The sequence below is a fragment of the Citrobacter sp. Cu096 genome (assembly GCF_030332285.1).
In the GTDB taxonomy this organism is placed as follows: Bacteria; Pseudomonadota; Gammaproteobacteria; order Enterobacterales; family Enterobacteriaceae; genus Citrobacter; species Citrobacter meridianamericanus.
This window is the reverse complement of record NZ_JAOWID010000001.1, coordinates 57,672-115,342: the sequence shown is the minus strand read 5'-3', so window position 1 is coordinate 115,342 and position 57,671 is coordinate 57,672. Positions and strand designations below refer to the sequence as shown.

At 51.7% G+C, this 57,671-nt stretch carries 50 protein-coding genes and 1 pseudogene (2 of these 51 cut by a window edge); 33 read left to right on the top strand and 18 right to left on the bottom strand.

What is annotated here, in order from left to right; genetic code table 11:
* From OGX99_RS00480 to OGX99_RS00460, 5 genes are all read left to right on the top strand, one after another.
* On the top strand, positions 1-48 hold the 3' end of the coding sequence (locus OGX99_RS00480; protein WP_187253074.1) for a YgeY family selenium metabolism-linked hydrolase. The gene continues 1,137 nt to the left of window position 1, outside the view; the window shows 48 of its 1,185 coding nt (coding positions 1,138-1,185); its start codon lies off the left edge, out of view; its stop codon occupies positions 46-48.
* Positions 49-114: 66 nt separating this feature from the next.
* The gene (locus OGX99_RS00475; protein ID WP_151218144.1) at positions 115-1,707 is read left to right on the top strand and encodes an N-acyl-D-amino-acid deacylase family protein; all 1,593 of its coding nucleotides are present in this window, start codon (positions 115-117) and stop codon (positions 1,705-1,707) included.
* Between the two features lie 78 nt (positions 1,708-1,785).
* The gene (locus OGX99_RS00470) at positions 1,786-3,072 is read left to right on the top strand and encodes an MFS transporter (RefSeq protein WP_151224219.1); all 1,287 of its coding nucleotides are present in this window, start codon (positions 1,786-1,788) and stop codon (positions 3,070-3,072) included.
* Positions 3,073-3,532: 460 nt separating this feature from the next.
* A complete protein-coding gene (gene evgA, locus OGX99_RS00465; protein WP_151218143.1) occupies positions 3,533-4,147 on the top strand; it encodes an acid-sensing system DNA-binding response regulator EvgA in 615 nt (204 codons plus the stop codon).
* Between the two features lie 4 nt (positions 4,148-4,151).
* Positions 4,152-7,394 carry a response regulator gene (locus tag OGX99_RS00460; RefSeq protein ID WP_151224218.1) on the top strand — a complete coding sequence of 1,081 codons (3,243 nt, stop codon included), beginning with the start codon at positions 4,152-4,154 and terminating at the stop codon, positions 7,392-7,394.
* A gap of 74 nt (positions 7,395-7,468) precedes the next feature.
* On the opposite strand, the gene OGX99_RS00455 is transcribed toward OGX99_RS00460, so the two are convergent.
* On the bottom strand, positions 7,469-8,095 hold the full coding sequence (locus OGX99_RS00455) for a YfdX family protein (RefSeq protein WP_151218142.1): 627 nt from the start codon (positions 8,093-8,095) through the stop codon (positions 7,469-7,471).
* Between the two features lie 280 nt (positions 8,096-8,375).
* Between OGX99_RS00455 and OGX99_RS00450 the strand changes: the two genes are divergently transcribed.
* Positions 8,376-8,972: a DUF308 domain-containing protein gene (locus OGX99_RS00450; RefSeq protein ID WP_151218393.1), complete on the top strand. Its 597-nt coding sequence runs from the start codon at positions 8,376-8,378 to the stop codon at positions 8,970-8,972.
* A gap of 298 nt (positions 8,973-9,270) precedes the next feature.
* Here the strand turns inward: OGX99_RS00450 and OGX99_RS00445 are convergent, their stop codons facing one another.
* The 4 genes from OGX99_RS00445 to OGX99_RS00430 all read right to left on the bottom strand — a co-directional run bounded on the left by OGX99_RS00445 (position 9,271) and on the right by OGX99_RS00430 (position 15,459).
* On the bottom strand, positions 9,271-12,387 hold the full coding sequence (locus OGX99_RS00445; protein ID WP_187253071.1) for an efflux RND transporter permease subunit: 3,117 nt from the start codon (positions 12,385-12,387) through the stop codon (positions 9,271-9,273).
* A gap of 28 nt (positions 12,388-12,415) precedes the next feature.
* A complete protein-coding gene (locus tag OGX99_RS00440) occupies positions 12,416-13,573 on the bottom strand; it encodes an efflux RND transporter periplasmic adaptor subunit (RefSeq protein WP_151218141.1) in 1,158 nt (385 codons plus the stop codon).
* A 275-nt stretch (positions 13,574-13,848) separates the two neighbouring features.
* Entirely contained in the window at positions 13,849-14,415 is a 567-nt protein-coding gene (locus OGX99_RS00435; RefSeq protein ID WP_286542279.1) for a Slp family lipoprotein, read from the bottom strand.
* Positions 14,416-14,604: 189 nt separating this feature from the next.
* On the bottom strand, positions 14,605-15,459 hold the full coding sequence (locus OGX99_RS00430) for a MurR/RpiR family transcriptional regulator (protein ID WP_151218140.1): 855 nt from the start codon (positions 15,457-15,459) through the stop codon (positions 14,605-14,607).
* A gap of 293 nt (positions 15,460-15,752) precedes the next feature.
* On the opposite strand from OGX99_RS00430, the gene OGX99_RS00425 reads away from it, so the two are divergent.
* From OGX99_RS00425 to iolB, 10 genes are all read left to right on the top strand, one after another.
* Positions 15,753-17,258: a CoA-acylating methylmalonate-semialdehyde dehydrogenase gene (locus tag OGX99_RS00425; RefSeq protein WP_151218139.1), complete on the top strand. Its 1,506-nt coding sequence runs from the start codon at positions 15,753-15,755 to the stop codon at positions 17,256-17,258.
* Positions 17,259-17,269: 11 nt separating this feature from the next.
* Positions 17,270-19,195: a 3D-(3,5/4)-trihydroxycyclohexane-1,2-dione acylhydrolase (decyclizing) gene (iolD, locus tag OGX99_RS00420; RefSeq protein WP_151218138.1), complete on the top strand. Its 1,926-nt coding sequence runs from the start codon at positions 17,270-17,272 to the stop codon at positions 19,193-19,195.
* A gap of 291 nt (positions 19,196-19,486) precedes the next feature.
* Complete coding sequence (gene iolG, locus OGX99_RS00415; RefSeq protein ID WP_151224216.1) at positions 19,487-20,473, top strand: inositol 2-dehydrogenase; 987 nt, start codon at positions 19,487-19,489, stop codon at positions 20,471-20,473.
* Positions 20,474-20,511: 38 nt separating this feature from the next.
* On the top strand, positions 20,512-21,441 hold the full coding sequence (locus OGX99_RS00410; RefSeq protein ID WP_032949851.1) for a sugar ABC transporter substrate-binding protein: 930 nt from the start codon (positions 20,512-20,514) through the stop codon (positions 21,439-21,441).
* A gap of 53 nt (positions 21,442-21,494) precedes the next feature.
* Positions 21,495-23,042, top strand: coding sequence for a sugar ABC transporter ATP-binding protein (locus OGX99_RS00405; RefSeq protein WP_151224215.1), 1,548 nt, complete (start codon positions 21,495-21,497; stop codon positions 23,040-23,042).
* Positions 23,043-23,053: 11 nt separating this feature from the next.
* Positions 23,054-24,082: an ABC transporter permease gene (locus OGX99_RS00400; RefSeq protein WP_286542274.1), complete on the top strand. Its 1,029-nt coding sequence runs from the start codon at positions 23,054-23,056 to the stop codon at positions 24,080-24,082.
* Positions 24,083-24,090: 8 nt separating this feature from the next.
* Positions 24,091-25,224, top strand: a complete 1,134-nt coding sequence (locus OGX99_RS00395; RefSeq protein ID WP_286542272.1) for a Gfo/Idh/MocA family protein — start codon at positions 24,091-24,093, stop codon at positions 25,222-25,224.
* Between the two features lie 12 nt (positions 25,225-25,236).
* Positions 25,237-27,141 (top strand): bifunctional 5-dehydro-2-deoxygluconokinase/5-dehydro-2-deoxyphosphogluconate aldolase, encoded by a 1,905-nt coding sequence (locus OGX99_RS00390; protein ID WP_151224213.1) that lies wholly within the window; start codon positions 25,237-25,239, stop codon positions 27,139-27,141.
* Positions 27,142-27,155: 14 nt separating this feature from the next.
* Positions 27,156-28,046, top strand: coding sequence for a myo-inosose-2 dehydratase (iolE, locus tag OGX99_RS00385; protein WP_210905283.1), 891 nt, complete (start codon positions 27,156-27,158; stop codon positions 28,044-28,046).
* A gap of 9 nt (positions 28,047-28,055) precedes the next feature.
* A complete protein-coding gene (gene iolB, locus OGX99_RS00380) occupies positions 28,056-28,874 on the top strand; it encodes a 5-deoxy-glucuronate isomerase (RefSeq protein WP_252838684.1) in 819 nt (272 codons plus the stop codon).
* Positions 28,875-29,061: 187 nt separating this feature from the next.
* On the opposite strand, the gene OGX99_RS00375 is transcribed toward iolB, so the two are convergent.
* Entirely contained in the window at positions 29,062-29,418 is a 357-nt protein-coding gene (locus OGX99_RS00375) for a KPN_00521 family repetitive protein (protein WP_252838685.1), read from the bottom strand.
* A 379-nt stretch (positions 29,419-29,797) separates the two neighbouring features.
* On the opposite strand from OGX99_RS00375, the gene OGX99_RS00370 reads away from it, so the two are divergent.
* Positions 29,798-30,130 carry an EmrE family multidrug efflux SMR transporter gene (locus OGX99_RS00370; RefSeq protein ID WP_151218131.1) on the top strand — a complete coding sequence of 111 codons (333 nt, stop codon included), beginning with the start codon at positions 29,798-29,800 and terminating at the stop codon, positions 30,128-30,130.
* Between the two features lie 47 nt (positions 30,131-30,177).
* Here the strand turns inward: OGX99_RS00370 and OGX99_RS00365 are convergent, their stop codons facing one another.
* Positions 30,178-31,077 carry a LysR family transcriptional regulator gene (locus tag OGX99_RS00365; RefSeq protein ID WP_151218130.1) on the bottom strand — a complete coding sequence of 300 codons (900 nt, stop codon included), beginning with the start codon at positions 31,075-31,077 and terminating at the stop codon, positions 30,178-30,180.
* A 92-nt stretch (positions 31,078-31,169) separates the two neighbouring features.
* Here OGX99_RS00365 and OGX99_RS00360 point away from each other — a divergent pair, with 92 nt between their 5' ends.
* The 5 genes from OGX99_RS00360 (at position 31,170) to OGX99_RS00340 (ending at position 35,886) form a co-directional block, all read left to right on the top strand.
* Positions 31,170-31,664, top strand: a complete 495-nt coding sequence (locus tag OGX99_RS00360; RefSeq protein ID WP_210905281.1) for a cyclophilin-like fold protein — start codon at positions 31,170-31,172, stop codon at positions 31,662-31,664.
* Between the two features lie 123 nt (positions 31,665-31,787).
* On the top strand, positions 31,788-33,017 hold the full coding sequence (locus tag OGX99_RS00355; RefSeq protein ID WP_252838686.1) for an MFS transporter: 1,230 nt from the start codon (positions 31,788-31,790) through the stop codon (positions 33,015-33,017).
* Between the two features lie 13 nt (positions 33,018-33,030).
* The gene (locus tag OGX99_RS00350) at positions 33,031-34,059 is read left to right on the top strand and encodes an alpha/beta hydrolase (protein WP_286542262.1); all 1,029 of its coding nucleotides are present in this window, start codon (positions 33,031-33,033) and stop codon (positions 34,057-34,059) included.
* A gap of 24 nt (positions 34,060-34,083) precedes the next feature.
* Entirely contained in the window at positions 34,084-35,070 is a 987-nt protein-coding gene (locus tag OGX99_RS00345) for an aldo/keto reductase (RefSeq protein WP_151218127.1), read from the top strand.
* Positions 35,071-35,349: 279 nt separating this feature from the next.
* Positions 35,350-35,886, top strand: a complete 537-nt coding sequence (locus OGX99_RS00340) for a dihydrofolate reductase family protein (protein ID WP_286542311.1) — start codon at positions 35,350-35,352, stop codon at positions 35,884-35,886.
* A gap of 665 nt (positions 35,887-36,551) precedes the next feature.
* Here OGX99_RS00340 and OGX99_RS00335 read toward each other — a convergent pair.
* Positions 36,552-36,770 (bottom strand): hypothetical protein, encoded by a 219-nt coding sequence (locus tag OGX99_RS00335; protein ID WP_010434242.1) that lies wholly within the window; start codon positions 36,768-36,770, stop codon positions 36,552-36,554.
* Positions 36,771-37,070: 300 nt separating this feature from the next.
* Positions 37,071-37,769 (bottom strand): arsenical resistance protein ArsH, encoded by a 699-nt coding sequence (gene arsH / locus OGX99_RS00330; RefSeq protein WP_032938044.1) that lies wholly within the window; start codon positions 37,767-37,769, stop codon positions 37,071-37,073.
* Between the two features lie 85 nt (positions 37,770-37,854).
* Here arsH and OGX99_RS00325 point away from each other — a divergent pair, with 85 nt between their 5' ends.
* The 3 genes from OGX99_RS00325 to arsC are packed head-to-tail and all read left to right on the top strand — an operon-like array spanning position 37,855 to position 39,947.
* Positions 37,855-38,175, top strand: a complete 321-nt coding sequence (locus OGX99_RS00325) for a metalloregulator ArsR/SmtB family transcription factor (RefSeq protein WP_032938043.1) — start codon at positions 37,855-37,857, stop codon at positions 38,173-38,175.
* Positions 38,176-38,219: 44 nt separating this feature from the next.
* Positions 38,220-39,509 carry an arsenic transporter gene (locus tag OGX99_RS00320; RefSeq protein WP_024274589.1) on the top strand — a complete coding sequence of 430 codons (1,290 nt, stop codon included), beginning with the start codon at positions 38,220-38,222 and terminating at the stop codon, positions 39,507-39,509.
* A gap of 12 nt (positions 39,510-39,521) precedes the next feature.
* Positions 39,522-39,947, top strand: coding sequence for a glutaredoxin-dependent arsenate reductase (gene arsC, locus OGX99_RS00315; protein ID WP_024274588.1), 426 nt, complete (start codon positions 39,522-39,524; stop codon positions 39,945-39,947).
* A gap of 303 nt (positions 39,948-40,250) precedes the next feature.
* On the opposite strand, the gene OGX99_RS00310 is transcribed toward arsC, so the two are convergent.
* The 3 genes from OGX99_RS00310 to OGX99_RS00300 form a co-directional block, all read right to left on the bottom strand.
* Positions 40,251-40,655 carry an H-NS family histone-like protein gene (locus OGX99_RS00310; RefSeq protein ID WP_024274587.1) on the bottom strand — a complete coding sequence of 135 codons (405 nt, stop codon included), beginning with the start codon at positions 40,653-40,655 and terminating at the stop codon, positions 40,251-40,253.
* 563 nt (positions 40,656-41,218) lie between these two features.
* Positions 41,219-41,446: a hypothetical protein gene (locus tag OGX99_RS00305; protein WP_049094912.1), complete on the bottom strand. Its 228-nt coding sequence runs from the start codon at positions 41,444-41,446 to the stop codon at positions 41,219-41,221.
* A 267-nt stretch (positions 41,447-41,713) separates the two neighbouring features.
* Complete coding sequence (locus OGX99_RS00300) at positions 41,714-41,932, bottom strand: cold shock domain-containing protein (RefSeq protein ID WP_286542253.1); 219 nt, start codon at positions 41,930-41,932, stop codon at positions 41,714-41,716.
* Positions 41,933-42,210: 278 nt separating this feature from the next.
* Here OGX99_RS00300 and cspF point away from each other — a divergent pair.
* The 3 genes and pseudogenes from cspF to OGX99_RS00285 all read left to right on the top strand — a co-directional run bounded on the left by cspF (position 42,211) and on the right by OGX99_RS00285 (position 51,407).
* Positions 42,211-42,423, top strand: a pseudogene (gene cspF / locus OGX99_RS00295) (cold shock-like protein CspF).
* Between the two features lie 75 nt (positions 42,424-42,498).
* Positions 42,499-42,669 (top strand): YnfU family zinc-binding protein, encoded by a 171-nt coding sequence (locus OGX99_RS00290; protein WP_305955329.1) that lies wholly within the window; start codon positions 42,499-42,501, stop codon positions 42,667-42,669.
* 155 nt (positions 42,670-42,824) lie between these two features.
* Positions 42,825-51,407 (top strand): glycoside hydrolase family 94 protein, encoded by an 8,583-nt coding sequence (locus OGX99_RS00285; RefSeq protein ID WP_286542251.1) that lies wholly within the window; start codon positions 42,825-42,827, stop codon positions 51,405-51,407.
* 19 nt (positions 51,408-51,426) lie between these two features.
* Here the strand turns inward: OGX99_RS00285 and OGX99_RS00280 are convergent, their stop codons facing one another.
* The gene (locus OGX99_RS00280) at positions 51,427-51,660 is read right to left on the bottom strand and encodes a YnaE/YdfK family cold shock protein (protein WP_004132711.1); all 234 of its coding nucleotides are present in this window, start codon (positions 51,658-51,660) and stop codon (positions 51,427-51,429) included.
* 93 nt (positions 51,661-51,753) lie between these two features.
* Between OGX99_RS00280 and OGX99_RS23755 the strand changes: the two genes are divergently transcribed.
* The 5 genes from OGX99_RS23755 to OGX99_RS00260 all read left to right on the top strand — a co-directional run bounded on the left by OGX99_RS23755 (position 51,754) and on the right by OGX99_RS00260 (position 55,665).
* Positions 51,754-51,990: a YnfU family zinc-binding protein gene (locus tag OGX99_RS23755; RefSeq protein WP_350308983.1), complete on the top strand. Its 237-nt coding sequence runs from the start codon at positions 51,754-51,756 to the stop codon at positions 51,988-51,990.
* Positions 51,991-52,059: 69 nt separating this feature from the next.
* Complete coding sequence (locus OGX99_RS00275; protein WP_016247220.1) at positions 52,060-52,332, top strand: hypothetical protein; 273 nt, start codon at positions 52,060-52,062, stop codon at positions 52,330-52,332.
* 202 nt (positions 52,333-52,534) lie between these two features.
* Positions 52,535-53,443 carry a kdo(2)-lipid IV(A) palmitoleoyltransferase gene (gene lpxP, locus OGX99_RS00270; protein WP_032938037.1) on the top strand — a complete coding sequence of 303 codons (909 nt, stop codon included), beginning with the start codon at positions 52,535-52,537 and terminating at the stop codon, positions 53,441-53,443.
* Positions 53,444-54,216: 773 nt separating this feature from the next.
* The gene (locus OGX99_RS00265; protein ID WP_047058004.1) at positions 54,217-55,206 is read left to right on the top strand and encodes a glycosyltransferase; all 990 of its coding nucleotides are present in this window, start codon (positions 54,217-54,219) and stop codon (positions 55,204-55,206) included.
* 3 nt (positions 55,207-55,209) lie between these two features.
* Complete coding sequence (locus OGX99_RS00260; protein ID WP_223226960.1) at positions 55,210-55,665, top strand: hypothetical protein; 456 nt, start codon at positions 55,210-55,212, stop codon at positions 55,663-55,665.
* A gap of 79 nt (positions 55,666-55,744) precedes the next feature.
* Here OGX99_RS00260 and OGX99_RS00255 read toward each other — a convergent pair whose 3' ends face one another.
* The 5 genes from OGX99_RS00255 to OGX99_RS00235 form a co-directional block, all read right to left on the bottom strand.
* Positions 55,745-56,119, bottom strand: a complete 375-nt coding sequence (locus OGX99_RS00255) for a TA system toxin CbtA family protein (RefSeq protein ID WP_032938032.1) — start codon at positions 56,117-56,119, stop codon at positions 55,745-55,747.
* A gap of 38 nt (positions 56,120-56,157) precedes the next feature.
* Entirely contained in the window at positions 56,158-56,517 is a 360-nt protein-coding gene (locus tag OGX99_RS00250; protein WP_286542247.1) for a type IV toxin-antitoxin system YeeU family antitoxin, read from the bottom strand.
* Between the two features lie 22 nt (positions 56,518-56,539).
* Positions 56,540-56,761: a DUF987 domain-containing protein gene (locus OGX99_RS00245; RefSeq protein WP_032938028.1), complete on the bottom strand. Its 222-nt coding sequence runs from the start codon at positions 56,759-56,761 to the stop codon at positions 56,540-56,542.
* Positions 56,762-56,774: 13 nt separating this feature from the next.
* Entirely contained in the window at positions 56,775-57,257 is a 483-nt protein-coding gene (gene radC / locus OGX99_RS00240) for a RadC family protein (RefSeq protein WP_286542244.1), read from the bottom strand.
* 240 nt (positions 57,258-57,497) lie between these two features.
* Positions 57,498-57,671, bottom strand: partial view of an antirestriction protein gene (locus tag OGX99_RS00235; protein ID WP_252052498.1) — the final stretch only. 306 nt of this gene lie beyond the right edge of the window; 174 of the gene's 480 nt are visible here — the last part of the coding sequence; the start codon falls outside the window, past its right edge; it ends in the stop codon at positions 57,498-57,500.

The window sequence follows — 57,671 nt, the reverse complement described above, 5'->3', positions numbered from 1 at the left end:
TCGGCCAGCGGCTATTACAGCATCATCCAGACACTCTATCGCCAATAACAATAAAGAAACCACCTCTTACCTTACAAGCGGTGTCGTAAATCGACATCGCTATGGAGAATAACGATGAAAACCATTTTCAAAAACGGAAATGTAATCGATGGGACGGGCTGCGACGGCAGAATTGCCGATGTGATGGTTGATGAAGGACGTATTGTCGCAATCGGCAAAATTGATGTTGGCGTTAATGATCAGGTTATTGATGCAACAGGTAAAATTATTTGTCCCGGTTTTATTGATACTCATACGCACTCTGACCTTTCGGCCATTATTAACCCCGCACTGTCGGCAAAAATTCGCCAGGGTATTACCACCGAGTTATTAGGGCAGGATGGTGTTGCTTTGGCACCGTTGCCTGAAGAATACATTCCGGCCTGGCGTAAAAATATCGCTGGCCTGGATGGCGATACTGACAAAATAGACTGGAAATATAAAAATACTGACGGTTACCTCAATCTGCTGGCATCGCGTCATCCGGCGACAAACCTTGCGTATTTAGTGCCACATGGCAACGTGCGTATGGAAGCCATGGGTCTGGATGGTCGTCCTTCCACCCGTGAAGATGTGGCGAAGATGTGCGAAGTCCTGGAACGGGAATTAAAAGCCGGAGCATTTGGTCTTTCAACTGGGCTTATCTATATGCCTTGCGCCTTTGGTGATACCGCCGAAATGATTGAACTATGCAAAGTGACGGCGAAATATGACGGGATCTTTGTGGTGCATCAGCGCAGTGAAGCGGACGATATTATCAACTCCACACAGGAGCTGATTGATATCGCCACAGCTACTGGCGTCTGGCTGCATATTTCTCATATGAAGGTTTGCGGTAAGAAAAACTGGGGGCTGATTGACCAGATGCTGGGCATGCTGGAACAGGCGCAGGAAGCCGGGATTCGTATCTCTTTCGACCAGTATCCCTACGTGGCGGGCAGCACGATGCTCGGCGTGATCCTACCGCCGTGGGTCCATTCGGGTGGAACGGATAAATTGCTTGAGCGCCTGGCCTCGCCTGAACTGCGCGCCAAAATGATTGACGATATTCAGCAAGGCATTCCCGGCTGGGATAACTTTATCGATTTTGCCGGGTTGGATCAGATTTTTGTCACCAGCGTGAAAACGGCAAAAAACCAGGATGCCGTCGGTCTGAACCTTGTGCAACTGGGGGAGCTACGCGGAAAAGATCCCTACAACGCCACCTTCGATCTGCTGTTTGAAGAAGAAAACGCCGTGGGGATGGTCGACTTTTACGGTACTGAAGAACATGTGATTAAGTTCCTTTGCCGCCCGGAGCAAAACGTTTGTACCGACGGTTTAATGGGTGCTGGCAAACCGCACCCGCGCGTTTTTGGCGCATTCCCTCGCGTGCTCGGTAAATATGTGCGTGAAGAGGGATGTCTGAGCTGGGAGGCGGCAATCCGTAAGATGACGGGTAAACCTGCGGAGGTATTAGGCCTGCAGGATCGCGGACTGCTGAAGGTGGGGTACGCGGCGGATATTGTGATGTTCGATCCGAACACCATTGCTGATAAGGGTACCTTTGTTGAACCTAATCAATATCCGGAAGGGATTGAAATTGTCATGGTTAATGGACGCATAGCCTTAATCAATGGCACTGAAAGTTATGCCTGTAGCGGTACGGTTATTAGAAAACAATATTAATAAATAACGCTAAACACGCATTGATTTATCGCGACCATTTATGGCCGCGGTAGATCACTACACCCTAAGGACATCACAATGAACCTACAAACATCTTTACCTTCAGGTAAACCAAAGACCTGGAAAGCAAGATATACCGTCCTGACATTGATCTGGCTGGCGTGGCTGCTCTCTTTTCTCGACAGAATGGTGATGAGCGTCTCGCTCCCTTATATCGGCAAAGATTTAAATCTGGATACGACCCAACAAGGGTTAATTATTAGCGCCTTTTTTATTGGTTATGCTGCGTTTCAAATTCCCGGCGGTTTGCTGGCGGATAAGTTTGGCTCGCGCAAAATCATGGCCATCGGTATTGCCTGGTGGTCTGTTTTCACCAGCTTGACCGGCGCCGTATTGACGCTGCCATTGATGCTGGCCGTTCGCTTCTTCTTTGGTGTTGGTGAAGGTTGCTTCCCATCGGCGTCGTGGAAGATGATATCGACCTATTTCCCGTCGAAAGAGCGTGGCCGCGCCACAGCGATTCAGTCGACGGTAAACACCTTAGGCCCAGCGCTGGCAGTAGTTGTAGCGGCAAGTATAATCGGGGCTTTTGGCTGGCACATGGTCTTTATCGTGCTGGGTATTCCGGGTCTGTTTATTGCGGCGGGCATCTACTTATTTACTCGTGATAACCCGAAAGATCACCCTGCCATTACGCAGCAGGATCTAGCGGAGCTGGCTGCTGACGAACAGGGGAGCCTACAAAACACCAGCGGTATCGCGTTTAAAGATGTGTTGAAAATGCCGGTGCTCTGGCAAATGGCAATTATTTGGTTTTTGTTTGATATCACCTTCTGGGGGTTTTCAACCTGGCTGCCTAGCTACCTGATCACCGTTCGTGAGTTTTCTCTGGCAAAAACCGGTGTTATGGCGGCTATTCCTTTCCTGTTTGGCGCAGGTGGAACATTATTGGGCGGCTATTGCTCAGATAAATTTAAACCCCAGCGTAAAACGTTGTATGTCGTGACCTCGGTTATTGCTGCGGGTTTCCTGTATCTGACTTTCAGCGTGAGCAGTGCAGATATGGCAGTGGTGTATCAGTGTATTTCAGCCCTGTTCATGTTCTTCGCCATGGCGACATTCTGGGGCATTCTGATGGATACCATTCCCAGCAACATTATGGGACGGGCATCCGGTATCGTTAACTTTGGTGGGCAGATGGCGGGCGTTGTTTCTGCTCCGATCATCGGCTGGCTGATTCAAAGCGGCGGCGGAAGTTATAACAGTGCTTTTATCTTTATGATTGCCGCGCTGTTGTGTTCTGCCGTCGTTACGCTGACCGTGAAAAGCTCGCATGCAATAGGGGCATTGCCCAGTAAAGCCTGATTAATAGCGGCCTCCCTGTGGCACTGCTGTTTCAGAGCCGCAGGGAGTTTCTCTCTAAATTCAGCAGGTTTTCTCTATATTTGGTCGGGTATAAAATTGATTTTTAGATAGCTATTTTTCATATACGCCCCCGCAGTTCTGATGAACAATATTCCGACTATATGTTCCTGGTCATTAAGAATAAATTATAATAAATGAGCGATTTGTCCTACACGTGTAAGAATATTCCTTTATATTGTGTTAATAGTTTGATATTTAGATAGGTTCAAGGTTTAAAATTTGTAAATTACAGTGTTGCGTTTATGCCTTGATCTTCGTTTTTATAAAAAAATGAATAAAACAGACGAGTAATTATGTTAGGATTTACCTGAAAAAGCCTTATTTTCATAAATCATAACGTTGAAGGCACACCTGCTCTATAGCCATCGCCTCTCTTTATTTATCGGGATTCTTACACGCAATGAACGCGATAATCGTTGACGATCACCCATTAGCTCGCATAGCCATCCGCAATTTGCTCGACACTAATGGTATTACCGTAACCACCGAGCTTGACAGCGGGGAGCAAGTGGTTCAAACCGTTGAAAAAATGAAGCCTGAACTGCTGATTATTGATGTGGATATTCCGGGGATCAGCGGCATCGAAGTACTGGAGCAACTGCGAAAGCGACACTATGCTGGTGTAATCATTATCATTTCAGCCAAAAATGAATTTTTTTACGGCAAACGTAGCGCCGAATATGGCGCTAACGGATTTGTGAGTAAAAAAGAAGGTATGAATAATATTCTCGCCGCAATCGAAGCAGCAAAAAATGGCTATAGCTATTTCCCCTTTTCCCTTGAGCATTTCACTGGTTCATCTGTTAGCGAGCAGGATAAGCTTGATACGTTGTCAACCCAGGAAATGAGAGTGTTGCGCTATATTCTTAACGGTATGGATTACAGCACTATTGCCAGCAAAATGAACATCAGTAATAAAACAGTAAGCACCTATAAAAGTCGTTTAATGGAAAAATTAGATTGCTCATCATTAATGGAAATTTATGATTATGCGCAGAGAAATAAAATAGGATAGAGTAATGCTGGCACGCTTGTTTATTTTTTTGATGGTCATATTTACCATCGGGTTGTCTACGGGTGTAAGCTCGGCTCGGCAAGTTGAGCTAAAAAGTAACTATAATACCTCAGTACAGAATATCAGCTTGAACAAGGAAGAAACAAACTGGTTAGCGCATAAGAAAACCTTGGTTGTTGGCACCTGGTTACCGGAAGTTTCCCCCATTGTTTATCAAAATAGCGGTGAATATTATCGGGGAGTCAACGCAGACTATCTGGCGCTGATGCAAAAGATTCTCAATCTAAAAATTGTTATAAAGCAGTATGATAATGAGAAAGAAGCGTTGGCCGCACTTGCCAGTAACGACGTTGATACGTTGATAACCCAGCTTTCAAGGCGCCAGGAGATCGGCGGGCATTTATTGCGTACTTCTGCCTTGCTGACGACGTGGCCGACGTTGGTGACTTCGCTAAAAAACACCATGCTGCCGCTGACCTCCGGGCATCAGGTTAGCGTCGCGTGTGTGCGAGATTGTCCTTTTCTTGATGTTATCCAGGATGCTTTTCCTGAGGCTAAAGTTTCATTCTACGACGACGAATATCAGGCTATGGCGTCGGTAGTAAATGATGAGAACCAATATTATATTGGTAACAATATCACCAGCAGTCATTGTATCTCACGATATTTTTCGCAATCACTGGTTATTACGCACTACTTTGATCAGCAAGAACAATATAATTATTTTGTAGTAAAGGAAGACCAGCCGGTATTAAGAACTATTCTTGATAGTTTCATTACGTCAATCAGTAATGAAATCCATATGCAGGTCATGCAGAACTGGCTGAACCGCGGTAACCTTGCTTATCTGAATGCGCCTATTCCTTTCACTCATCAGGAAAAAGCGTGGCTGGAGAAAAAACACACTATTCGTATTTTGATCAACCCAGACTACCCACCGTATACTCTGGTCGATCGCAGCGGGGAGCTTCGCGGTATTCTTGGTGATTTGCTGAATATTGTTCATCTGCAAACGGGTCTCGATTTTGAACCTATTTTAGCTGATTCCAAAAGCGAACAGATGAAAATAATCAGCGGTGAAGACTGGGATATGTATCCCACCATTACGCTGACTACGCAAAATCAGCGAAATTCTACCTTTAGCGATCCGCTGATGAATGTTGCATTTGTGATGATCACTTCCCGCGAGGAAGCAGCCGACTCGCTACTGAATAAACCGATCCGTATTGCGTTGCCCGCCGGACATGCATTGGAAAGTGATTTGAGACAACGCTATCCCCAGGCCGCCTGGGTGGATGCTGATACAGGCAGCGTCGCGATGTCTATGCTCAGGGAGGGTAAGGTTGACGCGGCGATCGCTACCGAATTGTCGGCAAGGTACATGGTCGATCATTACTACCAGAAAAATATGCACTTTTTTAGGCTTCCGGATATGCCTGGCGCCTCCGTGAGCTTTGCAGTTTCTCCCCGCGAGCCCATGTTGAAGTCTGTTATGGATAAAGCGCTCCAGGCCATTCCGCCGCGTGAGATTTTGCAGATGACGGAGAAGTGGTCGAAAATTTCTAATACGCAGGTCGATATCTGGAGTCGATATAGCAAACAGTTCTATCAACTGGTGGTGTTTGCGCTTTTGCTGATAGCGGTTAGCCTGATCTGGGGGATTTCACTCTCTCGTGAGGTAAATAAAAGAAAACAATCTCAGCGGCTATTGGAAGAACAACTTCATCTCAAAGAGGCTTTATCTCAAGAGCTGGAGATCGAAAAGAACAAAGCGATTGAAGCGACCAAGGCCAAAAGCCGTTTTCTTGCGAGCATGAGCCATGAATTGCGTACCCCAGTAAGCTCTATTGTTGGCTTTCTGGAATTACTGTCGAGTTCAGAACTCAGTCCGGCGCAGCGAAAAGAGGCGATTGCCCTTACCGGGGCGACGGCTCAGTCCTTGCTTGGGCTGATCGGTAAGATTCTGGACGTGGATAAGATTGAGTCTGGTAAATACCAGGTTGTTCCTCAATGGACGGATCTCTCACAGCTCCTTGCATTGCAGTGCCACTCTTTTGATGCTTTAGCCAGACAGAAAGGCATAACGCTTGCTTGCACGAGCCAATTGCCGGCAAACGAGCGGGTATTTGTCGACCAACAGGCTTTGCGGCAAATTATTACCAACCTCGTGGGCAATGCGCTGAAGTTTACCGAACAGGGGAGTATTCATGTGACGGCCCGTTTGACGCCTGACGAGGAGAATCACGGTACCCTGATCATCACCATTAGCGACACAGGTTGCGGGATTAGCGAAGAGGAGCAGGCTGGGCTGTTTCATCGTTACGCTCAAGGGTGTTGCGGACGTCAGCAAACGGGGTCTGGTCTGGGATTATTTATCTGCAAAGAGCTGGTGACGCTGATGGGCGGCACGCTGGAGCTGATGAGTATCCCGTCGCAAGGAACCACGTTTACCATAACGCTGCCGGTCGAGACTGCCCGCCAGTCGGTTGTACCGGATGGCGACACGCCAGGTACTCTGTTGCCGCTGCCGTGTCTGTCTATTTTGATAGCCGATGACAACCCAACTAATCGCCTGCTGCTTAAGCGACAGCTGAACACCATTGGTTACAGTGTGGATGAAGCCTGTGATGGTGAGGAAGCTGAAGCCAAACTGGCTAAAAAATCATACGATCTGTTGATAACTGATGTGAATATGCCGAAGAAGGACGGGTTTGATCTCGCGGCTTCGCTACGTCAGCAGCAGCCCCATTTACAAATCTGGGGGCTGACGGCAAGTGCACTTCCGCAGTCTCGCGATCGATGTCTGCAAAACGGAATGAATTTATGTCTGTTTAAGCCCGTGTCTATTCAGACCCTGACGCATGAATTGAGTAAAATCGAAACCGGTTATTCGTCTCCTGGTGCAATCCGACATCTGAAATTCAATGTCTTGACGGAAAATACCGGCGGCGATCGCACGTTAATGAACGAGATACTCGAAACATTTCGTGAGGCCACGCTCAGCGATCTACAGGCGGCAGAGAAAGCCGTTAGGGAAGATGAACCTCAGCTGTTTTTGCGCGCCCTGCACCGGCTGCATGGTTCAGCGCAAATTCTGGGGATTACCGCGCTTCAGACGCTATGCAAACCTTTTGAATCTATGCGACATGAGGATATTCCTCTGGCGGTATGTCAGGAAGCATTACAAAAGATTGTTGCTGTGATGCGGGAAATTGAGATTGAGATCGACAGTCTGATTAGCCATTAACCCTCCCGCTCGGGTAGCCGTAGCTGCCCGGGCAGGAGAGAAAGTCCTGGTTCAACACGCCGTAGTGCTGAGTATTACTGGCCTGCGCCCAGCATCTCGCTATCGATCACAATGCCTTCTTCAGCACCCTTTAACACAAGGTTTGCTTCATAGTATTTACCTGAAGACAGCAGTTTCTGCGCGCTGGTAACGGCTTTACGCGTCTGATTCAGGGGCATCAGATATTGAGTCTGAAGTACGCTGATACCAGCCAGTTGCAAAGTATCTACTGCACCTTTCCAGTCGCCTTTGGCCATTTTGCCATTCGCTGTTTTGATTGCAGATTCTTTGGCCGGAGTAGCAATATAATCTTCTGACAGCGCAACCGTCGCATTGATGACCACGTACTGATCGTCAATCATCTTGGCTTTAGGCGCAGCCTTTACAAATTTCGCCCAGTCGTGGCTGTCACCTGCCAACAGGGAAGCGGCGTCATCTGTTAATTTTTTAGCACTGTCAGGCTGTCCATGAAACAGAGCCAGACGGGCAAGCTGAATATCACGCATCGCATTTGCACCTTGTACCGCGACCTGCATAATATCGGCAGCTTCTTTTTGTACATTTGCTGTAGCAGTTTGTGCCGGAGTGGTAGTGGTCGCTGCCATTACCGGTGCTGAACCCATCATGGTTGCTAGCAGACCCGCAAGAATAATCTTTTTCATTACTTTCTCCTGAATAAAGTTGGTATATGTCACCAAACGAAATAAGCATATTAAATAAATTAAATGAGAGGAATCAGAGCCAGGAAGGAATAATGAGCGTTTAATCTTACAGATGTCAGACGTCTGACGTGTGTAGGATTTTACGGATAACGGATTTCCTTTATTCTTATATACGAATCCTGAGTGGAAGTCTTATCATTCCATGGTAATTGATATGTATCAACTGAGTATTATTCTTTTATTTGCAGGTTACATTGCATTGCTATGTGACGGAGGATGTATGTTTGTTTTTAACCAGCGCAGCCTGAAAGCGTTCAATGAAAAAACACTATTTCACTATAAAAGACACGCCACGATCATGGCAGTGCTGTTATTGATTTGCGGCATCTGCTGCTTAATCTATCCAATCGCCGCAGGCGTTTACTTAAGCTATGCCACAGGTTTTATGTTCCTGGTATGTGGCTTCTATTCTATTTATAGCCTGTTCAGCGCGGGTAAAAAACAGTTGAAAGCCAGATTCACTTACGCCTTTTTTGCTATGGCGTGGTTACTGTTGGGATACTGTTTCCTTGTTAATCCGGTGATTGGCATGAATTCGCTGGCAATGGTTTTTTGCTGCCTGTTTATTCTCGGCGGTATATTCCGTGTTGCTTCCGGTGTCAAAATGTTCCGCAGTCCGGGCTATGGATGGAATATCTTTATTGGTATTTTTGACCTGCTTATTGCTGGCGCGTGGCTGAATATGGATCCTGACAGATCTTATGTGTTTACCTCCATCTTTATTGGTGTGGAGATGATCTTTAGTTCTTTGGCTTTTATCAGTCTGCGCAGAAATACGACCTTGGCACAAACTGATAAACTCGCTGATAAAAATTAATGCGCCCCTGGAGTGCATTTTGAGTGTTAAAATGTGTCATCAACATCCTGATGCTAAATTGGGTGAACTGGCTGTAAATCTGCAGGATACCGGCCTGCACTATTGATTAACCGTTTTGATAGCCTGGCATTAGTTAGAATTGACAACCTCTGTACCTACCCCGGTCGTTCCCCTACAAGAAAACCAGCTATCCGCGAGAAATTCGCTGGATAGCCGGGTCCGCTAATACTCGTAGATCTCACAAGTGAAGCGCTATCCCTGGGATCTTATATCTTTATCCCAGGGATAGGGCAGGGTATCAGCGCCGTGCTTTAAATCGCGCCAGCATGTTTTCAACAAGCACAAAGAAGAGCGGAACAAAATAGATTGCCAGCACCGTTGCGGCCAGCATCCCACCGATAACACCTGTACCGACAGCATTTTGCGCGCCAGAACCCGCGCCATTGTTTATAGCCAGTGGAATAACTCCAAGAATGAAAGCCAGTGACGTCATCAAAATAGGGCGCAAGCGCATTTTGGCCGCTTCCACCGCGGCTTCAAGCGGCGTTTTCCCTTCTTTTTGCATAATCTCGACGGCGAACTCGACGATCAGAATGGCGTTTTTAGCCGACAACCCCATGGTGGTGAGCAGGCCGACCTGGAAGTAAACATCATTGCTCAGGCCGCGCAGATCGGTTGCCAGCAACGCGCCGACCACCCCGATTGGCACAACCAGCATCACGGAAAATGGGATCGACCAGCTTTCATACAGCGCCGCCAGCGCCAGAAATACGACGATCAGCGAAATGCCGTACAGCATTGGTGCCTGGTTTGTGGACAGCGCTTCCTGATAAGACAGGCCAGTCCAGGCATAGCCGACGCCCGCGGGCAGTTTATTAATCAGCGAGGCCATAAATTTCATCGCATCACCGCTGCTTTTCCCTTCAACCGGTTGGCCCAGAATTTCCATTGCTGGCTGACCATTGTAGCGTTCAAGGCGGGGAGAGCCGTAGGTCCACTCGGTGGATGAGTACGCGGAAAGCGGCGTCATCGCGCCAGAGGCATTACGTACGTACCAGCGATTGATATTGTCCGGCAACATACGGAATGGCGTATCAGCCTGGACATACACTTTTTTAACGCGTCCCTGGTTCAGGAAATCATTGACATAGCGACTACCGAAGGCCGTGGAGAGAGTCTGATTGATATCCGCTAATGCGACGCCCATGGCTTCCGCTTTCCTTGCGTCGACGTGAATGCGGAACATCGGCGTGTCTTCAAGACCATTCGGACGCACCCCGTCGACCTCACCGGACGACTGACTGGCCAGAGCCAAAAGCTCGTTTCGAGCCTGCATCATTTTTTCATGCCCAAGGTTACCGTTATCCAGCAGCTCCATATCAAAACCTGAAGCCGTACCCAATTCTGCCACTGCGGGTAAATTAAACGGATACACGACGGCATTATTGATGGTACTTAAGGCCATCATTGCCCGTCGAATAATGGCGGTAACCGAGTTTTCTTCGCCAATGCGTTCTGACCACGGCTTCAAGCTGATAAACGCCAGGCCATTGTTTTGTCCCTGACCGCTAAAACCAAATCCGCCTACGGTAAAAACAGACGCGACGTTTTTCTGTTCTTTCGTCAGGTAGTAATCCGTTATTTCTCCAAGCACTTTGCTGGTGTTTACCATCGTTGAACCTGAGGGCAATTGCGCCGTGGTCATGAACACCCCCTGGTCTTCTTCAGGCAAAAAGGAGGTCGGCGTACGTAAAAACAGCACCATCATGCCCGCGCCAATGACTAAGTAAACGACCATGTAACGGCCAGTGCAACGTAACAGTTTTCGGGTGCTGTCCGTGTAGTGCTGAGTGCATTTCTCCATGAAATGATTGAATCGGGCAAACAGAAAATGCGTATTTGCCTGCTCGTCATCGTGTGCTTTTAACAGCATGGCACAGAGTGCTGGCGTCAGGCTCATCGCCACAAACACCGACAGCAGCATGGAGGAGATCAAGGTGATGGAAAACTGACGGAAAATTTCTCCTGTCGCGCCGCTCATAAATGCCATCGGCATAAATACGGCGGATAACACGACGGCAATACCAACCAGCGCCCTCTGGAGCTGGCCCATTGCTTTATGCGTTGCCGCTTTGGGTGACAAGTGTTCTTCGGCAATAATGCGTTCTACGTTCTCAACCACCACGATAGCATCATCGACTAACAACCCTATCGCCAGCACCATGCCAAACATCGTGAGCGTATTAATCGAGAAACCGGCGACGTCGAGAATGGCAAAGGTGCCGAGGATAACCACCGGAACGGCGATTGTGGGGATAAGCGTTGCCCGGAAGCTTTGTAAAAACAGATACATGACGAGGAACACCAGAATGATTGCCTCGATCAATGTATGAAAAACACCCTGAATTGAAATCTCGATAAACGGCGTGGTGTCATAAGGATAAACGGTTTTCATGCTGGCCGGAAACCAGGCCGATAATCGGTTCAGTTCGTGTTTGACCGCCTGAGATGTTTCCAGGGCATTGGCGCCAGCGGCAAGTTTAATCGCAATCCCGGCTGCGGGTTTGCCGTTGTAACGAGCAACCGTAGCATAATTTTCCGCGCCCAGTTCAATGCGGGCGACATCACGCAGCAAAACCTGGGAGCCATCTTGCTGAACTTTGAGGAAGATCTTGCCAAACTCATCGGTAGTTTGCAGGCGCGTCTGGACGATGATCGACGCATTTAGCTGCTGATCGGCAGCCTGTGGCATGCCCCCCAATTGTCCGCCTGAGATCTGATTGTTCTGAACTTTGAGCTGGGTAATGACGTCCTGCGGGGTGAGGTTATACTTGTCGAGTTTTTGCGGATCAAGCCATATGCGCATAGCGTATTGTGAACCGAATAGCTGCACGCTCCCCACCCCAGCAGTACGGCTTAGCGGGTCTTTAATGTTCGAGGCCACATAGTCGGCAATATCATATTGGCTCAGACTGTTATTATCAGAGATAAAGCCGGCGACCATTAAAATATTGCTGCTCGATTTATCAACGCTGATCCCTTGCTGCTGTACCTCCTGCGGCAAGGATGGCATTGCCAGTTGCAGCTTATTCTGTACCTGAACCTGCGCAATATCGGGCGATGTGCCCGTTTTGAAGGTCAGGATGATTGACGCATTACCTGCCGCATCGCTGGTGGATGACATATACATCAGGCCATCAAGACCATTCATATTCTGTTCAATCACCTGAGTCACGGAGTCTTCAACGGTCTTGGCGTCAGCCCCTGGGTAGGCGGCGCTGATGGTAATGGTCGGGGGAGCAATTTGTGGATATTGGGCGATCGGCAGATTCATTATTGCGATACCGCCGGTAAACATCATGATAATGGCAAGCACCCATGCGAAAACCGGGCGCTCAATAAAAAAGTTGGCCATGAAGAGAGTGTCCTTAATACCTGAAATATTACTGTTTTGTTACCGCATCAGGGGGGTTCAGTTTTGAAGGGAGGACCCGGGCTTTGACTCCCGGACGAATTCGTTGTAGTCCGGACACAATGACCCGATCGCCGGGACGTAGACCTGCGGTCACCAGCCATTGATTGCCAACGGCCTTCACGGCGTTTATTTCGCGCAGTTGCACCACGTTTTCCTGGTCAAGGAGAAGCACGGTGGCTTTTCCTTGCGCGTTATGCGTAACCCCTTGTTGGGGGACCATCAAAACGTTCTGCTGACTGCCTTCGTCCAGCAACGCCGTGACATACATCCCGGGTAAAATTTCACCTTCAGGATTCGGGAACACCGCGCGCAGGGTTACCGAACCAGTGGTCTCATCGACGGCGGGATCGGCAAACTCAAGCGTACCGGTATGACGATAGGGTTTGCCGTTTTCCAGCATCAGCTCAACAGGAATTTTGCCCTGTTGCTGGGCGATTTTGCCGTTGGCTTTCTCTTCTTTCAGGCGTAAGAAGTCTTGTACTGACTGCGTTAAATCAACATAAATAGGATCCAAACGCTGAACGGTGACCAGTGCGTTTTGCTGGTTGGCAGTGACCAGGGCACCCACGGTCACGGATGATTTACCGCTGATGCCATCAATCGGCGAGGTGACATTGGCGTAACGAAGGTTGATGGTGGCCTGCTCAAGATCCGCTTTGGCGACAGCGACATTGGCTTGCGCTTCATTCAGCTGGGAGCGTGTTGTGTCGTAGTCCTGACGGCTGACGTAATTAGATTTAAGTAACGCTGACTGCCGATTTAATGTGAGACGTACATTATTGGCCGTCGCTAATGCCTTTGCCAGTGCGCCTTTGGCTGAATCCAGTTGCGCCTGCAGCGGAGCAGGATCAATTTGATACAGTGATGCTCCTTTACTGACTTTATCACCCTCAATAAAATTGCGTTTTATGATTATCCCGCCAACCTGAGGCCGGATTTCGGCGATCTCGAATGAAACCGCGCGACCCGGAAGTTCACTTTTAATATTTACTGAAGAGGGCGCTAAGGTAATAACGCCGACTTCGGGCTCTATGGCGGTGTTTTTTACTGCTGGTTTATTATCGCAGGCGGTGATAATGACGCTACTAAAAAATAATGGTATCAAGAGTAAGCATTTTCTGTTCATAGTTATCCCTGAATAATGTGTAAACACAAATGTTCTTGTATTGCATGCAGGATGGGAGAGTGATCGATAAATAACAAAAGATGCTCAGGCATGAGACGACTAAAGCCCATTTTTCGCTAAAGTGCTAGCGGGTAAATTATAGGTAACAGGAAGAATTCATGTTAGCCGAAGGATCGCATTCAGTGGCATGGCGCAATAAGATAAACACGGAAGATGATAAGGATGTTTCGCCTGTATCAAATTCCGCGATAGATTAGCGCCATCTAACTACGGGGTTATTTTACGAGCTCCGGTGTAACCTCGGTTACGGTATTTGTGTAGTAGGGGCCTCCCCACATCGGTTCAGGCCAGAACGCGCCGTATCCGTAATCCCACAGGTTATAGGTGGTGTTGACAGTATCTGTTAAATGCCAAATCTGAATGCCCTGTAAATCAACTTTCACAAAGTTGTACGGGACCTTATTGATGAATCCAGGTTCTTCCCCTTGAATTGTCCCTAAAATAGTCACGAAATGGTTTCTGTAGTTTACCGGGTCGAGAAACCCTTTCTGCTGGGCAAGTATACGTCCCTGATAGTTCGCGCCTATTTGTGGTTTGGCGTAGCTGTTCAGTGGTAATACGGCGATTTCCAGTAGCGTATCTGTTTTGGTGTTAATCACATTGATGACTTTACCCCCAAAGCGAGCCTGCTGACCGGTATATAACCCGGGTTGGTTGTGCACTGAGATAAAGTTTTTTTGAATATCGGATTGATTATTACCTTTGATATTCTCAGGAATTGAAGCACATGCTGCCAGGGCGAATGTAAGGGCAATAACCAGCAACCCTTTTACTTTATTCATTTTTACTTTCCTGCTAAAAAAGACAGGCCTATAGTAAACCTTTGCCCATTATTGTCAGCACGCACATTGTTGATTGGCTAATAGTCGTATAATTGTAGCTTATGGTAATAATAGAGAGTATTTTTGGACATATTCCCGTCACGTGACGGGAATATAAAAAGACGGGCCATCAATTTGTGGACTGCCCGGTTACCCGACAGAATGACCGCGTTCATTGCTCCCGTCACCCAGGCGGTAAGCCAGCGCAACCACTAGCGACTGTACCAGACACAGCGTCGCTGACTGAGAGCGAAACGCGTCAACCTGCGCCTCTTTTACCACAAAGCAGAGATCGCTGAACGTTGCCAGCGGGCTTATCTGGCTGTCGGTTATGACTATCTGGCGCGCGCCTGCATTGGCCGCAGTTTCGCTGACCATCACCGTTTCTTCCGCATACGGCGAGAAGCTTATCGACACAACAATATCGCGCGCTTTGATGCGGTTAATTTGCTCGCGCAACATCCCACCCATACCGTCGAGCAAAATAGGGCGACATTCAAGATGGCTCAGAGCGTAGGTGAGATAGGCGGCTACGCTAAACGAACGACGCAGACCAGCGATGTAGATGGTCTCGGCTTCTGCCAGTAATTGTACGGCGCGTTCTAACATTTCAGGTTCGGCACGGGCCGCCAGCTGCTGTAGGGCCTGAGTATTCGAACGGGCGAACTCCTGCAGGATATCAAGTGGCGTTTCTGGCACGGCTTCGCTTTCCATCTCCCGGAACAGGCGCGCGCGATCGCTGTAGCTGGCAGTTTCCTCCACCAGGTTCATACGAAACAGCTGTTTCATTTCGTTGAAGCCGGTGAAGTCAAAGGCGTTGGCGAAGCGGATAAGCGTTGAGGGAGGCACTCCGGCCCGCTCGGCAATGACGGCAACCGTATCAAAAGCCACGCTATTTGTATTATCCAGCACATAGCGGGACACCTGCTGCAGCCTCTTGCTCAGTCCATCGTAGCGATCGCGGATTTGCTGCTGCAGTTCGTTCAGGCTGGTTGCTGTCGTCATTTTACCTCCTGTTGCATAGTTTTATGATTCTAAACGCAAAACCGCGTCTTTGAAATGTCACTCATTCATCCGACCGAAAAAACGAAACAAAAGCTTCAGACTTATCTCCTGCTGAAACGTTCTGCCAGTGCAGGTGAATCATGCAATTTCACTTGTTAACATAAAAACCCATCCTTGATCACATTAATCATTATTTATTTTATTTCAACTTAAAATGGAATGTTTGTTTCATATATAGTACACAGATAGCAGCGTTCAGGTAACAGTCACGTATCAACAGCGAGAGGTTAAGGATGGAGACGGTAGCGAATTTTATTCATGGCGAATGTGTCACCGGTTCAGGCCAGCGCGTTCAGGCGATCTTCAACCCGGCCACCGGCGAACAGATCCGCCAGGTGGTGATGAGTACAACACAGGAAACCGAACAGGCCATCGCGGCAGCGTATGACGCGTTCCCTGCCTGGGCGCGACACTCTCCACTAAAACGTGCGCGAGTGATGTTCCGCTTTAAGGCGCTGCTGGAAGAGAACATGGATCAGTTGGCGCGCATCATCAGTGAAGAACATGGCAAGGTGTTCTCTGACGCGGTCGGTGAATTGACGCGCGGCCTGGAGGTGGTGGAGTTTGCCTGTGGCATCCCACATCTGCAAAAGGGTGAACACTCAGCCAATGTAGGGACCGGAGTCGATAGTCATTCGCTGATGCAACCGCTCGGGGTTTGCGTGGGGATCACACCGTTTAACTTTCCGGCAATGGTGCCGATGTGGATGTTCCCCATCGCATTAGCGACCGGGAATACCTTCGTACTGAAGCCCTCGGAAAAAGATCCTTCTCTTGCATTGGCGCTGGCGAAATTACTGCAAGAAGCAGGTCTGCCGGACGGTGTGTTCAACGTCGTCCAGGGCGATAAAGAGTCCGTTGATGTGCTGCTGACCGACCCGCGCGTACAGGCCGTGAGCTTCGTCGGCTCAACGCCGATTGCGGAATATATTTATCAGACGGCTTCGGCCCACGGTAAGCGTTGCCAGGCGTTGGGCGGTGCTAAAAACCATTGCATTTTAATGCCGGATGCCGACATGGATATGGCGACTAACGCCATTATGGGCGCAGCTTTCGGCGCAGCGGGAGAACGCTGCATGGCGCTTTCTGTCGTGTTGGCGGTGGGCGATAAAACGGCAGATGAGCTGTGCTCACGACTGGAAAAGCAGATTGCTGCACTGCGTGTCGGGCCGGGGCTTGATCAGACGCCGGAAAACGAAATGGGGCCGCTTATTTCCTCGGCACATAGGAATAAAGTGCTCGGGTATATCGACAGTGGGGAATCTCAAGGGGCCAGCCTGCGCGTGGATGGTCGACGTTTTAGCGTCAAAGGTCATGAGCAGGGCTATTTTGTCGGGCCGACCCTGTTTGATAATGTCACCCCGGAAATGACGATCTACAAAGAAGAGATTTTCGGGCCGGTACTTTCTGTGGTGCGCGTAGCAGATTACAGCAGCGCGTTGGAACTGATTAATCGCCACGAATATGGTAATGGCACGGCGATTTTCACACGTGATGGCGGCTGTGCGCGTCGCTTCTGCGAAGAGGTTCAGGCGGGCATGGTGGGCGTTAATGTGCCTATTCCGGTGCCGATGGCGTTCCACAGTTTTGGCGGCTGGAAGCGTTCCATTTTTGGTGCGCTCAACGTTCACGGCAACGATGGCGTACGTTTCTATACGCGGATGAAAACCGTTACCGCACGCTGGCCAGAAATGCTGCAGGACACGGGGGCCGCGTTCTCCATGCCGACGCTGGGCTGACAGGAGGGTTTATGCAAACCGAACGTATGACCATGGCTCAGGCGCTGGTCAAATTCCTTAATCAACAATATATCTGTGTCGATGGACAGGAAGCGCCTTTTGTCGAGGGTGTGGCGACCATCTTTGGTCACGGTAACGTGCTGGGTGTCGGCCAGGCGCTGGAGCAGGATCCCGGTCACCTGCAGGTGATGCAGGGCTGTAACGAACAGGGAATTGCGCATATGGCGACTGGATTCGCCAAACAGCATCGACGCCAGCGTATTTTTGCCGTCACGTCGTCGGTTGGACCGGGGGCGGCGAATATGGTGACTGCCGCGGCGACCGCGACGGCGAACCGTATTCCGCTGTTGCTGTTGCCCGGGGATGTCTATGCCAGCCGCCAGCCGGATCCGGTACTGCAACAAATTGAGCAATACCATGACCTTGGCATCAGCACGAATGACTGTTTCCGGCCTGTCTCGCGTTACTGGGATCGGATTAATCGCCCGGAGCAGTTAATGAGCGCGATGCTGAACGCGATGCGAGTGCTTACTGACCCCGCAGATACTGGAGCAGTCACTATTTGCCTGCCACAGGATGTGCAAGGGGAAGTCTGGGATTACCCGCAGAGCTTCTTTGCGCGCCGCGTGCATTTGATTGAACGTCGTCCACCCGATCCGCAGCGTCTGGCGATGGCGCGGGCGCTTATTGCCCGCAAACGTCGTCCGCTGGCGGTATGCGGCGGCGGGGTTCGCTATTCCGGTGCGCATGAGGCATTTCAAACGTTTGTTGAAACGCTGCAACTGCCATTTGCCGAAACTCAGGCCGGAAAGGGGGCGCTGGTTAGTGACCACCCACTTAACCTTGGTGGCATTGGGGTTACCGGGGGGATGGCCGCCAATCAGCTCGCGCCGAAGGCCGATCTGGTGATCGGCATCGGCACGCGTCTCACCGACTTTACCACCGGCTCGAAAGCGCTGTTTTCTCATCGGGACGTTGAATTCCTGCTGCTGAACGTGGCGGAGTTTGATGCGCTGAAGCTTGATGCTACTGCGCTTATCGCCGACGCCCGTACCGGGCTGAATGCACTAACCGAAACGTTGAAAGATTACCGCAGCGATTGGGGGAATGAGGTAGCGCAGGTGCAAGCGGCCTGGCGCGATGAGTGCCAGCGTTTGTGGGATCGCGACTGGCGTCCTGACGACGAACCTGAAGTGGCGGGGCATCTTGACGCCCAACTGGCAGAATATGGCGACACGCTTAACACCCGGTTGACCCAGACTAAGGTGCTGGGGCTTATCAATCAGCACATCGAAGACAACGCTATTGTCGTCGGCGCGGCTGGCTCGCTGCCTGGCGATTTACAGCGCATCTGGCAGGTCAAAACCCCTGACAGCTATCATCTGGAATACGGCTACTCCTGTATGGGCTATGAAATTGCGGCTGCTATTGGGGCCAGGCTGGCGAAGCCACAGCAGCCGGTTTATGCCATGGTGGGAGATGGCTCGTACATGATGCTACATTCCGAGCTGCAAACCGCCGTTCAGGAAGGGGTAAAGGTGACCATTCTGCTGTTTGATAACGCCGGCTTCGGCTGTATTAATAATCTGCAGATGGGACACGGGATGGGGAGTTTCGGCACGGAAAACCGCCACCGTAACCCGCAAACCGGGCGACTGGATGGGCCTTTGGTAAAAGTCGATTTTGCCCAAAACGCGCAGAGCTACGGCTGTCGGGCGTGGCGGGTACATGATGAACAAAGCCTTCTGGCGGCGCTGGAAGCCTCCCGTGCGCATCCTGGTCCTGCGCTGCTGGATATCAAAGTCCTGCCGAAAACCATGACCCACGATTACGCCGCCTGGTGGCGCACTGGCGACGCGCAGGTGGCCGATTCGCCGTCGGTGCGCAAAGCCGCTGAGCAGACGTTTGAGCAGGTGAAAAAAGCGCGCCAGTACTGACGCAGAGCTATGCCGGATAAGCAAAGCCGCCATCCGGCAATCCTTCCCGACGAAATTTTCATTTCATTTTTCTTTTCTCTTGATCCACCGCCTCCTTCCTGAACGGAAGGGGGCCAATTCCTGCATCTTTCCTTATGTCATGTTGTGATATTGATAACAGATTTTATCTCATTCGTCTCAAAAGTGTTAACTTGCACTCAAAAATATAATTTTCACTATTTATAAAAATGAAATAAATGTTTTATTTAAGGGGTCGTTAGTTCATCGCATTCACCAACACCGGGAGCCGTTATGTTTAACATTGCTTTACTGGGCGCTGGCCGAATTGGCCAGGTACATGCAGCTAACATTGCCAGTCACAGTGCTACCACGCTCTGGTCCGTCGTCGACCCGAATCAGGAATTTGCCACTCGTCTTGCCACCCAGTACCAGGCCCGTCTGCAAAGTCTGGATGAGGCAATGACTGATCGAAACGTTCACGCCGTGTTGATCGCCTCCGCGACAGATACCCACGCAGACCTGATTGAACTGGCTGCTCGTCACGGCAAAGCTATCTTCTGCGAAAAGCCCGTCCACCTGGATCTGGCCCGCGTGCGCGACTGTCTGAAAGTGGTTAAAGAGTACGACGTGCCGCTGTTTATCGGCTTTAACCGCCGTTTTGACCCGCAGTTTCGCCGCGTGAAAACCGACGCACTGGCCGGGCGTATCGGTAAGCCGGAATCGCTGCTGATTATCTCCCGCGACCCGTCTCCGCCGCCTGCGGAATACGTGCGCGTCTCCGGCGGCATGTTCCGCGATATGACCATCCACGATTTTGACATGGCGCGCTTTATCATGGGCGAAGAGCCGGTGTCGGTGTATGCCCAGGGCAGTAATCTGGTGGATCCGGCGATTGGTGAGGCGGGCGATATCGACACCGCATTTATCGTTCTGAAATATGCTTCCGGCGCGATGGCGACCATCGTCAATAGCCGCCGCTCATCCTACGGCTACGACCAGCGCCTTGAGCTGCACGGCTCTGAAGGGCTGCTGTGTGCGGGCAATATTCTCGAAAACCAGGTGCAGCACTACGGCAAACAGGGCTGCAACAGCGCGCTGCCTGAACATTTCTTCCTGCAGCGTTATAAATCGGCCTATGCCGCGGAATGGGAGCACTTTGTTGCGGTACTGCGCGGCGAAGCGGTCCCGGATTGCAGCGGGGACGACGGTGAGCGTGCGCTGTATCTGGCGGATAAAGCGCTGGAGTCACTGCATAGCCAGCGTGAAGTTCTCCTCTGATTGTCATCACAACCAACCCTACACAGAGAGACATAATAATGAAAAAACTGATCTTAGCTGTCCTCATCGCCATGACATCCGGGGCAGCCATTGCTGAAAATGAGCAAATTGTTTTTAGTACGCCAAATCTGGCGATGCCATTTGAAGTTCACATGCAGCGCACGGCGGTGAAAGCCGCAAAAGAGATGGGTGTGAATTTGCAGGTTCTGGACGGGCAGGGTAGCTCGCCGAAACAGGTCGCTGACCTGGAAAACGCCATCACCCGTGGCGCACAGGGTTTTATCGTTTCACCGAACGATGTTAACGCGGTGTCCAGTGCGGTAGATGAAATTCAGGATGCGAAACTACCCGTTGTTACTCTCGACCGCTCCGTCGATAGCCAGAAAAAAGTGCCGCACTTCGGCGCGAATAACTACAAAGGCGGCCAGGCGATTGGCGACTTTGTAAAAACCAAATTTCCTGACGGGGCGGACATTATTCTGCTGACCGGCCAGCCAGGCTCCTCCTCCAACATAGAACGTACTAAAGGTATTCGCGACAGCCTGAAGGCGGGCGGTGAAAAGTACAAGATCGTCGCCGATCAGACGGGTAACTGGATGCGCTCTGAAGGGATGCGCATTGTCGAAAGCGTGCTGCCTTCACTGCCGAAACGCCCTCAGGTGATCCTCTCCGCTAACGACGACATGGCGCTGGGCGCGATTGAAGCGTTACAGGGGCAAGGTCTGAAACCGGGTGAGGTTCTGGTCACGGGCTTTGATGCTGTACCGGAAGCGCTGGCACGCGTGCGTGACGGCTGGCTGGCGGTAACGGCGGATCAGCGTCCTGGTTTTGCGGTGAAAACGGCCATGAGCCAACTGGTGAATAACGTCCGTGAGAAGACCGCAATCACCGGTGCTGACTATCCGCCAACGCTGATAACTAAAGAAAATCTGCAGCAGGCTGAGCGTATCGGTGAGGCCGGTAACTGATATGTCCAGAGCCGCTGCGTAAGTGGCGGCTCACTATGAGGAGGAGCAGACCGATGTCGCAACCCTTACTGAAAGTGACCGACCTGGCGAAAAGCTTTTCCGGCGTCTGGGCGCTAAGCAGCGCACAACTGACCGTTGGTGCGGGAGAAATCCACGCGCTGTTAGGTGAAAACGGTGCCGGAAAATCGACCCTGCTGAAAGCGCTGGCGGGCGCGCAGCCGCAAACGCGTGGGGAGATTTGGTTTAACGGCGAAACGTTGCCGGTAGAGGACTCTCCGGTCGAGCGGCAGAACAAGGGCATTATCACTATTTATCAGGAATTTAATCTGCTGCCCAACATGACCGTCGCCGAGAATATGTTCCTCGGGCGTGAACCGCGCAAGCGCAATCTGATTGTGGATGAAAAGGCGGTGAATCAGGAAGCGCAGGTGATTCTGGATTATTTGCAACTGAACGTTGCGCCAACCACTGCCGTGGCCCGACTGAGTGTGGCACAGCAGCAAATGGTGGAAATTGCGCGGGCGCTGACGTTGAACGCAAAGCTTATCATCATGGACGAACCTTCCGCCGCGCTGAGCGACAGCGAAGTAGAAAGTCTGCACCGGGTGGTGCGGGAACTTAAAGGGCGGGGCGTGAGCATTATCTATGTCACCCATCGTCTGCATGAAGTATTTCAACTTTGCGACCAGTTTACCGTTTTCCAGGATGGACGTTTTACCGGCAATGGTGCGGTTGCACAGACCACTGTAGAACAGCTGATTCGCCTGATGGTGGGGCGTGATGTGGCCTTTAATCGCCGCCCGGCCAGTGAAACTCACCATCAAGATAAACCTGTGCGTCTGGCGGTAAAGGGACTCAGCCGTGAAAAGCCGCCGTTGGATCCGCATGGCATCGCGCTACACGACATTAGTTTCCACGTTCATGCCGGAGAAGTATTAGGCATCGCCGGGCTGGTTGGTGCCGGGCGCACTGAAGTGGCCCGCTGCCTGTTTGGCGCCGACGGGTTTACCTCCGGTAGCTTCGAGCTTGATGGCGTGCCGTATCAGCCGCGCGATCCGCTGTTTGCGCTGGATCAGGGGCTGGCGCTGGTGCCGGAAGATCGTAAAAAAGAGGGCGCGGTGTTGGGGTTGTCGATCCGCGACAACCTGTCGCTTTCCAGCCTGTCATCACTGCTGCAGTGGCGCTGGTTTGTGAATACCCGCAAAGAGGATGCCCTGATCGAGTCTTACCGTCAGGCGCTGCAGATCAAAATGGTCAACAGCGCGCAGGAGGTACGCAAGCTCTCTGGTGGCAACCAGCAAAAGGTGATCCTCGCGCGCTGCATGGCACTTAATCCGCGGGTGCTGATTGTCGATGAGCCGACGCGTGGCATCGATGTTGGTACCAAATCAGAAGTCCATCAGGTGTTGTTTGATATGGCGAAGAAGGGCGTGGCGGTGATCGTGATCTCCTCCGATCTGCCTGAAGTCATGGCGGTTTCCGATCGGATCATCACGCTGAGTGAAGGCCGGGTGACTGGCGAGATCCATGGCGATGACGCCAACGAAGAGCGGTTAATGACGATGATGGCCATCAACCACAACGCCCTGAATGCGGCATAACGGAGTGATTCATGACGCAGATTATTTCTAAAACGCAGGTTCCAGCCAAACGCGGCGGACGTCTCGATCCTATAGCCTTTTTTGAGCGCTTTGGGGTACTGATTTTCATGATCCTGCTGCTGATTTTCTTTCAGTTGCAGAACAGCAATTTTCTTTCTGAACGCAATATTTTCAACATCCTGACCGAAGTCTCCATCTACGGGATCATGGCTGTCGGTATGACGTTTGTCATTCTGACCGCCGGAATCGATCTGTCGGTAGGCTCCATCCTGGCAGTCTGCGCCATGACCGCCGCGTATGTGATTAAGGGCGACAACTTCACCACCGTCGATCCGAACGCCTGGGGCGGCATGAGCTGGCTGATTGGCCTTGGGATCTGTATGGCGATGGGCACCGCGATTGGTTTCCTGCATGGCCTCGGCGTGACCCGCCTGCGTCTGCCGCCGTTTATCGTCACCCTCGGCGGGATGACCATCTGGCGCGGCCTGACGCTGGTCATTAACGACGGCGCGCCGATTGCCGGGTTCGACGCGGGTTACCGCTGGTGGAGGCGTGGTGAACTGCTCGGCATTTCCATTCCGATCTGGATCTTCGCTTTGGTGGCGGTGGGTGGTTATCTGGCGCTGCATAAAACCCGTTGGGGGCGCTTCGTGTACGCCATCGGCGGCAACCCGGAGGCGGCGCGCCTGGCCGGGGTCAACGTCAAGCGCGTGTTGGTCAGCGTCTACGTGCTGATTGGCTGTCTGGCGGGGCTGGCGGGCTTCATCCTCAGTGCGCGTTTGGGCAGTGCGGAAGCGGTCGCCGGGATCTCGTTTGAGCTGCGCGTCATCGCTTCCGTGGTGATTGGCGGCACGTCGCTGATGGGGGGCTACGGACGCATCGGTGGCACCATTATCGGCTCGATCATCATGGGCATCCTGATTAACGGCCTGGTGCTGATGAACGTCTCGGCTTATTACCAACAAATTATAACCGGCTTAATTATCGTTCTGGCGGTGGCGTTCGATACCTACGCCAAGAGCCGTCGCGGCGCACTGTGAGGATCACGATGAAAGAAGTTCGTATTGGACTAATTGGCACCGGGTATATCGGCAAGGCGCATGCCATCGCCTATGCCCAAGCCCCGACGGTGTTCAACCTGCGCGGCAAACTGGTGCGCGAAATGGTGGCGGAAGTCACGCCGGAGCTGGCGGCCGAACGGGCGCAGGCCTTTGGCTTCAATCGCTCAACCGGAGACTGGCGTGCGCTGGTGGCCGACCCGGCCATTGACGTGGTTGATATTTGTTCGCCTAACCATCTGCATAAAGAGATGGCGCTGGAGGCGATCCGTCACGGCAAGCACGTCTACTCGGAGAAGCCGCTGGCGCTGAACGCCCATGACGCGCGTGAAATGGTGGAGGCGGCACAACGGGCCGGAGTGAAAACGCTGGTGGGTTTCAACTACATGAAGAACCCGACCGCGCAGCTGGCGAAAGAGATCATTGAGCGCGGCGAAATTGGCGAGGTGATCCATTTCTACGGTACCCACAACGAAGACTATATGGCCGACCCGCTTTCGCCGATCCACTGGCACTGTTTTAAAGAAACGGCGGGTCTGGGCGCGCTGGGCGATCTCGCGGCGCATATCGTCAATATGGCCCAGTATCTGGTGGGGGATATCGAGCAGGTCTGCGGTGACCTGAAGATCGTGGTCCCGGCACGTCCGGCGAAGGCGGGTTCGGCAGAGATGATTGCCGTCGAAAACGAGGATCAGGCCCACGCGATGGTGCGTTTTGCGGGCGGGGCGCAGGGCGTCATTGAAACCTCCCGCGTCGCCTGCGGCCGCAAGATGGGGCTGTCATATGTCATCACCGGGACGAAAGGTGCCATCAGTTTCACTCAGGAGCGCATGGCCGAGCTGAAGCTCTATCTGCATGACGACCCGGTGAACCGTCAGGGATTCCGCACGCTGCTCGTCGGCCCGGCTCACCCGGACTACGGTGCGTTCTGCATGGGGGCAGGCCATGGGATTGGCTTTAACGATCAAAAAACCGTGGAAGTGCGCGATCTGGTGGACGGCATTGCCGCCGATGCGCCGATGTGGCCGGACTTCGAAGAGGGCTGGAAGGTGTCGCGTGTGCTTGACGCCATCGCACTCTCGCACCTGGAAGGCCGCTGGCTGAACGTGAACGACATTGTCTGAAGAGGGTTCAACGTGGAAAAGCAGTTTGATGTGATATGCATGGGCCGCGTGGCGGTTGACCTCTACAGTCAGCAGATTGGCGCACGCCTGGAAGATGTGTCGAGCTTTGCCAAATACCTTGGCGGTTCGTCGGGCAATGTGGCGTACGGCACGGCGCGCCAGGGATTGCGTTCTTCAATGTTGGCGCGGGTTGGCGACGAACATATGGGGCGTTTTCTGCGGGAAGAGTTAAACCAGGTGGGCTGTGACACCAGCCATCTGATTACCGATAAAGACCGCCTGACGGCGCTGGTGCTACTCGGCATTAAAGACCGGGATACCTTTCCTCTGATTTTTTACCGTGATAACTGCGCGGATATGGCGATTACTGCCAGCGATGTTGATGAACAGTACATCGCGTCTGCCCGCTGTCTTGCCATCACCGGAACCCATCTTTCTCATCCCCAGACCCGCGAGGCGGTGCTGACGGCGCTGGGTTATGCCCGCCGCCACGGCGTGCGCACGGTGCTGGATATCGACTACCGTCCGGTGTTATGGGGGTTAACGTCCTTAGGCGACGGCGAAACGCGTTTTATCGCCGCTGAGCAGGTGACGCGTCAATTGCAGGATGTGCTGCACCTGTTCGACGTCATCGTCGGCACCGAGGAGGAGTTTCATATCGCGGGCGGCAGCACTGAAACGCTGCAGGCGCTGGAGAAGGTGCGTGGTGTGAGTCAGGCTACGCTGGTCTGCAAACGCGGCGCGCTCGGCTGCTCGGTGTATATCGATGCCATCCCACCCCGGCTGGACGATGGCCTGACGGTGACCGGCGTGCGCGTCGAGGTGCTTAACGTGCTTGGCGCAGGGGATGCGTTTATGTCCGGCCTGCTGCGGGGCTACCTGAACGATGAGGGCTGGGAGCAGGCGTGCCGCTATGCCAATGCCTGCGGCGCGCTGGTAGTGTCGCGCCATGGCTGTGCCCCGGCGATGCCGAGCAAAATCGAGCTGGATGATTATCTCTCCCGCGCCGCACTCGTTCCGCGTCCGGATCTTGACCCGCGTCTAAACCATCTGCACCGCGTCACTACCCGTCGCCGCGAATGGCCGGAACTGTGTGTGATGGCCTTCGATCACCGCAGTCAGCTTGAGGAGATGGCGCTGCAGTGCGGCTCGTCTCTGAAACGTATTCCGGCGCTGAAGCAGCTGATCCTGCAGGCCAGCCGCGAGGCGGCCAACAGCGCCGGGCTGGAGGGTAAGGCCGGGCTGCTGTGCGACGGTACGTTTGGTCAGGATGCGCTGAATGCGATAACCGGAGAGGGCTGGTGGATAGGTCGCCCTATCGAACTGCCGGGTTCGCGCCCGCTGGAGATGGAACACGGCAATATAGGTTCGCAGCTCATCAGCTGGCCGCAGGAGCATGTGGTGAAGTGTCTGGTCTTTTTCCATCCGGAAGATGCCCATGCGCTGCGTCTGGAGCAAGAACAGAAAATTGCCGAGGTGTACCACGCCTGCTGCCAGTCCGGGCATGAGCTGCTGCTGGAGGTGATATTGCCCGCCAGCATGCCGCGCAGCGACGATCTCTACCTGCGTGCCATCTCCCGTTTCTACAACCTGGGGATTTCCCCCGACTGGTGGAAACTGCCACCGCTCTCGGCCAGCGGCTGGACGGCGCTGAGTGAAATTATCGCGCGCCGTGACCCACACTGCCGTGGGGTGGTGATCCTCGGTCTGGATGCCCCGGCAGAGCAACTGCGCGCCGACTTCAAAGCAGCTGCAGGACAAACGCTGGTCAAGGGTTTCGCCGTGGGACGCACGCTGTTTGGCGACGCCTCTCGCGCGTGGTTGAAACACGATATTGATGATGCGCAGCTGGTGGCGCGCATTAAGGATAACTACCTGCAGCTTATCGCCTGGTGGCGCGAGCGCGGACAAGCATAATTCAGGAGAAGATAATGACGGTACAATTAGGTATTAATCCACTGACATGGACGAATGACGATCTGCCTTCTCTGGGCGCCGAGACCTCGCTGGATACTTGTCTGAGCGAAGGCAAAGAGGCCGGGTTTGCTGGTTTCGAACTGGGCAATAAATTCCCGCGCGAGGCGCGACTGCTCGGCCCCATTTTGCAGCGCCACGAGCTGCAACTGGTTTCCGGCTGGTACTCCGGTCGTCTGCTGGAGCGTAGCGTAGAGGAGGAGATTGCCGCCGTGCAATCGCACCTGACGTTACTGCGCGAACTGGGGGCGAAGGTGTTGGTATTTGCCGAAGTGAGTGGCTGTATTCACGGCGAGCAGCAGACACCGGTACATCTGCGTCCGCGCTTCCCGCAGGCACGCTGGCAAGAGTACGGCGAAAAACTCACTGAATTTGCCCGCTACACACAGCAGCAGGGGGTACAGATTGCCTATCATCACCATATGGGCACGGTGATTGAGTCCGCCGACGACGTGGACAACCTGATGACCCATACCGGTGATGAAGTCGGATTGCTGCTCGACACCGGCCATTTGACCTTCGCAGGTGCCGATCCGCTGGCGGTGGCACAGCGTTGGGCATCGCGTATCAACCATGTTCACTGTAAAGACGTGCGTGCCGACGTGCTGGCGGATGTCAAAAATCGCAAAACCAGCTTTCTTGATGCAGTACTGAGCGGTGTTTTTACCGTGCCGGGAGATGGCTGCGTTGACTATCCGCCGATCATGACCTTGCTGAAGGCGAATCAATATCAGGGTTGGCTGGTAGTGGAAGCGGAGCAGGATCCGGCCATCGCGCACCCGCTGACGTATGCGCGTCTGGGCTATAACAACCTTAGCCGTCTGGCGCGGGATGCCGGGCTTATCTGAGGAGGTGACATGTCACGTTTATTATCACGCTGGCAGCAACCTGACGCACAAGGGCGAACGCAGTCGGTGACCCCAGAACGTGCTGGCTGGGGATATGTCGGCTTTGCAGCGTATGAACTGGAGGAGGGGCAGCAGCTTACGCTGCCCGCAGTCAGCGAAGAACGCTGTCTGGTACTGGTCGCCGGACGCGCAACCATCACCACGCCGCGCGCAACCTTTACGGATATCGGCGAGCGGATGAGCCCGTTCGAACGCATTAAACCGTGGGCGGTGTATGTCACCTCTGGTGAGGCAATACAGATTCAGGCTGTGACCAGACTGGAGCTGGCAGTTTGTGCTGCGCCGGGGAAAGGAACGTACCCGACGCGGCTGATCGCACCACAGGATATCGAGGGAGAAGCGCGCGGCAAGGGCAATAACCAGCGTTATGTGCATAACATCTTACCGGAAGATAAACCCGCAGATAGCCTGCTGGTGGTGGAGGTGTGGACCAATGAAGGCTGCACCAGTTCCTACCCAAGCCATAAGCATGACACGGATAACCCACCGCAGGAGACCTATCTGGAGGAGACCTACTATCATCGTCTCAATCCGGAACAGGGGTTCTGCATGCAGCGCGTCTACACTGACGACAGAATGTTGGATGAATGTATGGCGGTCTATAACCGTGACGTGGTCATGGTGCCGAAGGGGTATCACCCGGTGGCGACGATGGCCGGGTATGACAGCTATTACCTCAACGTTATGGCCGGGCCGGTCCGCAAATGGATGTTCACCTGGGAAGATGATCACGCGTGGATTAACAGGGATTATCCGGTCGATAAATAAGGATGAAAGTGTTTGGCTGCGGTGAAAGCAGATTTGGAGTCAGGGCCTGTGCGTTACTGTGGCCCTGCTCTGGTTTCGCTGTAAAAAGGATTGAGTCAGGTCAGCAATCCTGGATTGTGGTTAAATAATAATAAAAAACGCGAAAGCGGCTTTCATTATTAAATGACTTTATTAAATGGCTGGGAAATTATTCTCTGATTTTTTTCTCAACGGATGCAGCACCTTCTTTGGTCTTATTCCAGCCTTTCTCTGTGCTTTCTTTGGTTGCATTCCAACCTTTTTCAGTGCCTTCTTTAGTTTTATTCCAGGCTTTTTGCGAACCTTCGCTCACTTTGCTACTCAGGTTATCTTGTTTACCTTCCGCAGCATGTTTAGCTTTTAATTTCTGCTCTTCGCCCTGATTCTGCGCCTGATGCAGTTTTTCTTTTGCGGTATTAGCGTTTTCGTGTGCGGCAGCTACATCATTATCAGTTGCGTGTGTCGTAGCGGCAATAACCGGAGAAGCCAGCAAAATTGCAGATAATGCGATAATTGTCTTTTTCATAATATCCTCGCTTAGCGTTATAAGTTATTAGCGTGAATAAGCGTGGCACGTAAACGAAGCGCTGGCTTTAGGAAAAAACTGTAAGTGCAGAAAAAACTAATTATCTGATTAATGCACTCGCGAACCATCAATATGGTTATTTTGTGTTGGGTAAAATCCACGTTTAATATTGGGTTAAATAACGAGTGGCTGTGGGGGAACAGAATTTTACGCATTGGTTGATGCCCCGGTAGAAACTTTAGGGGCAGTGTTTCCTTCGGTGCGTTTGTGCAAGATGCGGACATTTCGCGGCTAAACTAAAGTAGTTTTGGTAGTGTTTAAAACCACCTAACCCTTTGTGATACGATGGCGGTTTCAGCTTGTCACATGAGGTCAGATTGTGAATTCATACATTTTTCTTGCAGGAGCCATCGTAGCTGAAGTTATAGGTACAACCCTGATGAAGTTCTCTGACGGATTTACACGCCTTTGGCCATCTGTAGCCACAATAGTGTGCTACTGCACTGCTTTTTATCTTCTTGCCCAGACGTTATCGACCATTCCAACGGGTATTGCGTACGCAATTTGGTCAGGTGCTGGAATCGTTTTAATCAGCCTTCTGGGCTGGTTAGTAAGTGGGCAAAAGCTTGATTTTCCGGCGATTGCAGGCATGGTCCTTATTTGTGCCGGGGTTCTGGTTATTAATATTTTTTCAAAATCCTCCCCACATTGATTCTCCTGGAGGAGTGTCGGATATCAGGTTATCTGCTTCATCTACCCCTAAATTTTCCGGTTAATGCGCAGCGCATCAACAACGAGTGAAAAGGCCGGGGAAGGCTGCTTGCGGCTGGGATAATAAAGATAGTAGCCCGGAAAAGGATGACACCAGGATTCAAGTACGCGAACGAGACGACCCTCTTTGAGGTGTGAGCCAAACTCCTCCTCAGGTAAAAAGGCAATACCCAACCCTGCCAGCGCGGCGTCAACAACATGTTCCGACGTATTAAACGTCAACTGTCCGTTAACCCGAACGTTCAGCTCTCCTCCCTCGTGATCGAATTCCCAGACATAAATCCCCCCGGATCGGACCATACGCAGATTAATACACTGATGCTGCGTCAGATCATGGGGAGTTTGGGGAACCGGGTATCGTTCGAAATAATCTGGCGAGGCGGCCGCTGCCATACGAAGTTTCGGACCGATGGGCATCGCTATCATATCTTTATCGATCGTATCGCCAAGCCGCACGCCCGCATCGAACCGATCTGCCACGATGTCACGGAATCCGTGGTTGGCATCGAATTCGATATGAATATCCGGATATTCGCGCAGCAGCGGCGTCAGCTTGGGCAGCAGAGTCGTTTTCAGCACGTTCGGCCCGCAGGTGATGCGGACGGTTCCTGCTGGCTTATCCCGCAGTTCAGTCAGCATATCCAGTTCGGCCTCAATCTCGTCAATGCGATGGCCCACCGACTGCAGCAGTCGTTCCCCGGCGGCCGTCGGGGCGACGCTGCGGGTGGTCCGCGTCAGCAGGCGGATTTGCATCCGCTCTTCCAGCCCGGAAATCGCCTGGCTCAGCGCGGGCTGAGTCACGCCAAGCTGCGCGGCGGCACGCGTAAAGCTGCCTTCCCGCGCCACGGTGACGAAAGAGAGTAAATCGTTGAGGTTGCGTCTGGCCATGTTCAGTTCCGGTCTATTTATAAAATTTACTTATAAGCCTATTAAGCATTCATTAGCTAGTTTCCCCGCTGCCTATTGGTAACAATAATGCGATGAAAAAGTCAACGCTAAACGATATGCAAAACATGCACCGCAAAACGTCGCTGCTGATGATGTTCCTTCTTGTCGGGCTGCTATGCGTTACGCAGTCCGTGATGGCGGGTGACAACGAACGGGTCGCTGTACAGGAGAAGCTTATGAAAATTGAGATCGTTGTGAATAGTGAGACCGCCACTGCCACCCTCTATGACACGCCGACAGGGCGGGATTTTGCGTCACTGCTTCCCCTCAGCCTCACGCTGCAAGATTACGCCGATATTGAGCGCATTAGCGATCTGCCGCGCAGGCTTTCCACTGCACAGGCTCCGGAAGGCATGACGCCGGAAGCCGGGGATATTACTTTCTACGCGCCCTGGGGCAACCTGGCGATTTTTGCCCAGGGCAGGCCTTACGCCCGTTCACTGATCCCGGTTGGCAAAGTCGATTCGGGATTGTCCGCCCTGCAGCGCCATGGACCGCTTAAGGTGCAGATCAGGATCGTGGACTGAGCAGTCGTTCCTTTCATACCCATCGTTCCCTTTTACTACCGTGCTTGTCCCCACGCCGACGCGTCAAAGTCTCCTGAAGGCGCAGGGGAGGGCATCGCATTATCAACAAAAAAGAAAGGCTAAATGCGTAATCAGAAAACTGAAACCAGAAACAAAAACGGAGAAAGTGAAAAACAACCGGCGCACTGGGGCGGCGTGTTTGCCATGACACTGTGCGTCTTCGCCCTGATCGCCTCCGAATTTATGCCGGTCAGCCTCCTGACGCCGATGGCGCAGTCCCTGAACGTCACCGAAGGCATGGCCGGGCAGGGAATCGCCATTTCCGGCGTGTTTGCGGTGGTGACCAGCCTGTTTATTTCCCGACTGGCAGGCGCGCTTAACCGGAAAACTCTGCTGCTCGGCCTGACGTGCATCATGGCGCTGTCCGGGGCCGTTATTGCGATGGCCCCCAACTACCTGACCTATATGACGGGTCGGGCTCTGATTGGCATTGTAGTCGGCGGGTTCTGGTCGATGTCGGCGGCGACGGCGATGCGTCTGGTGCCAGTGCACCGTGTTCCGTTGGCGCTGGCTATTTTTAACAGCGGCAATGCGCTAGCCACTGTCGTGGCCGCACCTCTGGGCAGTTGGCTGGGTTCGGTCATCGGCTGGCGGGGGACCTTCTTCTGCCTGCTACCCGTCGCCATCGTCGCGTTTGTCTGGCAACTGCTCAGTCTGCCCTCTATGCCGGTTACCCGCCCGCATGTGGGCGCTGGCAACGTCTTCATGCTGTTCCGCCACCGGGTGGTCACACTGGGCATGCTAGGGGTGGGGATCTTCTTTATGGGACAGTTCACGCTCTTTACCTATATCCGACCCTTCCTCGAAGCGGTAACGAAGGTGGACGCTTCAGCGGTGACTCTCATCCTGTTGGTCATCGGTATGGCGGGCTTCATCGGCACTACGTTGATTAGCCGGGTATTGAAGCGCGGATTCTACCCGACCCTGATGGCGATTCCTGTACTGATGGCGATCATCGCGCTGGCCCTGATCGCGTTTAGCAACCAGGCGTCCATCGTGACGATACTGCTCGGACTGTGGGGGCTGATTTCAACCGCCGCGCCAGTGGGATGGTGGGCATGGGTTCCACGCACGTTCCCGCAGGATGCCGAAGCGGGAGGTGGGCTAATGGTGGCGATGGTGCAACTGTCCATTGCGCTGGGATCCACCGTGGGAGGCCTGCTGTTCGACCATCACGGTTTCCAGAGCACCTTTCTGGTCAGCGCCGCAATGCTGATTATCGCAACCGTACTGATATTCCTGACCTCACGAGCAGACGCGTCTGCCGGTGGCCATTCATCACACTCGTCCTGATAAGGAAACCATCATGCATAAATTTACGTTAGCCCTAGGGATGCTCATCAGCGCATTTGCCGCCTCCGCGGCGGATATGTCCAGAGGTGCGGATAACTTTTATAAAAGCGATAAGGTGACGCAGCAAAAAGTCACCTTTAAAAACCAGTATCAGATGAACGTGGTTGGCAATCTGTTTGTCCCGAAAACGATCGTTCAGAACGCCAAAAACCCGGCGGTCATCGTGGGCCACCCGATGGGCGCAGTCAAAGAGCAGGGCTCAAACCTGTACGCGCAGAAACTGGCGGAGCAGGGTTTTGTCACGCTGGCGATTGATCTCTCGTTCTGGGGAGAAAGCGAAGGTAAGCCAGGGCACCTGATTTCACCGGAAATCTACGCGGATGATTTCAGCGCGGCGGTTGATTATCTCAGCACACAACCATTTGTTGATCCGGAAAATATCGGCGTGCTGGGCATCTGCGGTAGCGGGAGTTTTGTCATCAGCGCCGCGAAGATTGACCCACGTATGAAAGCCATCGCCACTGTTAGCATGTATGACATGGGAGCTGCGTTCCGTAACGGGCTTAACCATTCCCAGACGCTTGAACAACGTAAGGCCTTCATCCAGTCGGCCATTGAGCAGCGGTTTGCTGAGTTTAAAGGGGGAGAGACGGCTTACATTCCGGGCACTGTAAATAAACTGGACACCTCCACGCCAGAAATTCAGCGCGAGTTCTTTGATTTCTACCGCACCGAACGCGGCGGCTACACCCCGCAGGGCGAGAAAGAAGAACTGACGACAAAACCGATGCTGAGCAGTATTGGCAAGTTTATGAACTTCTACCCGTTCAACGATATTGAAGCCATTTCACCGCGTCCGATGCTCTTTATCACCGGCGATCAGGCTCATTCAAAAGAGTTCAGCGAGGACGCCTTCAAACGCGCCGCTCAGCCTAAAGAGCTGTATGTCGTTCCGGGGGCTGGGCACGTCGATCTGTACGATCGCACAGACGTGATCCCCTTCGACAAATTGGCCGACTTTTTCCGTAAGAACCTCAAATAACGCGTCAGTTAAGGAGCATGCGACATGAACTACAAACATCTGGGCCGAACAGGCCTGCGGGTGAGCCGTATCGGTCTTGGGACTATGAACTTTGGTGAACTGACGGATGAGCCAACCAGCTTCAGGATCATGGATGAGGCGGTGGATGCGGGTATCAACTTTTTCGATACCGCCGATGTTTACGGCGGACCGCAGTCGCCGGATATGGCAAAGGGGTACGGGACATCCGAAGAGATCATCGGCAACTGGCTGGCGCGCAGCGGAAAGCGCGAGCGGATCGTGCTGGCCACAAAAGTTTATCAGCCGATGGATACGGGTCCGAACGATAAATATTTGTCTGCTTACCATATTCGCCGGGCATGTGAAGCCAGCCTGAAAAGGCTCAAAACGGACCATATCGATCTCTATCAGATGCACCATATCGACCGGAACACCCCCTGGGAGGAGATCTGGCAGGCTATGGAACAGCTGATCCGTGAGGGTAAAATTAGTTATGTGGGCAGCAGTAACTTTGCTGGCTGGGACATTGCTACCGCACAATGTAAGGCCGACGTACGTAACCTGCTGGGACTGGCATCTGAACAGAGCCTGTACAATCTGACCCAGCGCACGGTTGAGCTGGAGGTGATCCCTGCGCTGCGTCATTACGGCATTGGCCTTATCCCATGGAGTCCGGTAGGGAGGGGAATGCTGGGCGGTGTGCTGCGTAAAATGACAGAGGGGCGCAGGGCAACACCGCATATGCAGGTGCAAATCAATCATCTGCGGCCACAGCTGGAAGCCTGGGAGCAGCTTTGCGATGAAATGGGTGAAACGCCGGCTGACGTTGCGCTTGCCTGGCTATTGCAAAATCCGACCGTCACCAGCGTACTCAGCGGGCCACGTACGGTTGAACAACTTCGTCAGAATCTCAATGCGCTGTCTGTAACGTTAACGCCTGAAACACTTGAAAAACTGGATGCTATTTGGCCAGGACCAGGCGGGGAAGCTCCTGAGGCCTATGCCTGGTAACAAAGTGTCTAAAAGGTTCGGATTTAATGGGTTCTCTTCGGACTTCGCTGGATAAAATGAGGGCACAAAAAAGCCCGCAGAGCTTGCGCCGTGCGGGCTCTTAGGACTTATCGGATGACACTGGTAATCACCGGCTGGCGTCCTTGTAATTGGTGTGGGAGGTGGTTGAGGCTCTGGTGGACGTTGCTAACATTGTGATGTGGCTTTATCGGAACATATCAATATCGCTAACACTGCTAAACTCAACGAGATATATGCAATCTGAACACGGAGCACATGATGGTCACCACACATGTTTTCATCGCGGTCAGTCTTGATGGTTTTATCGCTCGGCAGGATGGTGATATCGACTGGCTGTTAAAGCGCGATGACCCGACAGAAGATCATGGCTATGCCGCATTCATCGCGGACAAAGATTGGATCATTATGGGTCGAGGCAGCTATGAGAAGGTGCTGACTTTTAACGAATGGCCTTATGATCTGCCCGTGCTGGTGCTTTCCCGGCAGCTAGCCGATACCACCGTGCCCGAGGCGCTGAAGGATAAAGTGCAGTTTTCATGCCTCACGCCAGGGGAGGCTCTTGCTGACCTGATGGAGAAGAACGTGCACCGGGTCTATATCGATGGTGGGCAGTTAATACAGTCGTTCCTGCGCGAAGGTCTGGTCGCCGATATCGTTATCACTACCGTTCCTGTCCTGCTCGGTTCGGGAAAACCGCTGTTCGGAGTTCTGCCCCATGATATCGATTTGACGCTATTATCCAGCCGCAGCTTCCCTTCAGGTCTGATGCAGTCGCATTATCGGCTGACGCCATAAGCTGAATCAAAGCATAGTGGTGACCTCCACTTTTCGCTCATAGCGGATGCTCACATCAGTTATGGCTAAAAGCAGGTATGAGAGGAAGATTACAGACTAAGGTGAAAGAAAAGTGGGTTGTTGATTGTGGTTGCATTGAGCGTGGCTAATGAGGCTGGAAAGCAGAAACAAAAAAGCCCGCTGATGCGGGCTTTTTTGTCACTCGGGAGCCGCGGCTCCTTTGTGTATCCTTTTTTGTCTCCTCACCGTCTGGTCGGTGTCCTGCTGAGACTGCTAACTTCCTGTTTTACTAGTGCTGTCCTGGCACTGTCCAATCATGATTGGTGGGCTGGCGGAGTCTGAATTGGTTGTGTAATTCATTGAATTAATTTGAATAACTGCTAGTTCAACTTTTCTTAGGGGCCTATTTGGGTGCCTAAAAGTTTTTTCTCCCTTTGATGAGAAAGAAGACGAGATAGGGACTGTGCGTGGTGATATCTAGTTGAGTCGTCACACTGAAAAACAGATTTGACCTGGTAACCATTTCTTGCGCAGCAAACGCGCCGCGCATATACGGTTTGGGCTTACCTTTTATCAAACGCTTAGACTACTATTCGCCTGCGAAATTTTTTGGATAAAAGCCATCATCACCAATGCAGCATCGAAAAATGCTTAATTAAAAATGCTCACGCCTGCATCCCCTTACCCCGTGCCAGGTTAATTCTTTCAACGCATTCCTTAAACGCTTTAAGTTGCTCCGTAGAGAGTTCAGATTCATCAATTTTGACCAGAAGAGCGTTGAGAGAGCGTTCAATATCATTTTTAATTAACCGTAAGCAGATAACCTTAACCCAACGTGGAGAGAGCTTACTGAGGCCAATTGCTCTTGTGATTTGTAATTTCATGCGATGCCTCTCAACCGCCAGTGTGCCGGTTTTCAACCTCGGTTATAACACGCAATGGACAGGACTTCTGTTATTCCTTCGCCTAAAATTTAGCATGAAGCGCTTAGCTTGGGTGCAACCAGGATTTCATTAAACATCAAAATTAGTTTTGCATCATGACGCGCAAGCGCCACGTCATAACCAGAGTTACTAGTTCACCTCAAGGTAGTTTTTCATATTCTGACACAGGATGGGATATCTCCTTTGTGCCATAGTGGATGTTATTAATCTCATGCAGTATGGATTCACGAAAAATATACGTTAAATTTTGTCCTGATTGACACGGGATGAAAGCTCCTGATAGCTCTCTTTTCTCTCGCTGTAACGATCTGCAAGATAACCAGTTTGTCCCTTAAGCAGCACCGTGATTTTAAACAGCTCCTCGGCTACATCGACGATACGGTCATACCATGACGAAGGTTTCATTCGGCCGTTTTCGTCGAACTCTTGCCATGCCTTAGCAATGGAGGACTGGTTGGGGATAGTGAACATCCGCATCCATCGGCCCAGAATGCGCATTTGGTTCACCGCATTAAAGGACTGCGAACCACCGCAGACCTGCATCACTGCAAGTGTCTTGCCCTGCGAAGGACGAACCGCGCCTTCACTTAAGGGTATCCAGTCTATTTGCGCCTTCATCACCGCGCTCATCGTCCCATGCCGCTCAGGGGAACTCCACACCATCCCGTCACACCATCTGACCAGGCCGCGTAGTTCGGTGACCTTAGGGTGCGTGTCTGGCGCATCATCAGGCAGGGGTAAACCAGAGGGGTTAAAGAATTCCACCTCCGCGCCCATTGCAGTCAGAAGACGACCGGCTTCCTCCGCGGCAAAGCGGCTGTAGGAGCGCTCTCTTACTGAGCCATACAGGATAAGAATCCGTGGTGGCGCTTGCAGGTTCAGGCGTTCAGCGATGTGTTGATCAAAGAATTCAATATTAAGGGCAGGAAATTGTTCCATTTTTCTCCTCCGGAGAGAGTAGATGATTTCAAATTTAACACATATGATTTATCATATATATATTCTAAAGGGAACGGAGTGAAAAATGCTACAACCTGTTCAGCTTTTCAAAATCCTGTCGGATGAAACTCGGCTCGCCATCGTCATGATTCTCCGGGAGTCAGGAGAACTGTGCGTTTGTGATATCTGCGCAGCCATTTCCGAATCACAACCCAAAGTCTCGCGACATATGGCTATCCTTCGTGAGGCCGGGCTGGTTCTGGACCGTCGTGAAGGCAAATGGATCCACTATCGTCTGTCACCCCACATACCGGCATGGGCAGCTGAGACAATCACGACGTCCTGGCAGTGTATGCGGGAGGATTTGTGTAAATGGCTGGATAAATCAGCCTGCACCTCCTGCTGAGAAAAGAAAACAAATTCACATAATCATATATAACGGAGTCTGAGATGCTTTTGGCGGGGAGTATATTTTTACTGACGTTGATACTGGTGATCTGGCAACCCGGAGGCCTGAGTATTGGCTGGAGTGCGAGTATCGGGGCTGTGCTGGCGCTGGTAACTGGAGTCATCCATATCGCTGATATTCCCGTTGTCTGGAATATCGTCTGGAACGCGACAGCGGCATTTATTGCGGTCATCATCATCAGCCTGCTGCTCGATGAGTCCGGCTTCTTTGAATGGGCCGCACTGCACGTCTCCCGCTGGGGTAACGGACGTGGCCGCCTTTTGTTTAGCTGGATAGTCTTGCTTGGGGCTGCTGTTGCTACACTGTTTGCCAATGACGGAGCCGCACTGATCCTGACGCCGATCGTAATTGCGATGCTGCTCGCACTGGGATTCAGTCAGGGCACGACACTGGCCTTTGTCATGGCCGCAGGATTTATTGCAGATACGGCCAGCCTGCCGCTCATTGTTTCTAACCTGGTGAATATCGTCTCGGCGGACTTTTTCGGTCTGGGCTTTACGCAGTATGCCTCCGTGATGATCCCCGTAGATGTGGCCGCGATTACGGCCACGCTGGTCATGCTGCATCTCTTCTTCCGCAGGGATATTCCGGTGACGTATGACGTTTCGCTGCTGAAGACGCCTGCCAGTGTGATAAAGGATCCGGCAACGTTCAGGGCGGGCTGGATTGTCCTGTTTTTGCTGCTTGTCGGTTTCTTTGTTCTGGAACCTCTTGGGATCCCGATAAGTGCGATAGCCGCTACTGGCGCAGCAGTACTGTTCATAGTGGCGAAAAGAGGTCACGCCATCAACACAGGAAAAGTCCTGCGCGATGCACCATGGCAGATAGTTATTTTTTCACTGGGCATGTACCTGGTGGTCTATGGCCTGCGCAATGCAGGGCTCACGGAGTCTCTGTCTGACGTGCTAAACCTGCTGGCAGAAAAGGGGTTATGGGCAGCAACGTTCGGCACCGGCTTCCTGACCGCGTTCCTGTCGTCGGTAATGAATAACATGCCGACGGTGCTGATTGGTGCGCTGTCGATTGACGGAAGTACGGCGACAGGCGTCGTCAAAGAGGCAATGATTTATGCCAACGTGATTGGCTGCGATTTAGGCCCGAAAATCACTCCGATTGGCAGTCTGGCAACCCTGCTGTGGCTACATGTGCTGGCGCAGAAAAACATGACCATCACCTGGGGATATTACTTCCGCACCGGCATAATCATGACCCTGCCCGTGCTTTTCGTCACTCTGGCTGTGCTGGCGTGGCGGCTCTCTGTCACCTTGTAGCGAGATATTGATATGAGCAATATTACCATCTATCACAACCCGGCCTGTGGCACCTCACGTAACACGCTGGAGATGATCCGCAACAGCGGCAACGAACCGACAATAATTTATTATCTCGATACTCCCCCGACCCGTGATGAGCTTATTAAACTTATTTCAGATATGGGGATTACAGTGCGCGCCTTGCTGCGTAAAAACGCTGAACCTTATGAACGCCTGGGTCTTGATGAAGAGAAATTTAGTGATGAGCAGTTGATTGATTTCATGCTTCAAGATCCAATCCTGATTAATCGGCCGGTAGTCGTTACGCCGCTCGGTACTCGTCTTTGCCGCCCTTCGGAAATAGTGCTGGATATTCTTCCGGAAGGTCAGAAAGGAGCGTTTACCAAAGAGGATGGCGAGAAGGTCATTGACGAAACGGGAAAGCGGGTTAGGTAATCTGTCCACTTCAAGATATCGGACGCCTGTTTAATCTACGAGGGCGTCCGCTTGCCGTTCACTAAAGACCTCCAGCCTACTAACCCCGTCCGCATTATGCTATGAGAGGAAAAACTGTGGTGTTGGCTGCATTACAACTGCGTAATGTCACCATTAATACCTTCTTTACCCAGTTTATAGCGCAACATAATCTCTTCATGAAACACCTTGTTGAAGCCGGTTACGAACCAGATGCTTCTCGACGATCCTCTAAGGATGGTTGTGGGCTATCCGTAAAAAGAGCCGGGTATGCCCGGCTCTTTTTTAGCTGATTTCGAAATCTTTTAATTCTCCACCTTCAGCAATCAGATTTGAGATACGCTTCGGCATTCGCCCCTGACCTGACCATGTTTTTGACTCTCCAGTTTCGTCAGTATATCGATACTTCGCGGGGCGGGGGGAGCGCGTCCTTTTAGCCTTACCCGGAGAGCCAATAGCAGCTAAAAGTTCGGAGGGGTCGATACCCTCATCAAGCATCATCTGACGAAGTGTTTCCAGTTTATCGCGGCGCTGACTTTCATTTGCAAGACGTAATGTCTCTTCTTCTCGTCGTTCTATAAGAATAATTTTAAACTTTTCCAGAACATCTTCCAGTACATCTAATGACATTTCACGAGTCTGAGAACGTAAGGTACGGATATTGTTTAACTGTGTAAGAGCATCTGACATAAAGAGACCTTTTAAAGTTTTTTCGTTGTTCAGCAAATACCAATGTCGACGGTTGCTCATCAATCCGATTTTTCTTACTGAGCATTTTAATCCGATTGGTACATATTGTTATTAACGAGGTTTAGACTACTTATATAAATCTCTTATCGCAAGACAAAATTAAGAAGAATGTGCAAGAACTAAATTACAACTCCTACGAAATGTCCATGCATTTTTGAAGGTACTTAAAACTATGATGCCAGGAGTCATCCGGAGAGCCTTTTTATACCCTCATAACTTATTGCTTCAGTCACACCTGATGAGATTTAAAATGAGGAGAGACAGCGCCGCCACTTAGCAAGGTTTTCACAAATGGCAAGATGGCACGCAGGGGGGAGACACCTGCATTTTGTCAGAGGGTAGCGAATTACTCTCTCTTTATAGAGACGTTTCTAAAAAAGTGTAATGTAAAAAAAAAGCCTGCTGTTAGCAGGCCATAAATGCTTTTAACTCATTTTTTGTTCGATTCTGATAAATAGGGTAAGCATGCAATTAAACGTGGAGCAGAGAGCATGACAAAAATTCTATAAATATTTCCTGGCCGCATCAAGTATCTCCTGTGACGTTAACTCCCTGTCAGTAGCCACGTAAACAATACCATGATCGCCAGTTAAGGAAGGAAAACCTGCAGACATAATCCGAAGATGTGTTTCTTCACCGTTTGGATATTCCTGCCTGACAGAGGATATACCTTCCAGAACGGTCATGACTTTACAGGATTCAGCATTAAAGAAAACAAGGACTTTAATCATATTCTATTACCCTGTTCTCTCGTGGATATTAACTGGCAGATGCCATTAAGGTCAAAGCCATTACGCACTTCTTATTTAACATGTGGTTAGCTTGTGCTTTTAGACTTTTTATGCAGTAGTACTGCACTTCATCACATCGCTTAGCATACTCATAATTTTGAAAAATATGCTGATCAGATATTAAGAATAAACGACTTCATCTGATTTAAGTTATGGATCTGTCTACTCAGGAATAATCCTTCATCGTTATCGCAGGCCCACAATGATTTATTTATCGCAAAGTGTTACATTTGCAGCAGCAGGACCCTTGTCTCCGCGGTGAATGGCGAATTCAACTTTCTGACCTTCAAATAAAGTTTTAAAGTTGTCGCCATTAAGTGCAGACAAATGGACAACGATATCTTTGCTGCCATCAAGAGGAGAGATGAAGCCAAAACCTTTGTCTTCGTTAAACCATTTAACCAGGCCCATAATTCTCGAGGTCATACTGACTCCGTTATACATGATTGTATTGATAGTAAACGTATAAGATTAAACGTATGGACTCAAAAGAGGGGATATCAACGATAGCGCCTGGTAATGAGAACTGCCCGGAAAATTTCTAACTTTCATTAGTACATCGAACTGATGGGATTCATTAAGACACAGGGAATCGATATAAGCAAATTATCTTTTAGCCGTCCAGAGGTCCTGTAGGGAAAATAAAAGTGGCTGAATGCCATTTTCAATGTATAGTCTTTAAGTGTTTTCAATAAGGAATTGACTTGTCCCATAAAATGACAGGAATTGTCAAAAGCTTTGATATTCTTAGTGGTAAAGGCCTCATCATCCCATCTGATGGACGAAAAGACGTTCTGCTTCACATTTCAGCCGTTAACTCTCGCTAATCAGAATTACTCATCCCTGGAAGCCGCATAGAGTCTTGCCGGATAAACGGTCTCAGGGGGCCTGTGGCTGCGAACATTTATCTTTCCTGATTTTCAGTATGTCAAAATAGATAGATTAAAACTTAACCACATGTGGTACGGTGAAGCTCATTCATTGAAAGGTTAATGGTTATGTCTGTTATCAATTACGCAATGAAATTCTTCAGCAGTGCGTCTACTGCCACTGCTGCCTGTCCTGTTTGTGGCTTAAAATCAGTACAACCGTTGTCAAAAATCCGGCTCAACCAAACCATGCTTTGCCCCGGATGTAAGGCTCTGTTTATCTCCCGACGCTAGCTCGACCAAAATCGCAGAACAGAGCTCATGTCCTATACTTATGTTAGATTCCGGCAGCTGTTAAATCCCTGATGCCTGACGCCCATCCTGAGAGAACGTTTCTGAACTGATTTCGCAACTGCTCCTGCGCGCTAACGTCGCATCAGAGCAATGCTATGAAAATGATCCCCAGAGCGTGGTTTAACCGCTCCCGTATTCTGATGAATGCTGCCGAAAACATAACGTTTTCGGCGAACGATCCTGCCGGTGAAAGCTCGCCGCGGTCAGAACTCTTTTCGACCGTCCAGATGGAACGCTACGGCCAGAAGCTGGCGCGGACTCATAAAGTATCACCGGATAGGCATCCTTATTATCTTCTGAAACGGCTTGGCGACAATGAGGCCGTCATTACCCAAAACTGCTATGAGCTTAACGCGGGTAAAAAGACCAGTATCATGCCCGCCGGTGAATGGCTGCTGGACAATTATTATCTGATTGAGGAACAAATCCGCACTGTCCGCCAGCATCTGCCGAAAAGCTTTGGCAAAGGTCTTCCGTCGCTGGTATCGCCGTTGAATTGCCCACGAATTTATCATATTGCATCAGAGGCCATTGCTCACGGCGATGGCCGCTGGGATGCCGCCAGCCTGACCAGCTATCTCACTGCCTATCAACAGGTGACGCCGCTGACGCTGGGTGAAGTCTGGGCGTTACCGGGAATGCTGCGCCTTGCGCTGATTGAAAATCTTCGTCGTATCAGTATGGAAGTTATAAAAGCGCAGCAGGACAGAAACCTTGCTGATACGTGGATAACAAGGATTGTCGAATGTGCAGAGAGTGCGCCTGGTGATTTAATCATGGTGGTTGCCGATATGGCGCGCTCCCGACCTCCGTTAACCAGTGCGTTTGTCGCAGAGCTGGTGCGGCGCCTGCAGGGGCATGGCAACGCGCTGTCGTTACCTCTGACCTGGGTTGATCAGTGCCTTCGGGAACAGGGGATCACCACTGACGTTCTCATACATAGTTTCAATCAGCAGCTTGCCGCCAGCCAGCTGTCCGTCAGTAACAGCATCGCGGGCCTGCGTTTATTGAGTGAAACGGACTGGGCTGATTTCGCCGAAACGATAAGCGTTGTCGAACAGGCATTACGCAATGATCCTGCCGGCATCTATCCCCGGATGCATTTCAATACCCGGGATCATTACCGGCACGTAGTTGAGGTTCTGGCCAGAGACAGCGGTCTCAGCGAGCCTGAGGTTGCTGAGAAGGCGCTGGCGTTTTCAGAGGAAAAAGCGCCTGATACACCGGAACATCATGTTGGTTATTATCTTGCGGGCGAAGGTCGACAGGCGCTGGATATTCATCTCCTGGCAGACGCCTCAAGGCTCATACGCTTGCGGCACAGTTTCAACAGAATAACCCTGCTGTCATGGCTTGGAGGCCTGGCGTTGCTGACAACCGCAGCGACCGCAGCAATATTGCACGAAACCGCCATGCAGGGCGCAGACTGGCTATTGATCGCGGTGATATTACCTCTGATTATCGCATTAACTCAGTTAATGAGCGATTTGCTCAGTGATGCAACCACCCGTTTTCGCGTTCCTCGACCCTTGCCGGGGATGGATTTTTCAGCCGGTATTCCCGCTGACAGTGCCACCATGTTAGTCATTCCCTGCATGTTGACCAGCCACGAAAGTTTCAGCCAGCTCCTCACCAGTCTTGAAGTCTGCTGGTTGGGGAATGAAAACGAAAATCTCAGGTTCGCGCTGCTCACTGATTTTGCTGATTCTGAAAATGAACCCTCGCCGGAAAGTCACGCACTGCTCAGACAGGCTATCGCCGATACGCAGGCGCTTAATCGCCGCTACCCCTCCGGCCGACCACGTTTTTATCTGTTACATCGCCAGCCTGAATGGAACCCCTCGGAAGGCGCGTGGATGGGCTATGAACGCAAGCGGGGAAAACTGGCGTTACTGAACAGCTGGTTGCGCCATCCCGGAACGCAATTCGTCAGCGTTGCAGAGATGCCTGCCCACCTTTTACCGGGTCACATAAAATACGTCATTACCCTGGACAGCGATACGGTGCTCCCGCGCGATACGGCACACAAACTCGTCGCGACGATGGCGCATCCGCTGAATACGCCTGAGTATGATCCGGTACGCCAGAGGGTTGTCAAAGGATTCGGTATTTTACAGCCCGGTCTTGCGGAGGAGATACCACGCAACGGTCAGGGGCGTTACGCAGCCCTGCGCAGCAGCGTACCGGGCAATAACCCTTATTCGATGATGTCTTCGGATATTTATCAGGATCTCTTTGGGGAAGGCTCGTTTGTGGGCAAAGGGATTTACGATGTTGATATTTTTATGCAGGCCACTACGAACATCTGCCCGGAAAATCTGGTACTCAGCCACGATCTGCTTGAAGGATGCTATGCACGTTCGGGTCTGCTGAGTGAGGTGTTACTCTACGAGCAATACCCTAATAATTATCTGTCGGATGTTGCACGCCGTTCACGCTGGATCCGGGGTGACTGGCAACTGCTTAACTGGCTGAAACCACGTGTCAGAAAAGCCGATGGAACCCGGGCCAGGAATCCGCTGAACGCGCTTTCTTACTGGAAATTACTCGATAATCTGCGTCGCAGTCTGGTAGCCCCCTCTTTACTGGTATTGCTGTTCTTCACCTTGCTTTGGGTACCCAATCCGGTTTACTGGCTTGGCGTACTGTCACTGATATGGCTGTTGCCAGCCATCCTCTGCATCACCCATGACCTTCTGCATAAACCGCTGCGTCGCCGCCTGAAGCCGCATCTGTTACTGGTGGGGGCGGGCGGGCTGAAGCGTTTGTCAGGTATCGGCCTTAATTTTGCGATATTGCCGCACGAAGCCGGATATTCGCTGAAAGCGATCGCCGTGACGCTATGGCGACTGGGGATCAGCAGGTGTCACCTCAGCCAGTGGGTCAGCCACAGCTCGGATAGCAATCAGGCCAGCCCCACTGTTGCACGTTTTTATCAGGCGATGTGGTTGAACGTTGCAGGGGGCGTGACGCTGACAATACTGACCGGACAATTTGCCCCACAGCTGCTGGGGATTGCGTTACCGATCGGTTTGGTATGGTGTGTGGCACCGCTGCTGATGAGCTGGCTGAGTCGCCAGCCCGTGCGAAAGGTTTTTTCGCCTAATCAGGAACAAAAACAGCTGTTACGCCAGACAAGCCGTGAAATCTGGGCTTTTTTTGAAACATTTGCCACAGCAAAAGAGAACTGGCTTCCGCCTGATAATTATCAGGAAATACCACAACCGACGGTGGCACACCGAACTTCTCCTACCAATATTGGTCTTTCACTTATGGCTAACCTGACGGCATGGGACTTTGGCTACCTGCCTGGCGGAGAGGTGCTCCGGCGCGTGTCGCTCACGCTCGACACGATGGATAAAATGGAGCACTACCGGGGCCATCTCTACAACTGGTATGACACCCGTACGCTGGTCCCCCTCAGTCCACGCTATATCTCCAGCGTCGACAGCGGCAATATGGCCGGGCATTTATTGACCCTGCGTGCAGGCCTGTCCGCCATGCGTCATCAGCCTGTTTTAAGCAACCAACAGATACTGGCAGGACTGAACGATACGCTGGATATTCTGGAAAAACAGTGGGGTAAGAACCCACCTGACAGCCTGAGACTGCTGCGCAAGCATTGCCTGAACGCGGTGTCGCTCTCTCCGCAGGCGCTTTTCAGCGAACTGAAAAGCATGCGCACCCAGTGCAACCATCTGACCAGCGCATGTCATCAGGGATCTCCTCTTCAGATGCGCTGGGCTGGACATCTGGAGCATCAACTGGTTCAGCTTTGCCATGAGTGGTCTCTGTTGCTTGGCTGGTTGCCTGCATCCTGGAATGAACAGACGCTGCCGACGCTGAGCGAGCTTGCCCGTCCGACATTAACCGGTACAGGAACGCCTCCGGCGTCAGTGGCGGAGCAGGCCCGAATGCGACTCAATATTATCACCGAGCTGGAACAGCGGCTGGATGAGCATGCCCGGATGGATTTCGCCTTTCTGTACAGTGAAGCAACCAGTCTGCTCAGCGTCGGTTATAACTGTGACACCAATATGCCTGACAAGAGCCACTACGATCTCCTGCCGTCTGAAATCCGCCTGACCAGTTTTCTTGCCATTGCGACTAATCAGCTGCCTCTTAAAAGCTGGTACGCGCTGGGTCGATTGTTTACCACGATTGATAATGAAACTGCCCTGATGTCATGGAGCGGATCCATGTTTGAATATCTGATGCCGAATCTGGTGATGCCCACCTGGCCCGGCAGCCTGCTCGATGAAATGAGTCAGTCGGCGGTTATGCGCCAGATTCACTGGGGGAAAGAACGCGGGGTACCATGGGGTGTTTCAGAGTCTGGCTATCATGCTTTTGATGTTCAGCATAATTATCAGTATCAGGCATTTGGCGTACCGGGGCTCGGTCTACGCAGGGGACTTGCCGATGACATGGTTGTCGCTCCTTACGCCACGCTGCTGGCGCTGATGGTTTCCCCGCAGAAAGCCTGTGAGAACCTGTTCAGGCTGCAAAAAAATGGTGCATGCGGAGAATACGGTTTTTATGAAGCGCTGGACTATACCCCCTCACGTCTTGCAACCGGTCAGCTCTATGCGGTGGTACAGTCCTGGATGGCGCATCACCAGGGTATGGCATTTCAGGCGCTGGCTCATGTGCTGCTTGATGCCCCCATGACTGAACGCTTTATGTCCAGTACGGTATTCCGGTCAGCGAGTCTGCTGTTACAGGAGCGCGTGCCGGATGCGGTCGATCTGTACAGTCCGCGCCGTCATTTTGAATCTCATGAGGGCATGGTCAAACCCGTTCGCTATGAACCCCGTATTTTCTATAGCGTGGATACCCCCGCCCCGGATATTCAACTCCTGTCCAACGGCCATTATCATCTGATGTTGACCGCGGGCGGCGGCGGTTACAGTCGCTGGAATGATATTGCACTAACGCGCTGGCGCAGTGATACCACCCGTGATAACTGGGGAGCATTCTGCTACATCCGCGATACCCAGACGGGAGATGTGTGGAGCAATACCTGGCAACCAACAGGCTACACCAGCGGACAAGACGAGGAAGTGTTGTTCACCGATGCGGGGGCAGAATTCAGACGCAGCTTCGGGGGACTCAGCGTCAAAACTCAGGTGGTGATCTCTCCGGAGGATGATGTTGAATTGCGACGGCTCACACTGATTCATCGTGGTCGCAAGCCTCGCTCTCTGGAGCTGACAACCTATGCTGAAGTGGTACTGGCACCTGATGCCAGCGATCTGGCACACCCGGCATTCAGCAATTTGTTTATTCAGACTGAGCTGGCTCCTGAGCGTGACGCTATTCTTTGCCACCGGCGCCCGCGCTCACCGGATGAACCGGGCCCTTGCCTGTTTCACATGATGGTGGTGCACGGCGATAACCGACATAACGTGTCGTTTGAAACGGACAGGGCAAGGTTTATTGGACGTGGCAGAAACCCTGCGAATGCCCAGGCAATAGAGACGGGAGGGATGCTAAGCAACACGTCGGGCTCGGTGCTGGATCCGATACTGGCAATTCGCCACGCCATCATTCTGCAGCCGGGGCAGCCGGTTACGATTGATATCATTTATGGCATCAGCGAGACCCGTCAGCAGAGCCAGGCGTTGCTGGAGAAATATCGCGATTACCCTATCGCCGATCGCGTCTTTGAACTGGCCTGGTCTCACAGTCTGGTGGTATTGCGCCAGATGAACGCCAGTGAAGATGATGCCACGTTGTTCAATAGTCTCGCCAGCGCTGTGCTTTACCCTGTCCAGGAGCTGCGCGCCGAAGGCCAGGCGATCGGCCGCAACCGGCGTGGCCAGTCCGGACTGTGGGGCTGGGCAATTTCAGGGGATCTGCCGATAGTGCTGCTGAGTATAACCAGCGAGGAAAGTATCACCTCAGTGACCACACTGATTCAGGCACACCGTTACTGGAGACAGAAAGGGCTGAATGTTGATTTGGTTATCCTGAATAACAGCCCCGGCGGCTACCAGCAGGGATTACAAAATCAGATTATGGAGTTAATTTATGCCGGGTCTGAAGCCAGTCTGCTGGATAAAAAGGGCGGGCTTTTTGTCCGCAACGGTGAGCATCTCTCCGCTGAGGATAAGTTGCTTTTGATGAGCGTGGCCTGTCTTTATCTTGATGACCGCGCAGGGGGTATTAATGAGCAGCTTAACCAGCGTATTCATACCCTGAAATCGCCGGCAAGGGCATTCATTCCGCGTGCTGTGCGCGAGCGTAATCAACATACGGACTGGAGCCCTGATACCAGTCAGTTATGCCATTTCAATGGGTACGGTGGATTTTCTCAGGATGGGCGGGAGTATCAGATCGTCCTTCGGGAAAATGCGCTTACACCGGCTCCCTGGTCGAACATACTGGCAAATTCCCGTTTTGGCAGTGTGATCTCAGAGGCAGGGCAGGCCTATACCTGGTATGAGAATGCCCATGAATACCGGTTGACGCCGTGGGAGAACGATCCGGTGAGCGATCGCAGCGGCGAGGCATTTTACCTGCGCGATGAAGAGAGCGGGGAGTGCTGGTCGCCGACGGCTTTACCTGTTCGCGGACACGGTGATTACCTGACCCGCCATGGTTTTGGCTACAGCGTTTTTGCCCATCGTGAGAGTGGTATAGACAGCGAGCTGACGGTCCTGGTTGCCGAAGCGGATCCGGTTAAACTGGTGCTCCTGACGCTCAGTAACTCTTCGGGACGGACACGTCAACTTTCCGTCACAGGCTATGTAGAGTGGACGCTCGGAGAAACACGAACGCGCTCAGCCCCTCACATTGTGACACATGTGGCCAGAACGCCCGGCGGCTGCGGGGTGCTTGCGAATAACTTTTATGGTGATAATGGTGGCGGCCGAACTGCATTTTTTGCCGTCAGCGGTAATGACTGTTCTCTGACAGGGGACCGCCGGGAGTTTATTGGCCGTAATGGTTCCCTTCATGCCCCGTCGGCCATGAAAATGCAAAAGCTTTCTGGTAAGACGGGGGCCGGTCTGGATCCCTGCGGAGCGGTGCAATCGGCGGTTACATTAATTGACGGGGACCAGAGGACGTTTATTTTTATCCTCGGCGCAGAGGAGAATGATGTTTGTGCACAGGAGACGCTGGCCCGCTACATGAATGAGGATACGGTCCGCCAGGAGCTGAACCGGATTCATAATCACTGGCACAATGTGCTCGATAAAATCGTAGTTAACACCCCCGACACGTCCGTAAATTTACTGGTTAATGGCTGGCTGTTGTATCAGACGGTCGCCTGTCGTCTTATGGCCCGGAGTGGCTACTATCAGTCTGGCGGTGCATTTGGTTTTCGCGATCAGCTGCAGGATACGCTGGCTCTGAGCCACGCTGCTCCGGACCGGATGCGTGAACAGATAATACTCTGTGCATCACGGCAGTTTATCGAGGGGGATGTGCAGCACTGGTGGCACCCGCCACACGGCAACGGTGTGCGTACCCGCTGTTCCGATGACTATCTTTGGCTGCCGCTTGCTGTTTGCCACTATGTTGAAACGACGGGGGATATGGATGCACTGGAAATACGCATTCCTTATCTGGAGGGACGCTCGCTTCAGCCTGGTGAAGAGTCTGTCTATGACACGCCGGTCATCAGCGGCACCGAAGAGACACTCTGGTTACACTGCGTCAAAGCTATTCACTATGGACTTCGCTTCGGGGAGCATGGCCTGCCGCTGATGGGGGCTGGTGACTGGAATGACGGGATGAACCGGGTGGGTATCGAAGGCAAAGGTGAAAGCGTCTGGCTGGGCTTCTTCCTGTACGACATTTTGCAGCGGTTTGCAGCGCTGGCGGAGCGCAGGCTGGATGAAAGCGTCGCCGCGATGTGCCGTTCACAGGCTCTGCGCCTGCAAAGTAATCTCGAAGCCCACGCCTGGGATGGGGAATGGTACCGGCGCGGGTATTTTGACGATGGTACTCCCCTGGGATCGAAAACCTCACAGGACTGCCGGATTGATGCGATTGCGCAGAGCTGGTCTGTATTGTCCGGCGCCGCGAGCCCGGGACGGTGCGCAAAGGCCATGCAGGCGCTGGATAAGCACCTTGTGGATAACGAAGGAGGGCTGATCAAACTGTTAACGCCTCCTTTCGACGGACACGGTCCAAATCCGGGCTACATACAGGGGTACCTGCCCGGCGTGCGGGAAAACGGAGGGCAGTATACGCATGGCGCCATCTGGGCAGTGATGGCCTTTGCCCGAATGGGGAATGCCGGACGAGCCTGGCAACTCTGGTCAATGCTCAACCCTATAAATCATACCCTGAATGCGGACTCTGTCGGGATTTATAAAGCTGAGCCTTATGTCATGAGTGCTGATGTCTACAGCGTCGCTCCCCATACCGGACGTGCAGGGTGGAGCTGGTATACCGGTTCCGCAGGCTGGGCCTGGCGTTTACTTACCGAGGAATTACTGGGGATAAAACGTTCCGGCACTGACTTTAGTGTTCATGCCAGGTTACCGGATGAGTGGTCGTCTTTTTCTATGGCATATCAATATGGTGAAAGCCATTATCAGATTAGTGTTTCACGCGGCGATGCAGAATATTGCGTGACGCTGGATGGTGTTCTCCTCCCTGATGACAGAATACCGCTGAAGGATGATGGACAAAACCATACGGTTGAGATCATTCAGAACTGACACTGATCCCGGAGGTGCATTAACGTCTGCCGTTAATGCGCTGATTATCCCTGAGAACATCAATCGCAGTCTGCATGGCGATTTTGTCATCCCGCCTTTTTTGTTTGTCCTGCATGACCTGAAGGTATTCCAGCAAGGTGCGGGTATTAATCGGTCGGCCCTGTTTACCCACAGCCAGCACGGCTTCGCCAAGAATAATTTTCACAGGCGGTAGTTGTGCCGGATACCAGTCAAGGGTGTCTTCTGATTTCATCTTAAATTTCTCACGGAAGGGTAGTGTATCATAAATAAGACGTTCAATTTTCAATATCTGATATCCTGATTCAGACACAACTTAACATAACTTATGCCAGTTATTTTTATATTAAAGCGTATAATAATTACTGTATTCCTCAGAGAATTATTTATGTCTTATACAAATGGGCTCAGGTATTTTAAAGAAAGACCGGTTCATGTTGCCTGCCCGGTATGTGCACACAGAGCCGATCAGAAAGCAGGTAAACTAAGAAAAGATGCGGTTCTTGAGTGCCCTGCCTGCGGACTGTTGTTCAGACCTTCAGAATGCTGGTGTATCGGCGGCTGATCACTTAACGTCAGTGATGTCGGAAAATGACAACATTCCTCCTGTACTGCTGTTGTCGAGGGTATGATAATGAAATCTAAAAAATCTGTTTTTATTGAAGGGCATATCATGTCGAACAGCTGTCACGGACAGCCTGGCCAACCTTTCTGTATTCACCGGGTCAGGTTTAGTAATGGTAAATATGCGATTATTCGGGTGGCATCCGGGATATGTTTCAAACCAGGCGAAATTATTCAACGAAACGATTGTGAGTGGTTTTATAAACTTACCAAAATTCGGCTTCTTTCTTTTGAGTACCTTGATGATGATGAATCAAGAAGACAATTCCTTGAGTATCAATGATAAAACCATGGATTTATAACAGAATAAATTTGCTGGCTTACAATTCACCCTTGGCTCTTTAAATTATTCACCAGTCATTGGAAAATATTTTTTCCTGAATTTAGATGAATTTAAATTATCTAAAACAAAATGTATCGCTAAAGACGAATTGCTTCATTGTTTTCCTTTTGCGTTATAACCTTCATTAGCATTAAGGAAATTTATGGCACAGACTTTTACTCATAATTTACTTCATCCTCGCCACTGGCTTACCTGGTCTGGTTTGGGTCTGCTGTGGCTTCTCGTTCAACTTCCTTACCCGGTTTTACATATTCTGGGCTCTGGCCTTGGAAAAATATCCAGACCCTTTCTGAAACGCCGGGAACGGATTGCGATTAGAAATATCGAACTGTGCTTTCCCGAGATGACACCGTTTGCCCGGAGCCAGATGGTCAATAAAAACTTTGTTTCTCTCGGGCTGGGACTGATGGAAACAGGAATGGCCTGGTTCTGGAGCGATGCGAGAGTCAAAAAATGGTTTGATGTCGAAGGGCTTGAAAACCTGACCGGTGCGACAAGAGGAGTAATGGTTGTCGGGATTCATTTTATGTCCCTTGAGTTGTGTGGAAGAGTAATGGGGTTATGCCATCCTATGATGGCAACGTATCGCCCACACAATGATCCATTAATGGAATGGGTACAGACAAAAGGGCGTATGCGTTCAAATAAAGCTATGATTAATCGACGTAATTTATCTGGTTTTGTTCATGCGCTAAAAGCTGGTGAAGCCGTTTGGTTTGCACCAGACCAGGATTATGGGTCTAAAGGAAGCGTTTTTGCACCTTTTTTCTCGGTAAAAAAAGCAGCAACGACGAACGGAACGTATGCCCTTTCAAAACTCGCTGGTGCACCCTTGATCACACTTAGCATGATTCGACGTAGCGATAAAAAAGGTTATCACATGTATATCAGCAATCCGTTATCAGGCTATCCAGGGGAAGACAAGGTCGCCGCAGCGGCTTATATGAACAAGATCATCGAGCGTGAAATTCTCCGTGCCCCTGAGCAATACCTGTGGATGCATCGCAGGTTCAAAACGCGTCCTGAAGGCGAAGTCTCTTTATACAAATGAACAACTCTACTTGTCACGAGCCAGAATCCATCTTTCTTGCCACTGCGTATTTGTAAAAAATGGGACAGGGGATTATTCGATCGGCTTCATGTTAACGATGGCGTAACTGACAACCAAGGTTAATCAATTGAACCTGTTCGGATTTGAAGGTCCGCTTCTCGCTTATAGCTGCCATTCAAAGCGATAATAATTTTTGTATATTTTCTCTTCCACATGATGTCAGTTATCGGGAATGGTTTGACTATCCAGCAGGCATAGCATCCTTTACAGCTCGACAAACCGAACGCTCCGATAGGGTATGCAGGCACACGGATGGCGTGTAAAGCAGAGTGAAAAAGATGATCGATTAAACCGATCGATTTTATAAAATTGATCTGCAAAATGAATTATCCGGCACGCTAGTGCCTGTGCTAAATTCCCAGCAATTCATTTAACGTATTGTTTATTAGTTTATTTCCTGTCTTCTGGTGGGCGCCCTTCTTTTGTCCTGCGGGCACGGCATGGGAATGCGACAGCAGGTGATGGAATGAAAAGATGTGCCCGATGTAACAAGAAAAGAAGCATTCTGGACCGGATTTTCGGGCTGGATAAAGAATTTTGTGATGGCTGTCTGATGGTGGTTAACCAGGAAATCAGAGAAAAACGAGTGGTGTCCACACCAGCACGAAAATCACCGGGACGCTCTTCCTGACAATGTTTCGTACCCGGCAGGTTATTGCCTCTGATGGGGTAACAACTCTGAAGCTTCCCTCTGTTTACATTCCCTTTGATCAATGAAAATCAACATCGATATCAGCGTCATCATTCCTGCCTTCAATGCTGTTGACAGCATCGGGGCTCTGGTCCATACACTGCTTGGCGAAACAACGCTCAGTACTGAAATCATTGTTGTGGATGACGGTTCAACCGACGAAACATGGACGCTACTCAGCGCCATTACAGATGAACGGCTTATTCTCATTCGTCAGGAAAATCAGGGCGTGTATGCTGCCCGTAATGCTGCACTGGCGATTCACCGTGGTGAATGGGTGGTGTTCCTGGATGCGGATGACCGGGTTGCGGCAGATTTTCTGCAGGAGCGGCTGCGCACAGCCCGCGAAGCACAGGCCGATGTCGTCCTTTTCAATGCCCGGCATACAGACAGCGCCGGACATCTGCGGCATACCGTTCACCGCAGACAGCCTTACGGTCAGACGCTGACGGGTCAGCAGTGGATACGCCATTGCGTCAGTCAGAGGGAATGGCCGCATTATCTGTGGCTGCAGATAATCCGTTCAGCGTATATTCGCGAGCATGACCTGCGATTCCAGGAAGGGAAAAGCCACAAGGACATTCTCTGGACGATACAGCTTGCCGCCGCAGATGGCCGATTTTATTTCTCTGACAGACAGGATTACCTGTGGGTGAATAACCCGGCGTCAATTACCCACCGCCCGGATTATTACGATATCCGCGCGTTCAGCTATTGCGACGTGATTGCAGATATTCTGGCACTCAGTACACAGACGCAGTACCGATCTGTCAGACGAGCGCTGGTCAGGCATGCGCTGGTGGAAAGCCGCCATTTTCTGGGCCTGTACCGGCGCAGGGTGAATGACCGGCTGGCGGTCCGGGCGCGTTTTCGTGCGCGGATAGCCTTTCGCCATCTGGTATCCGGCGTGAGCAACCTGAGCGATGTCTTTTTCCTCCTGAAGCTGGTCCGCAATATTTATCTGCCTGGTGTCCGCAATACTCCCGCAGCCGTTTCGCAGGTGCGGCGTTAATCCATGGATATCGCAACGCTTCTGGCGCGGTCGTGGCAAACTGCGACAACGGGTGATGACTCCATTCGCTCCGCCAGGGATATCGTCGAACACTGGTATGATAAAGGCGGTGACCTCACCCGACGGACCCGACGGTTTATGCTGCGGGAATGCCTGTGGATAGCCGCACATTACCGGGACACTGAAACGGTACTCACCCGACAGTTTCGCCTGCTGGCCGTGTTACTGTATCTGGGCGGTTATTTTCCGAAAGGAAATGTCGACGGTATGCTCCCGGAGAAATGTTTCATTTTACTGAACGCCCCGGAATTAAGCCCCATCCTGACAGACGATACGGCCCCTGATGTTCTGGCGGCGTCCTGCCACACCCTCTTCTACCTCAGACGGATATCTCCGTTAAGGTGTTACCACCATACGCGCTGTCTGAGCGAACATCTTTTTCAACTAATGGAGATCTGATAAAAGCGCCAGTCTTTGTACTGGTACCTGAGGGGCTGATCGCTGACGGTGTTGGCGTCAACGATCAGGGCTAACGTCATTATTTCCCTCCGCTGAATCTGCCACCTGTGATGTCAGTAACGGTTTTATATCCCTTGCGGGTCATCAGCCCGGTAGCCTTCCGGTCTCGGAGCATATCAAGGCTGCCGATAAACGGAGACTGCTCTTTCACGCTGAAGCCGTGACGGTCAGTACGCACCAGGTCGTACTTTTCCACGATAAAATTCACAGCGTCACACAGTGAGATTCCCGCATCAATGTGTTTCTGGATCACACTGTCGTTGCCAAACGGTGTGTCGTTGAGGGTAAGGCCGTAGTGTTGCTCCAGCAGATACTCCAGTAATTTTTGCCAGATTTTGACTGATGACAGACGTGACGATGCCGCCCTTTGAGGGGGCAGGGATTGTATTTGCATGGTTTGCACTCTTTTGACGAAGGAAAAGCGTCCGGGGTTTATGCGGTTGTTGCAGACGCCGGATAAATTACGATATACAAATAGCCACAGGAACCGAGCGTATCGGCCTTACATATCAGCCCTTTTGCATGGAGCGTGATGCAGCGCTGAATGCGGGGCATGAGTTCGCTGCTGGCCAGCATGAGCTCCATCTGCTTCATCAGTAACGGAAATGCCTGGTCCAGATGGCGTAAATCTGCGTCATTAAATGTCCCGGTGGTGCTGGCGCGGTCAGCAAGGTAATGCAGGCGGTTACCCTCCTGTACCAGCCGGGCACCAAAACATGGCGTGACGTTGCGTCTGAGGCCCCACCAGGGTTCCGCGATGTTATGGTTGATTACACGGGTTGCTTTCTGCATGTAAGTACTCCTTAACGGTGAGTTAATTCAGGGTGACGCTGCGCAGGATCACATACGGACCGTTGCGGTCCTGTCGACGTTCAGCAAACACGGCCAGTACACCCCGGATATCCTGCACTTCCCTGCCGTAGTAATGGCAGATACTGCCGGACCACTTATATTTCCCGGTACAGAAGCGAAACAGCCGGGACTCAGAATGCTGGCGGTATATCGCCATTGCCTGACGTTTGCTGATGATTTTCATCGTTATTCTCTCCCTAAAGCCAGCCACGCTCGGCAAACGAGACGATATCCATGCCTCCCACTACCAGGTGGTCCAGCAGACAGATATCCACGAGTTTAAGTGCCTGCTTCAGATTGTCAGTAAGCAATCTGTCGGCATGGCTGGGTTCGGCATAACCTGACGGATGATTGTGTGAAAGCACGATGGCAGCCGCGTTGTATTTCAGTGCTGCCTTTATCACTTCACGGGGATGTACCTGCGTATGGTTGATGGTGCCGGTGAAGAGCGTTTCATGGGCAATAAGACGATGCTGGTTATCGAGGAAGAGCACCATGAATACTTCACGCTCCAGTGTGGCGAGCTGCAGGCGAAGCCAGTCGCGAACTGCATGGCTGGAGGTAAATGCCTCGCCGGGCTCGCGTAACTGGCGTTCCAGCAGGGTCAGAGCGCGTCTGATGGTGCGCTGCGCGGTGGGAGATATTCCCCCGCTGTCAGGGGGACACGTGGTGATATTCATTTGCTTTTCCTGTCTGTTGACGCGTTGGGAGGAGATGTGTTGTACAGTTTTTCGGCAACGACGAACTCGTCGTGCAGGGATTCAAACCATCACCAGATATGGAAGAGAGGGGTACCCGTCAGGAAATGCAGGAAGGGTTCGTCGGTCACAAGGTCACCGTCCTCATCCCTGACCGTTGTATTCCTCAGCGTATCCCACAGGGCATTAAGGTGAGACAGTTCATACGGCATGGCGGGATGCTCAGTCGATAATGCGCATGATGGCGCTGCATTCTGCGTGGTTCAGCGCATAGTCACGCAGACGCCAGTAATGTTCCGTCATGGCGTCGCATTCCGTGCGGCAAGCGTGATGACTGTAAGCGATAAGACAGACTGCAATCCCTGCAGCTTCGGCGCTCATGTCTGAGGCGTTGCC

Excerpts from the sequence above, each read along its gene's own strand:
- OGX99_RS00475 (WP_151218144.1), top strand. The coding sequence starts at position 115 with ATGAAAACCATTTTCAAAAACGGAAATGTAATCGATGGGACGGGCTGC.
- OGX99_RS00470 (WP_151224219.1), top strand. The coding sequence starts at position 1,786 with ATGAACCTACAAACATCTTTACCTTCAGGTAAACCAAAGACCTGGAAA.
- evgA (WP_151218143.1), top strand. The coding sequence starts at position 3,533 with ATGAACGCGATAATCGTTGACGATCACCCATTAGCTCGCATAGCCATC.
- OGX99_RS00460 (WP_151224218.1), top strand. The coding sequence starts at position 4,152 with ATGCTGGCACGCTTGTTTATTTTTTTGATGGTCATATTTACCATCGGG.
- OGX99_RS00455 (WP_151218142.1), bottom strand. The coding sequence starts at position 8,095 with ATGAAAAAGATTATTCTTGCGGGTCTGCTAGCAACCATGATGGGTTCA.
- OGX99_RS00450 (WP_151218393.1), top strand. The coding sequence starts at position 8,376 with ATGTTTGTTTTTAACCAGCGCAGCCTGAAAGCGTTCAATGAAAAAACA.
- OGX99_RS00445 (WP_187253071.1), bottom strand. The coding sequence starts at position 12,387 with ATGGCCAACTTTTTTATTGAGCGCCCGGTTTTCGCATGGGTGCTTGCC.
- OGX99_RS00440 (WP_151218141.1), bottom strand. The coding sequence starts at position 13,573 with ATGAACAGAAAATGCTTACTCTTGATACCATTATTTTTTAGTAGCGTC.
- OGX99_RS00435 (WP_286542279.1), bottom strand. The coding sequence starts at position 14,415 with ATGAATAAAGTAAAAGGGTTGCTGGTTATTGCCCTTACATTCGCCCTG.
- OGX99_RS00430 (WP_151218140.1), bottom strand. The coding sequence starts at position 15,459 with ATGACGACAGCAACCAGCCTGAACGAACTGCAGCAGCAAATCCGCGAT.
- OGX99_RS00425 (WP_151218139.1), top strand. The coding sequence starts at position 15,753 with ATGGAGACGGTAGCGAATTTTATTCATGGCGAATGTGTCACCGGTTCA.
- iolD (WP_151218138.1), top strand. The coding sequence starts at position 17,270 with ATGCAAACCGAACGTATGACCATGGCTCAGGCGCTGGTCAAATTCCTT.
- iolG (WP_151224216.1), top strand. The coding sequence starts at position 19,487 with ATGTTTAACATTGCTTTACTGGGCGCTGGCCGAATTGGCCAGGTACAT.
- OGX99_RS00410 (WP_032949851.1), top strand. The coding sequence starts at position 20,512 with ATGAAAAAACTGATCTTAGCTGTCCTCATCGCCATGACATCCGGGGCA.
- OGX99_RS00405 (WP_151224215.1), top strand. The coding sequence starts at position 21,495 with ATGTCGCAACCCTTACTGAAAGTGACCGACCTGGCGAAAAGCTTTTCC.
- OGX99_RS00400 (WP_286542274.1), top strand. The coding sequence starts at position 23,054 with ATGACGCAGATTATTTCTAAAACGCAGGTTCCAGCCAAACGCGGCGGA.
- OGX99_RS00395 (WP_286542272.1), top strand. The coding sequence starts at position 24,091 with ATGAAAGAAGTTCGTATTGGACTAATTGGCACCGGGTATATCGGCAAG.
- iolE (WP_210905283.1), top strand. The coding sequence starts at position 27,156 with ATGACGGTACAATTAGGTATTAATCCACTGACATGGACGAATGACGAT.
- iolB (WP_252838684.1), top strand. The coding sequence starts at position 28,056 with ATGTCACGTTTATTATCACGCTGGCAGCAACCTGACGCACAAGGGCGA.
- OGX99_RS00375 (WP_252838685.1), bottom strand. The coding sequence starts at position 29,418 with ATGAAAAAGACAATTATCGCATTATCTGCAATTTTGCTGGCTTCTCCG.
- OGX99_RS00365 (WP_151218130.1), bottom strand. The coding sequence starts at position 31,077 with ATGGCCAGACGCAACCTCAACGATTTACTCTCTTTCGTCACCGTGGCG.
- OGX99_RS00360 (WP_210905281.1), top strand. The coding sequence starts at position 31,170 with ATGAAAAAGTCAACGCTAAACGATATGCAAAACATGCACCGCAAAACG.
- OGX99_RS00355 (WP_252838686.1), top strand. The coding sequence starts at position 31,788 with ATGCGTAATCAGAAAACTGAAACCAGAAACAAAAACGGAGAAAGTGAA.
- OGX99_RS00350 (WP_286542262.1), top strand. The coding sequence starts at position 33,031 with ATGCATAAATTTACGTTAGCCCTAGGGATGCTCATCAGCGCATTTGCC.
- OGX99_RS00345 (WP_151218127.1), top strand. The coding sequence starts at position 34,084 with ATGAACTACAAACATCTGGGCCGAACAGGCCTGCGGGTGAGCCGTATC.
- OGX99_RS00340 (WP_286542311.1), top strand. The coding sequence starts at position 35,350 with ATGGTCACCACACATGTTTTCATCGCGGTCAGTCTTGATGGTTTTATC.
- OGX99_RS00335 (WP_010434242.1), bottom strand. The coding sequence starts at position 36,770 with ATGAAATTACAAATCACAAGAGCAATTGGCCTCAGTAAGCTCTCTCCA.
- arsH (WP_032938044.1), bottom strand. The coding sequence starts at position 37,769 with ATGGAACAATTTCCTGCCCTTAATATTGAATTCTTTGATCAACACATC.
- OGX99_RS00325 (WP_032938043.1), top strand. The coding sequence starts at position 37,855 with ATGCTACAACCTGTTCAGCTTTTCAAAATCCTGTCGGATGAAACTCGG.
- OGX99_RS00320 (WP_024274589.1), top strand. The coding sequence starts at position 38,220 with ATGCTTTTGGCGGGGAGTATATTTTTACTGACGTTGATACTGGTGATC.
- arsC (WP_024274588.1), top strand. The coding sequence starts at position 39,522 with ATGAGCAATATTACCATCTATCACAACCCGGCCTGTGGCACCTCACGT.
- OGX99_RS00310 (WP_024274587.1), bottom strand. The coding sequence starts at position 40,655 with ATGTCAGATGCTCTTACACAGTTAAACAATATCCGTACCTTACGTTCT.
- OGX99_RS00305 (WP_049094912.1), bottom strand. The coding sequence starts at position 41,446 with ATGATTAAAGTCCTTGTTTTCTTTAATGCTGAATCCTGTAAAGTCATG.
- OGX99_RS00300 (WP_286542253.1), bottom strand. The coding sequence starts at position 41,932 with ATGACCTCGAGAATTATGGGCCTGGTTAAATGGTTTAACGAAGACAAA.
- OGX99_RS00290 (WP_305955329.1), top strand. The coding sequence starts at position 42,499 with ATGGTTATGTCTGTTATCAATTACGCAATGAAATTCTTCAGCAGTGCG.
- OGX99_RS00285 (WP_286542251.1), top strand. The coding sequence starts at position 42,825 with ATGAAAATGATCCCCAGAGCGTGGTTTAACCGCTCCCGTATTCTGATG.
- OGX99_RS00280 (WP_004132711.1), bottom strand. The coding sequence starts at position 51,660 with ATGAAATCAGAAGACACCCTTGACTGGTATCCGGCACAACTACCGCCT.
- OGX99_RS23755 (WP_350308983.1), top strand. The coding sequence starts at position 51,754 with ATGCCAGTTATTTTTATATTAAAGCGTATAATAATTACTGTATTCCTC.
- OGX99_RS00275 (WP_016247220.1), top strand. The coding sequence starts at position 52,060 with ATGAAATCTAAAAAATCTGTTTTTATTGAAGGGCATATCATGTCGAAC.
- lpxP (WP_032938037.1), top strand. The coding sequence starts at position 52,535 with ATGGCACAGACTTTTACTCATAATTTACTTCATCCTCGCCACTGGCTT.
- OGX99_RS00265 (WP_047058004.1), top strand. The coding sequence starts at position 54,217 with ATGAAAATCAACATCGATATCAGCGTCATCATTCCTGCCTTCAATGCT.
- OGX99_RS00260 (WP_223226960.1), top strand. The coding sequence starts at position 55,210 with ATGGATATCGCAACGCTTCTGGCGCGGTCGTGGCAAACTGCGACAACG.
- OGX99_RS00255 (WP_032938032.1), bottom strand. The coding sequence starts at position 56,119 with ATGCAAATACAATCCCTGCCCCCTCAAAGGGCGGCATCGTCACGTCTG.
- OGX99_RS00250 (WP_286542247.1), bottom strand. The coding sequence starts at position 56,517 with ATGCAGAAAGCAACCCGTGTAATCAACCATAACATCGCGGAACCCTGG.
- OGX99_RS00245 (WP_032938028.1), bottom strand. The coding sequence starts at position 56,761 with ATGAAAATCATCAGCAAACGTCAGGCAATGGCGATATACCGCCAGCAT.
- radC (WP_286542244.1), bottom strand. The coding sequence starts at position 57,257 with ATGAATATCACCACGTGTCCCCCTGACAGCGGGGGAATATCTCCCACC.